Annotated in this window: 50 protein-coding genes (2 of these 50 cut by a window edge); 7 read left to right on the forward strand and 43 right to left on the reverse strand. The window is 59.0% G+C overall.

Features of this window, described 5'->3' with window-relative positions; all coding sequences use genetic code 11:
- From J8I82_RS24815 to J8I82_RS24895, 17 genes are all read right to left on the reverse strand, one after another.
- Positions 1-524 carry the 5' portion of an XdhC family protein gene (locus J8I82_RS24815; RefSeq protein WP_209761498.1) on the reverse strand. 517 nt of this gene lie to the left of the window's left edge, so only the first 524 of its 1,041 coding nucleotides appear in the window; it begins with the start codon at positions 522-524; the stop codon falls past the left edge of the window.
- 378 nt (positions 525-902) lie between these two features.
- Positions 903-1,640: an SRPBCC family protein gene (locus tag J8I82_RS24820; RefSeq protein ID WP_209761499.1), complete on the reverse strand. Its 738-nt coding sequence runs from the start codon at positions 1,638-1,640 to the stop codon at positions 903-905.
- Positions 1,641-1,678: 38 nt separating this feature from the next.
- A complete protein-coding gene (locus J8I82_RS24825) occupies positions 1,679-2,410 on the reverse strand; it encodes an enoyl-CoA hydratase/isomerase family protein (protein WP_209761500.1) in 732 nt (243 codons plus the stop codon).
- A 30-nt stretch (positions 2,411-2,440) separates the two neighbouring features.
- Entirely contained in the window at positions 2,441-3,166 is a 726-nt protein-coding gene (locus J8I82_RS24830) for an alpha/beta fold hydrolase (RefSeq protein WP_209761501.1), read from the reverse strand.
- Positions 3,167-3,255: 89 nt separating this feature from the next.
- Complete coding sequence (locus J8I82_RS24835) at positions 3,256-5,676, reverse strand: xanthine dehydrogenase family protein molybdopterin-binding subunit (protein ID WP_209761502.1); 2,421 nt, start codon at positions 5,674-5,676, stop codon at positions 3,256-3,258.
- Entirely contained in the window at positions 5,669-6,220 is a 552-nt protein-coding gene (locus tag J8I82_RS24840) for a (2Fe-2S)-binding protein (protein WP_209761503.1), read from the reverse strand. The genes J8I82_RS24835 and J8I82_RS24840 overlap by 8 nt, the downstream gene beginning before the upstream one ends.
- Positions 6,221-6,236: 16 nt before the next feature.
- Complete coding sequence (locus J8I82_RS24845) at positions 6,237-7,118, reverse strand: FAD binding domain-containing protein (protein WP_209761504.1); 882 nt, start codon at positions 7,116-7,118, stop codon at positions 6,237-6,239.
- Positions 7,119-7,523: 405 nt separating this feature from the next.
- The gene (locus tag J8I82_RS39390) at positions 7,524-8,870 is read right to left on the reverse strand and encodes a methyl-accepting chemotaxis protein (protein WP_209761505.1); all 1,347 of its coding nucleotides are present in this window, start codon (positions 8,868-8,870) and stop codon (positions 7,524-7,526) included.
- Entirely contained in the window at positions 8,867-9,478 is a 612-nt protein-coding gene (locus J8I82_RS24855; protein WP_209761506.1) for a hypothetical protein, read from the reverse strand. Before J8I82_RS24855 ends, J8I82_RS39390 begins: the two co-directional genes overlap by 4 nt.
- A 776-nt stretch (positions 9,479-10,254) precedes the next feature.
- Positions 10,255-11,241: a Bug family tripartite tricarboxylate transporter substrate binding protein gene (locus J8I82_RS24860; RefSeq protein WP_209761507.1), complete on the reverse strand. Its 987-nt coding sequence runs from the start codon at positions 11,239-11,241 to the stop codon at positions 10,255-10,257.
- 222 nt (positions 11,242-11,463) lie between these two features.
- Positions 11,464-12,369 (reverse strand): SDR family NAD(P)-dependent oxidoreductase, encoded by a 906-nt coding sequence (locus tag J8I82_RS24865; protein WP_209761569.1) that lies wholly within the window; start codon positions 12,367-12,369, stop codon positions 11,464-11,466.
- Between the two features lie 69 nt (positions 12,370-12,438).
- Positions 12,439-13,233: an enoyl-CoA hydratase/isomerase family protein gene (locus tag J8I82_RS24870; protein WP_209761508.1), complete on the reverse strand. Its 795-nt coding sequence runs from the start codon at positions 13,231-13,233 to the stop codon at positions 12,439-12,441.
- Positions 13,230-13,658: a MaoC/PaaZ C-terminal domain-containing protein gene (locus J8I82_RS24875; protein ID WP_209761509.1), complete on the reverse strand. Its 429-nt coding sequence runs from the start codon at positions 13,656-13,658 to the stop codon at positions 13,230-13,232. Before J8I82_RS24875 ends, J8I82_RS24870 begins: the two co-directional genes overlap by 4 nt.
- Entirely contained in the window at positions 13,655-14,113 is a 459-nt protein-coding gene (locus tag J8I82_RS24880; RefSeq protein ID WP_209761510.1) for a MaoC family dehydratase N-terminal domain-containing protein, read from the reverse strand. The genes J8I82_RS24875 and J8I82_RS24880 overlap by 4 nt, the downstream gene beginning before the upstream one ends.
- Positions 14,114-14,122: 9 nt before the next feature.
- Positions 14,123-15,316, reverse strand: a complete 1,194-nt coding sequence (locus J8I82_RS24885; protein WP_209761511.1) for a lipid-transfer protein — start codon at positions 15,314-15,316, stop codon at positions 14,123-14,125.
- Positions 15,317-15,338: 22 nt separating this feature from the next.
- The gene (locus J8I82_RS24890) at positions 15,339-16,886 is read right to left on the reverse strand and encodes a class I adenylate-forming enzyme family protein (RefSeq protein ID WP_209761512.1); all 1,548 of its coding nucleotides are present in this window, start codon (positions 16,884-16,886) and stop codon (positions 15,339-15,341) included.
- 5 nt (positions 16,887-16,891) lie between these two features.
- A complete protein-coding gene (locus J8I82_RS24895; RefSeq protein ID WP_245180074.1) occupies positions 16,892-17,890 on the reverse strand; it encodes a Bug family tripartite tricarboxylate transporter substrate binding protein in 999 nt (332 codons plus the stop codon).
- Between the two features lie 52 nt (positions 17,891-17,942).
- On the opposite strand from J8I82_RS24895, the gene J8I82_RS24900 reads away from it, so the two are divergent.
- A complete protein-coding gene (locus J8I82_RS24900; RefSeq protein ID WP_209761513.1) occupies positions 17,943-18,155 on the forward strand; it encodes a hypothetical protein in 213 nt (70 codons plus the stop codon).
- Between the two features lie 61 nt (positions 18,156-18,216).
- Here the strand turns inward: J8I82_RS24900 and J8I82_RS24905 are convergent, their stop codons facing one another.
- The 5 genes from J8I82_RS24905 to J8I82_RS24925 all read right to left on the reverse strand — a co-directional run bounded on the left by J8I82_RS24905 (position 18,217) and on the right by J8I82_RS24925 (position 24,007).
- Positions 18,217-19,053, reverse strand: coding sequence for an SDR family oxidoreductase (locus J8I82_RS24905; RefSeq protein ID WP_209761514.1), 837 nt, complete (start codon positions 19,051-19,053; stop codon positions 18,217-18,219).
- Positions 19,054-19,390: 337 nt separating this feature from the next.
- Positions 19,391-20,596, reverse strand: a complete 1,206-nt coding sequence (locus J8I82_RS24910; protein WP_209761515.1) for a cytochrome P450 — start codon at positions 20,594-20,596, stop codon at positions 19,391-19,393.
- A gap of 28 nt (positions 20,597-20,624) precedes the next feature.
- Positions 20,625-22,145, reverse strand: coding sequence for an aldehyde dehydrogenase (locus tag J8I82_RS24915; protein WP_245180075.1), 1,521 nt, complete (start codon positions 22,143-22,145; stop codon positions 20,625-20,627).
- Positions 22,146-22,295: 150 nt separating this feature from the next.
- Positions 22,296-22,619, reverse strand: coding sequence for a 2Fe-2S iron-sulfur cluster-binding protein (locus J8I82_RS24920; RefSeq protein WP_209761516.1), 324 nt, complete (start codon positions 22,617-22,619; stop codon positions 22,296-22,298).
- Positions 22,620-23,104: 485 nt separating this feature from the next.
- The gene (locus J8I82_RS24925; RefSeq protein ID WP_280908102.1) at positions 23,105-24,007 is read right to left on the reverse strand and encodes a Bug family tripartite tricarboxylate transporter substrate binding protein; all 903 of its coding nucleotides are present in this window, start codon (positions 24,005-24,007) and stop codon (positions 23,105-23,107) included.
- A gap of 196 nt (positions 24,008-24,203) precedes the next feature.
- On the opposite strand from J8I82_RS24925, the gene J8I82_RS24930 reads away from it, so the two are divergent.
- Positions 24,204-25,142 (forward strand): LysR family transcriptional regulator, encoded by a 939-nt coding sequence (locus J8I82_RS24930; protein ID WP_209761518.1) that lies wholly within the window; start codon positions 24,204-24,206, stop codon positions 25,140-25,142.
- A gap of 547 nt (positions 25,143-25,689) precedes the next feature.
- Here the strand turns inward: J8I82_RS24930 and J8I82_RS24935 are convergent.
- The 3 genes from J8I82_RS24935 to J8I82_RS24945 are packed head-to-tail and all read right to left on the reverse strand — an operon-like array spanning position 25,690 to position 29,352.
- A complete protein-coding gene (locus J8I82_RS24935; protein ID WP_209761519.1) occupies positions 25,690-26,835 on the reverse strand; it encodes a CaiB/BaiF CoA transferase family protein in 1,146 nt (381 codons plus the stop codon).
- A gap of 16 nt (positions 26,836-26,851) precedes the next feature.
- Positions 26,852-27,820: a Bug family tripartite tricarboxylate transporter substrate binding protein gene (locus J8I82_RS24940; protein ID WP_209761520.1), complete on the reverse strand. Its 969-nt coding sequence runs from the start codon at positions 27,818-27,820 to the stop codon at positions 26,852-26,854.
- 41 nt (positions 27,821-27,861) lie between these two features.
- Complete coding sequence (locus J8I82_RS24945; protein WP_209761572.1) at positions 27,862-29,352, reverse strand: NAD-dependent succinate-semialdehyde dehydrogenase; 1,491 nt, start codon at positions 29,350-29,352, stop codon at positions 27,862-27,864.
- 327 nt (positions 29,353-29,679) lie between these two features.
- Between J8I82_RS24945 and J8I82_RS24950 the strand changes: the two genes are divergently transcribed.
- On the forward strand, positions 29,680-30,246 hold the full coding sequence (locus J8I82_RS24950) for a TetR/AcrR family transcriptional regulator (protein ID WP_209761521.1): 567 nt from the start codon (positions 29,680-29,682) through the stop codon (positions 30,244-30,246).
- A gap of 204 nt (positions 30,247-30,450) precedes the next feature.
- Here J8I82_RS24950 and J8I82_RS24955 read toward each other — a convergent pair whose 3' ends face one another.
- From J8I82_RS24955 to J8I82_RS24980, 6 genes are all read right to left on the reverse strand, one after another.
- Positions 30,451-31,605 carry an acyl-CoA dehydrogenase family protein gene (locus J8I82_RS24955; protein ID WP_209761522.1) on the reverse strand — a complete coding sequence of 385 codons (1,155 nt, stop codon included), beginning with the start codon at positions 31,603-31,605 and terminating at the stop codon, positions 30,451-30,453.
- Positions 31,606-31,619: 14 nt separating this feature from the next.
- Entirely contained in the window at positions 31,620-33,158 is a 1,539-nt protein-coding gene (locus J8I82_RS24960) for a class I adenylate-forming enzyme family protein (RefSeq protein WP_209761523.1), read from the reverse strand.
- A gap of 127 nt (positions 33,159-33,285) precedes the next feature.
- Positions 33,286-33,705 carry a Zn-ribbon domain-containing OB-fold protein gene (locus tag J8I82_RS39115; RefSeq protein WP_280519712.1) on the reverse strand — a complete coding sequence of 140 codons (420 nt, stop codon included), beginning with the start codon at positions 33,703-33,705 and terminating at the stop codon, positions 33,286-33,288.
- 2 nt (positions 33,706-33,707) lie between these two features.
- Positions 33,708-34,880, reverse strand: coding sequence for a thiolase family protein (locus J8I82_RS24970; RefSeq protein WP_245180076.1), 1,173 nt, complete (start codon positions 34,878-34,880; stop codon positions 33,708-33,710).
- A gap of 9 nt (positions 34,881-34,889) precedes the next feature.
- The gene (locus tag J8I82_RS24975; protein ID WP_209761524.1) at positions 34,890-35,678 is read right to left on the reverse strand and encodes an enoyl-CoA hydratase/isomerase family protein; all 789 of its coding nucleotides are present in this window, start codon (positions 35,676-35,678) and stop codon (positions 34,890-34,892) included.
- Between the two features lie 124 nt (positions 35,679-35,802).
- Positions 35,803-36,072 (reverse strand): hypothetical protein, encoded by a 270-nt coding sequence (locus J8I82_RS24980; protein ID WP_209761525.1) that lies wholly within the window; start codon positions 36,070-36,072, stop codon positions 35,803-35,805.
- 142 nt (positions 36,073-36,214) lie between these two features.
- Here J8I82_RS24980 and J8I82_RS24985 point away from each other — a divergent pair, with 142 nt between their 5' ends.
- Together J8I82_RS24985 and J8I82_RS24990 are read left to right on the forward strand one after the other, a co-directional pair.
- Positions 36,215-37,168 carry a LysR substrate-binding domain-containing protein gene (locus tag J8I82_RS24985; RefSeq protein WP_209761526.1) on the forward strand — a complete coding sequence of 318 codons (954 nt, stop codon included), beginning with the start codon at positions 36,215-36,217 and terminating at the stop codon, positions 37,166-37,168.
- Positions 37,169-37,370: 202 nt separating this feature from the next.
- Positions 37,371-40,805 carry an adenylate/guanylate cyclase domain-containing protein gene (locus J8I82_RS24990; RefSeq protein WP_209761527.1) on the forward strand — a complete coding sequence of 1,145 codons (3,435 nt, stop codon included), beginning with the start codon at positions 37,371-37,373 and terminating at the stop codon, positions 40,803-40,805.
- A gap of 159 nt (positions 40,806-40,964) precedes the next feature.
- On the opposite strand, the gene J8I82_RS24995 is transcribed toward J8I82_RS24990, so the two are convergent.
- Entirely contained in the window at positions 40,965-42,140 is a 1,176-nt protein-coding gene (locus J8I82_RS24995) for a porin (protein ID WP_209761528.1), read from the reverse strand.
- Between the two features lie 437 nt (positions 42,141-42,577).
- Between J8I82_RS24995 and J8I82_RS25000 the strand changes: the two genes are divergently transcribed.
- Complete coding sequence (locus tag J8I82_RS25000) at positions 42,578-43,954, forward strand: MFS transporter (RefSeq protein WP_209761529.1); 1,377 nt, start codon at positions 42,578-42,580, stop codon at positions 43,952-43,954.
- Between the two features lie 231 nt (positions 43,955-44,185).
- The gene (locus J8I82_RS25005; protein ID WP_209761530.1) at positions 44,186-45,286 is read left to right on the forward strand and encodes an NAD(P)-dependent alcohol dehydrogenase; all 1,101 of its coding nucleotides are present in this window, start codon (positions 44,186-44,188) and stop codon (positions 45,284-45,286) included.
- A gap of 162 nt (positions 45,287-45,448) precedes the next feature.
- On the opposite strand, the gene J8I82_RS25010 is transcribed toward J8I82_RS25005, so the two are convergent.
- The 11 genes from J8I82_RS25010 to J8I82_RS25060 form a co-directional block, all read right to left on the reverse strand.
- Entirely contained in the window at positions 45,449-46,108 is a 660-nt protein-coding gene (locus J8I82_RS25010) for a GntR family transcriptional regulator (protein WP_209761531.1), read from the reverse strand.
- A 256-nt stretch (positions 46,109-46,364) separates the two neighbouring features.
- Positions 46,365-47,795, reverse strand: a complete 1,431-nt coding sequence (locus J8I82_RS25015; RefSeq protein ID WP_209761532.1) for an aldehyde dehydrogenase family protein — start codon at positions 47,793-47,795, stop codon at positions 46,365-46,367.
- Positions 47,796-47,949: 154 nt separating this feature from the next.
- Positions 47,950-48,822 (reverse strand): transporter, encoded by an 873-nt coding sequence (locus J8I82_RS25020; RefSeq protein ID WP_209761533.1) that lies wholly within the window; start codon positions 48,820-48,822, stop codon positions 47,950-47,952.
- Positions 48,823-49,326: 504 nt separating this feature from the next.
- Positions 49,327-50,862 carry an aldehyde dehydrogenase gene (locus tag J8I82_RS25025; RefSeq protein ID WP_245180078.1) on the reverse strand — a complete coding sequence of 512 codons (1,536 nt, stop codon included), beginning with the start codon at positions 50,860-50,862 and terminating at the stop codon, positions 49,327-49,329.
- 19 nt (positions 50,863-50,881) lie between these two features.
- The gene (locus tag J8I82_RS25030) at positions 50,882-52,117 is read right to left on the reverse strand and encodes an NAD(P)/FAD-dependent oxidoreductase (RefSeq protein ID WP_209761534.1); all 1,236 of its coding nucleotides are present in this window, start codon (positions 52,115-52,117) and stop codon (positions 50,882-50,884) included.
- On the reverse strand, positions 52,107-53,318 hold the full coding sequence (locus J8I82_RS25035) for a PrpF domain-containing protein (RefSeq protein WP_209761535.1): 1,212 nt from the start codon (positions 53,316-53,318) through the stop codon (positions 52,107-52,109). Before J8I82_RS25035 ends, J8I82_RS25030 begins: the two co-directional genes overlap by 11 nt.
- Before the next feature lie 87 nt (positions 53,319-53,405).
- Positions 53,406-53,732: a 2Fe-2S iron-sulfur cluster-binding protein gene (locus J8I82_RS25040; RefSeq protein WP_209761536.1), complete on the reverse strand. Its 327-nt coding sequence runs from the start codon at positions 53,730-53,732 to the stop codon at positions 53,406-53,408.
- A gap of 60 nt (positions 53,733-53,792) precedes the next feature.
- The gene (locus J8I82_RS25045; RefSeq protein WP_209761537.1) at positions 53,793-56,144 is read right to left on the reverse strand and encodes a CaiB/BaiF CoA-transferase family protein; all 2,352 of its coding nucleotides are present in this window, start codon (positions 56,142-56,144) and stop codon (positions 53,793-53,795) included.
- Positions 56,144-56,938: an enoyl-CoA hydratase/isomerase family protein gene (locus tag J8I82_RS25050; protein ID WP_209761538.1), complete on the reverse strand. Its 795-nt coding sequence runs from the start codon at positions 56,936-56,938 to the stop codon at positions 56,144-56,146. Before J8I82_RS25050 ends, J8I82_RS25045 begins: the two co-directional genes overlap by 1 nt.
- A complete protein-coding gene (locus J8I82_RS25055; protein ID WP_209761539.1) occupies positions 56,935-57,348 on the reverse strand; it encodes a Zn-ribbon domain-containing OB-fold protein in 414 nt (137 codons plus the stop codon). Before J8I82_RS25055 ends, J8I82_RS25050 begins: the two co-directional genes overlap by 4 nt.
- Positions 57,349-57,354: 6 nt before the next feature.
- On the reverse strand, positions 57,355-57,671 hold the 3' end of the coding sequence (locus J8I82_RS25060) for a thiolase family protein (protein ID WP_209761540.1). It continues 817 nt past the right edge of the window; the window shows 317 of its 1,134 coding nt (coding positions 818-1,134); its start codon lies off the right edge, out of view — the gene reads right to left on this strand; it ends in the stop codon at positions 57,355-57,357.

A 57,671-nucleotide genomic window follows, 5' to 3' on the forward strand; every position in this document is an offset into this window, starting at 1 on the left:
GCACCAATTAGGAGCATCCGGTACTCCGGACCAAAGGTGTTTGTCAGACTGTCAGCGGAAAGAGCCAGTTCCTCCGGTTCATCAGCTGTCTCCAGCGTGACCTTGCCGTCGCGTAGATCTACCCGCCGCCGTATCAATTGACCGGCTTCTAAGCCTGTGACCAAATCCGCGAGCGACAAGCCATCGGGATTCGGCTCCAGCAACAGTTCCATCGTACCCCCGCAGGGGAGGCCAAAGCGGTGGGCCTCATCAGCGCTTACTCCGTAGCGCACCATGGTAGGCGCGGTGACGGAGATCGGCTGCCCTTTGTGGTTACAACTTGTATAGCGGTCTATAAGATCATCCTCGATGCATCCACCCGAAACGGAGCCGATTACTACTCCGTCATCTCTGACTGCCAGGGTTGACCCAATTGGTCGCGGCGAGGAACCCCAGGTGCGTACCACGGTAACTAGTATCGCCCGCTGGCCTGTAAGCCGCCAGTCGCGAAGGGTACGGAGAACAGTTAAGTCGAGGTTTTCCATATTAAAGAGAGCGTTGATTTGGCTAGCCGCGGTTCATGCAAATGCAGCGGGCGTTCTTCGGGGCCCTATGCTCGGCAAACACGGGGCGAAGCCGGGCTGCGGTAGATTGGCGGCTCTCCGACTCTCTTTTTGTATCCGGATCCTCGGTCCACCTGAAAAAGGCACTACTGCGCCAAGGTATGTGCTCTTCCGGCCCAAGACGACCGGAATGCCACCGCTGCCGCTGTCGTGAAAGCAGCACGAACGAGCATTGCAATGGTACCCGGCACCCATTCCGCCCCCCCAAGGCCCGCTCCGGCACATCAATTCCGACGCCTATCAAGCCTGCCCGCGCTTCGGGTGCGTTTCCACACACCAGTGAATCGCGAGCAAGTCCTATCAGCGTAACCAGCAACCTCCCGCAAGCGACGCCAGCGAACCGAACGCAGCAGCTACCAGGAGCCACCAGCCGGGAACCAATACTGACCTGGCGCTGGAGTTCGTGTGTTCAGACTGGCTCGCCGGTGCTGTCGCCCCGGCCAACTTCAACATTGCCGCCGCGGATGCTTCCGCCTCAATGGCCGCCTCGGGCGGAACAGCAGTTCCCGCCAGACGATCAACGGAGAATCCAGCACCCTCTGTGTCCCGCGGCGCGGTGGACGGGACCGATTCGTGAGCGGGCACCGAAGCCAACGGTGCTGGCGACAGTTGTTGCCGGAATGCCTTGAAGAAGTCGTCCGACAGCTTACGAGCCACGGTCTCGACCAATCGCGATCCGACCTGCGCCAGCTTGCCGCCGATTTCAGCCTTTGCCGTGTATTCAAGCTCTGTTCCGCCTGCCACAGCGGCAAGGCTTACCGTCGACGATCCCTTGCCAAATCCGACCGCCCCCCCCTCACCTTGGAAAACCATGACGCAGGACTCCGGCGGCTTCGCCTCGGTCATGCGCAGGGTTCCTTTGAAACGAGCCCGCAGCGGACCGACTACCGCGGCCATCACAATAAGGAACTCGCCCGCCGCCGAGCTCTCGACTGACTCGCAACCAGGTAGGCACCGCTTGAGGATCTCGGGGTTATTAAGCGCATCCCAAACCAGTTGGGGTGTTGCGGCAATGGTTTGTTGGCCAGTAATGTTCATATCTCTTCAGTGCTTAGCCTATTCGGCTCACACGTCCTTCAATGTGCCTTCTTCATCGCCGTTGCGGTGTTGACCATGGAATGCAGGGTACGCGCGTAGTCGATAGCCCCTTGGTCGTCCATCCTCGGCGCGACGCGCAGGTACTCCTTCAGACCCAGAATTGCCGGCCGCGGGCGGCTGAGCAAGAGATCCATGAAGCGATCGACCTCCGCTTGCAGGCTTTGCTCTGGTACGACCGTGCTGACGAGCCCGTAGCTCATTGCACGTTGCGCATCGATGAAGTCAGTCGAATAGGTCATCCAGAGGATCGCATTTCGGTTCATACGATCATAGACAGCCGACATCACCATGGTGGGCATCACGTTGTGGCCCATCTCGGGAATATTGAAAGTGGCGGTGTCCGCGGCGAAGCTGACGTCACAGAGCGATACGATTGCGGTGCCATAACCCATCGACCGCCCCTCCACCACACCGACAATCGGCACCTGGGCTTGGCGGATGGCCTTGTAGCTATTAAAGATCGAGTCGTACTCGGGGCGTCGCTCGTAGGCCTCGGTAGCGGGCGGCGTTGTCCCTGCGTCGCGGATGCGGCCGGTACAGAAGTCAGGACCTGCACTACGCAGAAGCACTACGTCGGAAGTTTCATGGGCACTCAGCACGGCCTTGGACAGGGCTGCGGCCATGCTGTCCGAGACGCCATTGTCCGAGGTCCGGTTCAGCGTGATACGCAGGATCCTTCCGTCCTGTTCGATCTTCAGATGTTCATGCATGCTACGTTCTCTTTAAAGTTAGGGTGGAGCCTATTGCGCGACACGGGAAAAATGCCGCAGTAGAGCCACATCGAAAGCGGCTTGCTGGTCGATGTTTGGCAGATGCCCAGCGCCGTCAATCGTCTCGAGGACCGAGCCAGGAATTAGACCTTGCAATTCGAGCATTGCTTGTGGAAGCTGCGCATCGTTGCGACCGACAATCATGGTGAGCGGCAAGGCGATGCCGCCTACCTCCCCCAGATAGTTCAGTTGTTGAATCGCCCGTGCACACGCCACGAAACCGGCCACCTGCACCTTGGATGCCGTATCGAGAAAGCGATTCGCGATGGCGGGGTAGGATTCAACAAATGCCTTGCCGAACCAACGCTCAATGGTCGGCGAGGCCAAGGGTGCGCAACTACCCTCCTTCTGCGCAACGGCAATCCGTTCGTCCCAGGGGGCCGCGAACGCCGGAGGTGCATCGGCTCTCGCATCGCAGATGCACAGACTTAATAGTCGATCCGCATGGCGGATGCCAAGCCCGAAGCCGCTCATGCCGCCCAGCGACAGCCCGACATAGTGGGCCTGCGCAATCTCCAGCGCATCCATGGCGATAACGATGTCGTCCACCAGGTCATCCATCGTGCAAGTGCTGGTGTCGCTGCGGGAGCCGCCATGCCCACGGGTATCGAGCCGCACCACGCGAAAGCCCTTCTGGGCAAGCAACTTTGCCTGATGCTCCCACATCATGCTGCTCGACAGGATGGAGTGGCTCATCACCACAACTTGTCCTCGCATGGGTCCCTGCAAATGGGCTGCGATATCGCCGGCAGGGCCACGGAGGACCCGAGTTTCAATTTCCGATGTCAATTCATACCCCTGTTATTGCTCGCCGACTGGATGGCCCGCCACACCGCCTGTGGCGTCATCGGCAAAGCGTCGATCGATGCCCCAATGGTCGACAGTGCATCATTGAGCGCTCCAGCGATAGCCGCTGCGCTTCCCAAATAGCCCGCCTCGCCCGAACCCTTCTGACCAAACTCTGTGAGCGGTGATGGCGTGCAGTGATCGACGATCGTGATGTCTGGCACCTCCTGAGCGCTGGGCAGCAAGTAGTCCATGAAAGTGCCAGAGAGCAGTTGGCCGTTCTCGCTGAAGGCGAACTTCTCCATCAAAGCGGCGCCGATGCCGTGCGCGATGCCGCCGTACGTCATGCCATGCACCACATCAGGGCTGATCATCACGCCACAGTCATGGCCGCATACGTAGCGGCGTAGCGTCGTTGCCCCGGTCTGCGGATCAACCGACGCCAGCACTACATGCGACTCGAACGAGTGGCACGGATACATCTGCACCCGACCGTCCTCCGTTGGTAGCTTGCCTCCGGTTGGCACTTCCCAGACGAACTTCTCCTGCAATCCCGGCTCCATGCCGGGAGGAAGCTGGTGGTAGTACCGATGGGCAATCTCCGCCAGCGCCTCCCATCGCAGGCTGCGACTCTCGTCCCCACCCACCGACACATGCCCGTCCGCATAGACAAGGTCGCTCTCTGGGCAACCAAGGTTGTGCCCGGCAATGCGCATCAGCTTGGCCTTCAGGATCTTCGCTGCACCGGCTGCCGCACCACCAAGCATGATGGCCATGCGGCTACCCACCGGGCTGTTTGACGGCAGTGCATTGAGCGAGTCTGCATGCAGCACCCGAATCGAGTCCGGCTCGCGTTGCAGCACCTCCCCCACTACGGTAGACACGAGCGTTTCGTGCGCCTGTCCCGAAGTGGACGTACCCATCAACGCTGTCACTGCACCATTGAGATCGATACGGACCAAGCATGAGTCCATCCAGGTGGTCGTCTTGTTCTTCGGGTTGAACAGAGGCTCGAACGCCGAGTTGCCACCTGACGGTTCCAGACAGGTACTGACCCCAATACCGGCCAAGAGGCCGCGGGCACGAAGGGCATCCCGCTGGCCAACCAGATCGTCCCAGGATGCTGCCTCCAGCGCACGGTCCAGCACTGTCTCGTAGTCGCCCGAATCGTAGTAGGTGCCACTCGGAATCAGATACGGGAACTCGTCCTTGCCAATCAGGTTGCGGCGCCGCAGTTCAATGCGGTCGATGCCAAGATGACGCGCTACCTTGTCCATGCCAGTCTCTAGGGCGTAGTTAGTGGGGGCTTGCCCGAAGCCGCGGACAGCCTCCTGGGGCGTCTTGTTCGTCATCACCGAGATCGCGTGATACTCCGCACTGGCGATACGGTAGGGCCCGACGATGGCCCCAACGGGCTTGCCCAATTGCAACGGCGCTCGACCCGAGTAGGCACCAATATCGTCCACCGCCCGCATGCGCATCGACCGGATGGTGCCGTCGCCATCGAACGCTAACGTCACGTCGAACTGGCGATCGGGCCCTTGCATATCACCGCCGCGCATGTTCTCAAGCCGATCCTCAATGAACCGCACCGGCCGACCCAGCATGCGCGAAAGGTAGCCCACCAGAATGGTGTGTTTGAGGCCGCGCTTAACCCCGTAGCTACCGCCGACATCGACGTCGTAGTGCACTCGAACGCCATTGCCGGGCAAGCGCAGGCACTTGGCCAGCAGGTCGGGGTATTTGGGCATCTGGATAGAAGCCCAGACATCCAGGATCTGCGTCGCATCGTTCCACGAGCAAGTCGCGACAAAAGTCTCAATGGGCACCGTCGAATTACGTGCCCAGCGCACCCGATAGCTCAATTGGTGCTGTGCTGCGGCAAAGTGCTGATCGACATCGCCCCAGACGAACTTTCGTTGCCAGATTGTGTTCGACCCGTGAGACGGATGGACCAGCGGTGACTCAGGATCCAGCGCCCCTTCGAGGTCAATAACGTGGGGCGTTTCCTCGTACACAACGTTGACAAGTTCGCTCGCATCTTCGGCGAGTGCACGGCTCTCAGCGACGACCGCAACCACCCATTCACCGGCATAGCGGACGACTCCACTGGCCAGAGGAAACCGCGTTACGCTAGGCGCATCCACCCCGGGCAACATTGGATCGATGTTCGCATTGAGGTCTTCACCGGTCAGCACCGCATGGACGCCTGGAACTTCCAAGGCTTGCGACACGTCAATCGACAGGATTTTGGCACTGGCGTGAGGACTGGCGACGATGGCTACATGCAAAAGACGGGACAATTGGATGTCGGCCGCATAGCGACCTTGCCCGGTGACGAACCGGCGGTGCTCCACCGCGCGGCGGTGCTTTCCGATGTAGCGGAACCCCTGGTAGGCGGCATGCTTCGGCTCAGCCATGGTTCCCCCCCACAGTATCCGTCTTTTTTTGCGCCGGCACAGCGCTTCCCACCGGAAAACAATCGCCCTCCTGCGAAGTCGCAAGCTTGACTGCGTCAACAATCTGCTTATAACCGCTGCAACGGCAGAGATTGCCCCCGATCGCATCACGTATCTGTGCTTCGTCAGGCTTAGGATGCTGCTCGATCAACGCGTGGCAGGCAATCAGCATGCCTGGAGTGCAATAGCCACACTGCAATGCGTGGGTTTCGCAGAATGCATCTTGTAGTTTGCTGAGGCACCCGCGTTCGGGCGCCAGCCCTTCGACAGTGGTGACCGAAAGCCCGTCTGCCTGCACAGCAAACATGCAGCAAGACCTCACTGGCTCGCCTTCGAGCAAAACACTGCAAGCGCCACAGACGCCGTGCTCGCAACCCACATGGGTCCCGGTCAAGTTCAAGTGCTCGCGTATAAAGTCAACAAGCGTCGTGCGAGGTTCGATATCCCGGGACTGGATCACCCCGTTGACCTTGATCTCGACGTTGACGAGTTTGGGTAGTGTCATTGCTCTATCGTCTTCTTCAATGTTCGGCGTGCAGCAGCCCAGCGGACTGGAGAATCACCCGCGTGAGCAGAACACCAGCGAGATGTCGCCGATAGTCCGCATCGGCGTGCACGTCCGACGCCGGCTGAATTCGCGCCACGCAGGCCTGCGCAACCTCGCGGGCGATGTCCTGATTGACCTTGTGGCCTTCCAGGCCAGCGCTAATGTCCGGAAAGGACAGCGGTGTCCCATCGACGCCCCCCAGGCCAAAAGCAGCTCGGCGGCAGACCCCATCGCCATCAAGCTGCAACTGACATGCGGCTGACGCCATGGCGAAGTCACCATGTCGCATTGCGACTTCCTCGAAGGCTGTTCTCACACCAGGCCCGTTCCAAACCGGCCATTCGATGTCTATGAGGCATTCCTGCTCACCCAAGGTGTTGAACATTGGCCCCAGGAAGAACTCGGATGCTGGAATCCGGCGTTCGCCCTCTTCTAGGCTACGCACTCGGAAAGTCGCGCCCAGCACGACTGCCGCCAGCGGCAATTCGGCGGAAGGATCGGCATGTACCAGACTGCCTCCCACAGTACCGCGGGTTCTCGTCTGGATATGTCCCACCCAACGCAGCGCCTCGCGCACCAATGGCAGGGATTCGCGCAACGTCGCGTCAAGTTCCACGTGCCGTTGCCGAACACCAGCGCCAAGCGTCACGAAACGGCCATCGACAAGACTCTCCTTCAGCTCGTCCAGCCTTGCAATATCGACTAACACTGCAGGCCTAGCGAGCCGCATAGCCATCATGGGAACAAGACTCTGTCCACCGGCGATGAGCTTTGCGTCACCACCGTGAAGGGACAGAAGATTCAGTGCTTCGTCGACGCTTTCGACGCGGACGTATTCGAAGGGAGCGGCTTTCATGAGTGAAAGTGTCGTGCGTCCACCTCTTCCGCACAACCCAAGAAAGCTCACCGGTCGTGAGACAAACTCACGCTGGCGTAATCCACTTAGATGCTGCGTAAGAGGCACTCGCGAAACGGCGATCCCGCGCGTAACGAAGACATAGCTTCTTACCAGAGCCGGGCTACGGACCAGCCGGCTAGCCGGGGCGACCGACGTTACGCGCGCCTCCGAATCCCTGCGCCTGGCCTCAGGCTTGTGAGACGAGCTGATGCTGAAGGACACTTTCTACCTCGCTTCCCATCCTGAGTGCGGGAGTCGATGAGGCCTCTTCGGACGTTGCGACCGAGCGAGCGGAGACCCCTCCCTTACCGGCATGCCGGCGCCACAAGCAAGGGAGGGGGGAACGTCAAGTGCCCTGCTCGGTCAAGCGGGGGCCGACTCCCCGATGTGGAAAGAGGAGACACTACGCTCCATGCGGCTTGACTGACTCTGCAGCGCTTCCGCGGCCGCTGCGGCTTGTTCGACTAGGGCCGCATTCTGTTGAGTAACCATGTCCATCTGGGATACCGCCTGGGTGACTTGAGCAATACCAGCGCTTTGTTCGGACGACGCGGTGCTGATGCTTTCGGTAATAAGGCGTACCTGGCCTACAGCGCTCTCTAGGGCGGTCATGGCCTCTCCAGCGTCGATAGCCAAGGTATATCCGGCTTCGATACGGTCACCCGACCGCGAGATTAGCGCCTTAACGTCCTTTGCGCAGCTATCGGTTCGATGGGCCAAGCTGCGAACCTCAGCTGCTACTACAGCGAAGCCTTTCCCGTGCTCTCCCGCTCGAGCAGCCGCTACGGCAGCGTTAAGTGCGAGGATGTTTGTCTGGAAGGAGATGCCTTCGATGAGTCCAACGATGTCCACGATTTGCTTGGAGTCACCTCGAATCTCCGTCATCGTGTCGCAAACGCGCGATACCGTGTTGCGGCTTTTGCTTGCGAGCGCCACTGCTTCCTCGGCGAGCCTGCGGGCCTCATGAGAGCTGGCTGAGTTTTGCTGTACGGTCGCAAGTATTTCCTCCATACTTGCCGCGGTTTGCTCAAGTGCGCCAGCTTTCACCTCCGTGCGTCGGGACAAGTCCAAGTTCCCCTCAGCAATTTGAGTAGCAGCGGCCAGGACGTTCGCGGCCCCCGTCATAGTTATGCGAACCATTGCGCCCCACGTATCAAGCAATGTCATGACGAGACGTTTGATCTCTGCGAGCTCGTCCTTCCCTGCGACTGTGATACGCCCAGTGAGGTCTCCGCTATTAGCTCGCTTAACCAGATCAGCGATCGCATTTACATCCTGACGTCTTCCACGGCCAAATCCAGCAGTCAGGTACAACGCCGGAACAAGTGTCAGCACTGTGACAAGTGCCAAGCACCATACCCGAATCGTAGCTTGCGTCACGCGCTGCTCAATATTCTCGCGCATTAGCTTTTCGAATGCCTCGCTGGCCACTGACAAGCCATCAATGGCCTCGCTAGCAGCGGCGAAGTATGCCGTTGGATTAATTGAAATCGACTCCGACTCGATGAGCTCCGACTTCTCACGCGCGAGAAAGTTATCTAAAGGAGCGAGGTGGCGCAATGCTTCTTCGATCTCCCTTCGCCTTTCAGGAGCTACCAGAATTGCCCGACTCGCATCACGTCGCACAGCAGCGAGTCCGTCTCTTATCTGTTCGGCCAACCCAGCCATCTCATTGCGTTGAGCCGGATCCTTGAAGTTTCCCGCGCTCACGACCTTGACCCCAATGCCTCGACTAAGCGCTGCCGCTTCAATAACTTTGGTACCGAGGAGAATGATAGATCGGCCAGGCAATTCGAATGCTTTCCTGGATCAATGCCAAGTGAGAATCGCCTCGAAACGTCAGATGTGAAACTGCGTACGGTGTTCACAAGGCCCGTATGCGAGGTGAATAGTCGTTCTGCATCTCCGGAAAGTCCCGGCTTTCGAACGCGACCCCATGAGTCAGCCAACGCTGAAGCTTCACTCGCGGTTGCGGCGTCGCCAGCGCGCTGCGCGGCGTCCAGTAGTCGCGCAAAATGCTTCGCAGCTTGCACGTCGGCATTGTCAAAGCGCGCGCGAAATGCGTCATTGCCGGCCAAGATTGCTGCCATGGTTCCCCTGCGAAGCTGGACCTCTCGCATAGCATCCATAGCAGTTTCGGGATCGTAAAGCCGACGAAGATCCGAACGCGCGGAGCTAATTTGGTCGATGCTTGAATCAAAAGCGAAATAAAGTCCAGTGCCTAAAGGAGTGAGAAAGAGCAGAACGACAATGATGGCTTTTCCGCTGGTCGGCAGCTTCTCCATCAGCCGAATAGCTGGAGCGAAGAACTTTTCCACGGTGTCTCCCTTTTTATGGATAACAAAATGAGAATTCGAATGAAAACTGATAAACGGTTTCGGAAAAGACGACCGAGCGAGCCTGATAGTTCCTGCAGCTGAGTTTTAGGATCCATGAATGTCTGTCCGAGGTTCGAAGCGACGCGAAGACGACGGATGTTGGGATGCGCGCATGAATGCGTTCGACAACCCAGCGGACTTTGCCCAGACCACTATCGTTGTTCGGTCCGGCGCCTGGCAATGAGCCGTAGCGTCAAGGTTTTGGCTGTGTCAGCGGAGGTTCCCGTCAGTGCCCACAACTCTTCATCAACGATTGGCGCGATCATCTCGGTTCCAGTTGTACAGATGGCCAACGTGAATAGCTTGCCGAAAGGGTTAACGGCCCCGCCTGGCTCTTTCTGAAACGGTCTCTTAGTGTTGACTAAGACGGTAGCGCCACCTTTGAACACGCCGCGCGAATTTGATGCGGGTATCTTCACGCATGCAGCAGAACCGTGCTTAACGAACGGCTCCATCGGTCTGTTACGACATCGTGATCGGTGCGCACCAGAGCCCCCTGCCCAACTGCATCTCAGTGCTCTTCATGGCGGGGTTGTTGGTGTCGAACGACGTCTTAGTGGGCCGTTTGCACGCCCCTCCATGAACCCCAAACAGCTTCATTGGCAGCGAGCGCGTGCGAGGGGGCTGGTCCGCTAAGGCAGAAAGACGCTCGCGACCATGGAGCCATGGCCGATGAAGCAGGCCATAAGGACGTGAGACGCCTCTGATCGGCTCGCTCAGTCCAACTTGACCCCACTGCGCCGCACCACTTCGCCCCAATTCTTGTATTCGGCCGCAATATAAGCCTGAGCCTCTGCCGGACTGGTGCTTTGGCGCGGCAAAACCCCCATTGCTAGCAGCCTTTTCTGCATCTGGGGTGTTCCCATGGCTCTCTGGATGGCGCCATAGGTCGAGTTTACCAATCCCTTCGACGTGCCAGCTGGATACAGCATCATCAGCCACGTCGATGCATGAAATCCAGTGAAACCTTGTTCGTCTAGTGTCGGGACTGAAAGTGCTCCTCCTAAACGCGAAGGCGAAGCGGAGCCGAGAGCCCTCAATCGGCCGTCCTGCACGAGGCTCTGGACACTTGCCGCCGTTTCCAAAGCTATCGGCACCGCGCCCGCCACGACGTCCGTGAGGCCTGGGCCACTTCCCTTGTATGGCACATGAAGGATGTCGAGTCCTAACCGACGCTTGAACTCCTCCATCGCCAGATGGGAGACTGTGCCATTCCCGGAAGACGCGTTCATGAGCTTGCCGGGATGCCTTTTGGCATAATCGACCAAGCCTTTCACATCGGTGAAGGGCAACGAGGGGTGACTAACCAGCACGAAAGGTAAGTCACCCACCAGACCGACAGCCTCGAAGTCTCTCAACGAATCATAGGGAACGCTGTTGTAGAGATGGGGATTCGTGGCGACCGCTGACATGTGCGAGAGCATCATCACCGAGCCGTCGTTAGGGGCTTTGGCCAGGTTCCCCATGGCGATACTACCGCCTTGACCCGGCCTGTTCTCCACGATGTAGTTGGCGCTGACAGTATTCAGCTGTGCCGCCAACAGCCGGGCCACGATGTCCGTAGCCTGTCCAGGAGGGAATCCGACGATGATCTTGGTCACTGCAGCTCTGGAAGGAGCTATCTGCGACAAAGCGGACTCCATCGCGGACCAGGCACCAAGCGCGAGCAGCATGCGGCGGCTCAACTGTCTTTTCGCGTTCATGCGTTCTCCATGAACCGCCGGCCGCGCCGGACGTGGCTTAGCTTACGGGGTTCGGTGCGCCGTACAGAGCATCCCCTTCCAATGAAGCGCCCTCCACGAATTCACCCGCGCTGGACGCTGGGGGCGATTCCGTCGAGGAAGGCGATACCACCAAAGCGCGGTCACGCCACTGATATCAATTAATGGCTCGCGGGATGCTCTGCGAATCACGGCTCTTGGCGTTCAGATCGGATCCCAGCTGAACACGTCACCCGAGCGGTCCAGGCTGTGATACTGCGCCCGGAGGGCGGGCAGCGCGTGACTCGCCACAGCTTGCGGAGTCCACCCCTCTCCGCGATGAACCGAGCGCACGGGCCGCGGTTGGCTCATGAGGAAGATCTCGTTGTTGCGCACGGCGAAGATCTGTCCCGTCGTATCGGCTGCAGCATCACTCGCCAGACAAACTGCCAGTGGCGCGATCTTTGCGGGCGTCATCTCCTTCAGGCGGTCGACTCGGGCGCGCTGCTCCGGCGTGTCCGTGGGCATCGATGCAATCATCCGGCTGAACGCGAAGGGAGCAATGCAGTTGGAGCGCACGTTGAACTTGCGCATATCAAGTGCGATTGACTTGGACAGTGCCGCAATGCCCATCTTCGCAGCCGAATAGTTGGCCTGGCCGATCTCGCCAATCAGACCCGAGGTCGAAGTCATGTGAACGAAGCAGCCGGACTCTTGCTCCTTAAAATGGATGGCAGCCGCGCGGCTCACGTGGTAGCTGCCATAGAGGTGGACCTTGATCACAGCGTCCCACTGGTCATCACCCATCTTGTGAAAGAAGCCGTCCCGCAGGATTCCGGCGTTATTCACGACCACGTCTACGCGACCAAAGGAGTCGAGTGCGCACTCCACCATGCGCTGGCCCGCAGCTGCATCGGCCACACTATCGGTGTTAGCCACCGCTTCCCCACCCAGTGCCCGGATTTCATTCACGACTGCCTGCGCCGGCCCATCGTCCGTTCCTTCGCCACTGAGCGATGCGCCGACGTCATTCACGACCACCCGCGCTCCTTCACGCGCCATGGCTAATGCAATATCACGCCCGATTCCGCCGCCCGAACCGGTGACTATCGCGACCTTGCCTTCCAGCATGCGTTGTCCGGAGCGCTCAGCGCCCTGTGTCTTTTCCATTTCCATCATTCCTGTTCTTGCCGGCCGCAGTCATTGCGCGGCGGGCCAGTTAAAGGGGGGGGCCTGCTTCTCTAGTAGGCGGTTGACTGCGGTACGATGGCCTGCGCTGCCCATCGCCAGTGCTTGGGCTTGCGCTTCTACATCCAATAGCGCCCCAAGTTCGCCCCCTTGCGGGGAGAGATTGCGCTTGATCAAGCTGACCGCCAGGGGCGACGCGTTGATGAAGCTGCTCGCAATCACGCGAGCGCGTGAATTCAACTCGTCGGGACTCACAATCTCCATGACAATCCCGAGGTCAAGCGCCTCCTGCACACCGATCTCTCGTGCAGACAGCATAAGCTCCTTGGCACGTTGCACTCCGACCACCCTCGGCAACGTATAAAAGCATCCGCAGTCTGGCACGAGGCCTACGCGAAGAAACGATGCGCTGAAACGCGCGCGCGGAGTTGCCAATACCAGGTCCGCAGTCAGCGCCAGGCTCAGTCCGGCACCAGTCGCCATCCCATCCACAGCTGCGATCACTGGTCGGTCGAGCGAGATCAGATCGCGCACCCAGTCATTCATGTCCTGGAAACGACGCAGCCAGCCCTCGTTGTCAAGACCAGCCGTTGCGAGCGCACGAAGATCCCCGCCGGCGCAAAAATGGCCACCGGCTCCAGTAAGAATGACTGCCCTAACCTGCTGATCACGCCGGATCGCTTGAACGGCATCAACGAGCTGAGCGCGCATCGACGGGTCGAGTGCATTTCGGCGCTCTGGCTGGTTCAGGACTATCTCTGCGATGCCCTCACGGACATCGAACAGTACGCTTCGGCTCGTGCTCATAATGCCTCCCGGAAGCTGAGCGCGACCAGCGCCTCCCCTTCGAGCTTCACTTCACCTTCCGGGTTCGTTGTCGTTAAGGCGACACGGGCAAAACGCGTGCCTTCCTCTTCCACCACCTCAAGGACGCGGCCACTGCACCGAATACGCTCGCCTACTCGAGTCAGAGAGGCAAAGCGAACGCGGAAGCTGCGAATCGCCTCCTGCGGTGCCCAGCGAGTGAGCACTTGCCCCAGCCAGGCCATAGAGAGCATGCCGTGCGCGATGACATCACCCATTCCGGCTGCGCGGGCAAAGTCCTGATCGACGTGAATAGGATTGTGATCTCCCGAGGCCCCGCAATAGAGAGCTAGCGCGAGACGCGAAACGGGTTCCGGCTCGAAATCCGGAAGTTGCCAACTGCCTTGAGCTGAATCGCTCGCCGTCATGCCTGGCCTCCTGATGGGTGACGTACAACCGTGACGCATCGCAGGTCTGCGACATGCTGGCCCGTCTGCTTCGTGACGCGCGTCGCACGTGCGACAAATTCAAGTGCTCCCTGCTTCTTGTCCCAGATATCTTCGATGCGAGGCTCGAACGTGAGCACATCATCCGCATACGCCATGGCGTGGTACCTGAAGCCTTGCTCACCATGCAGCAAGTAGCGGTAATCTAGGCCGAGCAGGTCGCGGACAGCACTAGGGTTCGGTCCCTCCATTTCTAGGCAGAACAGGAAAGTTGCCGGTATCAGCAGGCCTGGGTAACCGGCCTCACGCGCGGCCGAGTCGTTGAAGTAGACGGGATCAGTCTGTGCCGTGGCCTTTGCAAAGAATCGGAGGCGACCTGCCTCCACGGGAACTGAGAATGGCGCAAAGGGGTGCCCGATGAAACGCTTGTCAATCATTCAGGCCCCTCACTGCCGCTGATAAAGCGTCACGACACAGGCACCACCCAACCCCAGGTTGTGCTGAAGTGCGATCCGCGCATTCTGCACCTGGCGGGCCTCGGCTCGACCACGAAGTTGCCACACGAGTTCAGCACATTGCGCGAGGCCGGTGGCCCCAAGTGGGTGTCCTTTGGACAGCAAGCCCCCCGACGGATTGACGACATACCGTCCGCCATAGGTGTTGTCGCCGTCCAGCACGAACTTTTCGGCGGTACCGGGCGGAGTCAACCCGAGCGCCTCATAGGAGATGAGTTCATTGGCCGTGAAGCAGTCGTGTAGTTCCACGACATCCACGTCCTCGGGGCCGACACCAGCAGTCTCGTAGACCTCCTTGACCGCCTTGGCGGTCATGTCGTAGCCCACTAGCTTCCGCATGTCGTCGCTCTCGAAGCTCGCGGGGGAGTCTGTGGTCATGGCCTGGCTCGCTATCACGACGCTCGCGTCCAGACCATGCTTGCGCGCAAAGTCCGAAGAACACACGATGGCTGCGGCTGCTCCGCACGTCGGGGGGCAGCACTGATATCGCGTGAGGGGATCGAACACCATGGGCGAGGCCATTACCTCTTCCAGCGTCAGGATTTGGCGGAAGACGGCCAGCGGGTTTCGTGCCGCATGCTGGCGAGCCTTGACGGCGATACGCCCGAATGTGTCGGGTCGCGTACCATACTGCGCCATGTAATCGCGACCCGCCCCACCAAAGAATTGGGCTGCGCGCGGGGTCTCTGGCTGGTAGCCCTGGTGTGCCGTCATCGTGTCCGCGAATCTCTGCATCGGCGAAGGGCGATCATCGAAGGCCCCCTTCAGGGCGCCGGGCACCATCTGGTCCATGCCGAGTGCTAGTGCGCACTCGACTGCACCGCTCTCCACCGCCTGGCGCGCCAGGAACAAGGCACTGGAGCCCGTCGCACAGTTATTGTTGAGATTGAAGATGGGGATCTCGCTCAGCCCAACCTGATATAAAGCGGCCTGGCCTGCCGTAGAGTCGCCATAGACGTACCCCACGTAAGCCTGCTGGATCAAGTCATAACTAAGCCGAGCATCGGCCAAGGCGAGCTGCGTTGCCCTGGCGCCCATGACGTTATACGGCTCACTTGTGCCAGGCTTGGTAAACGGAATCATGCCTACGCCCACGACGTGGACGGCTCGTTGCTGAAGGGTCATTCTCTCTTCCTTTGATAGAAACTCAGGCCGTCGCACGCGAGAGGTACTCGTCCCGAAGACGGTTCTTCAAGATCTTGCCGGCGGCAGAAAGCGGGAGGCTCGGCACGAAGTCCACGCTCTTGGGGCATTTATATCCGGCCAGACGTGTTCGGCAGTGCGCTCGCAACTCATCCGCATCCGCCACTGCGCCCGGGCGCAACACGATCACTGCATGGACCGACTCGCCCCACTGAATGCTTGGTACGCCTATGACTGCGCAAGCGGCGACAGCGTTGTGCGCCATCAGGGCCGCTTCCACCTCTGCCGAATAGACGTTTTCTCCGCCCGTGATGACCATGTCTTTCAGTCGGTCCACAACGTGGATGTGCCCTGCTTCGTCCAGCCAGGCGGCATCACCGGTATGCAGCCAGCCGTCCTTCAGCGCTGCGGCTGTTTCCGTCGGCTTATTCCAGTAGCCTTGCATCACCGCGGGTCCCCGCAGTACTACCTCGCCCACGGAGCCTGGCGGCAGGTCCTTATCGTAAATATCGACAATTCGCAGTTCGGCGCCCAACCCTGCTTGCCCTACTGAACGCAAAGCAGTGCCTAAGCGCTGCCGGTCGGCTGCTTTGACCGGGCCGAGAACACTGACAACCCCTGATGTCTCAGTCATGCCATAGGAGCTACAGAAGCCGACATCAGGCAATAGCTCCATTGCCCGATCGAGCAGCGCTGGCGGCATCGGAGCCCCACCATGGGATATGCGTTGAAGGCTGCGCAGTCGCCCGGCATCAAAGGACGGGTGATCCAACAGCATTTGCACCATGCTCGGGACCAGCACCACATCGGTCACCTCGTATCGCTCGAAGGCGTCGAGCACCGATTCCGGCCGAAATTGGGGTTCGATGACGTTAGTGGCGCCCAGAACGATCTGCATCACCAAGCGGAACAGCCCTGAGACGTGAAAAAATGGCGATACAAAGAGTGCCACACCATTGAGAGGACTGAATGTCTCGGCCAGCCGCGATACCGCCCCGCACCAGAAATTGCTATGGGAGAGCATTACCCCCTTGGGAAAGCCTGTCGTGCCACCGGTGTAGAGAATAGCGGCCAGCTCGTCGCCTCCCGTCCGCGTATCGGTGAGTGGCTCGGAAGCTTGCAGAAGCGACTCGTAGGCTGGCAGGCCCGCCGCGCCATCGCCATTACCAATTTGGACAATCCGTTGCAGCGCGTCCGATCCAGCTCGAATGGAATCAACTTGATCCACGAATGCATCATCTACGAAGAGCACTTCACACCCGCAGTCGGACAGCGAGTAGACAATCTCCGAGACGCTCCACCGAGTGTTCACAGGAACAGCGACAGCGCCTGCCCACCATATCCCAAGCAACAATTCGACGTAGACGTCGGAGTTATGGGCAAGGATGGCAACCCGGTCTCCCGGTTGCACCCCCAAGTTGTGCAGCACTGCCGCTGCGCGAGCAATCCGCCCGGTTAGCTCGCGGAAAGTGCGTTGACGCCCAGCGAATATCGTTGCTGGTTTCTCGGGCGCTCGTTGCGCGGCCCTATGCAGTCCTTGGGTGAGATACATTCTGCTCATTCCAGTGTGATTCCCAATTCGTGCACGACGGCCTTCTCCCGGGCGAATTCACGCGCAGCAGACTTCGTATAGGCATCGCTGCTGAGGTACTCCTGCACCTGATCGTTCTGCTCCATAGTGCGTACGTAGGCCGGGTCAACCATGGCCCTGCGGAAGGCGTCGTGCAGTCGCGCCACCACGGAAGGGTCCATACCGCGCGGGCCAATCAATCCAATGGGAGAGGTCACTACGATGTCGTAGCCCAGCTCTTTTAGGGTGGGAACCTGCGGCCACCGTTTCAGGCGCACCTCTCCCATCGTTGCAAGTACCCGGACCTTCCCTGACTCCAGCATCGAGCCCCAGCCGGGATCGGCGTAAGCCGCCAAATGTCCACCCAACAGGTCCTTGACCTCTTCAGCCGTGCCTTTGTAGGGAATAAAATTGAGACGCACACCGGCTGCCCGGGCCAGACGCTCCATGGCAACATGACCGCTGCTACCCCGACCGCTGGCGCCATAAGTAATGGCCCCTGGCCTGGCACGTGCGTCATCTATCAGCTCCTTGAGCGACTTCCACGGCGCGTCGTTTGCGACCACGACACCGAATGAGAAGCCACTGAGGCCAATGATGTATGTGAAGTCCTTCAGGGGGTCGAAATTTACCTTGCTAAGATGCGGCAGCCGCAGCAGCGTACGTACCGCCATCGCGATGGTGTACCCATCGGGGGCGGCAGAGTGTGCCATCGCAGCCGGGGCGATAGTACCTCCGTTGCCAGGACGGTTAACAACAACGATGGGCTGTCCCAACTCCTTTGCTGCGGCGGTGGCAAGCGCGCGCAACTGCGTATCAGAAGCACCGCCGGGGGGAAACGGCAGGACCAAAGTAATCGGTCGGACAGGGAACGCTTCGCCGGCAAATGCAGGCATTGCGGCATACAACGCAGCGCCCGAAGCAATCGCCAGAAACAACCTCCGAGCACGCTGTGTTCGCATCGCGCGTGTGGTCTTTTTGGACATTTCCGGCATCATCGCTCCTATGAATTTTGCGTTTTAGTGTCGGGCAATTTAGATGAACTTGCTCGATCGCGCGATTGATGAAAAATCAGTGACCATGAGATTTTCTGACGTATCCATGCCGCAGTTACCGCGCGCGCCTCGACCGCAGATGCCTCCATCATCGAGATTGGAAGCAACAGCCTCCGCGCCGTCCTTCGCAGGCTCCGGGAAAAAGGCCGATAAGAGCCTCCCTCGAACCGATCAATGGCTTGATTTCAGCATCTGACAGGACGCCCAGCCATTAGTCGTCACGGTCCTTGTCGGGATGTTTTCCTTTTCGCACCTTGCTATGCGTCCGCATCCGTCGACAGCGCCACCGATCGTTGGGCTTCTAGTGCGTGCAAACGGCTTTTAAGCGCGGAGTGCATGGCTTCATAGGCATCGCTTCCCAACGTGAGGCGGCGAGGCGCCTTACGCTCATTGGCGCAATCAATCATTGCCTGGGCGATCCTATGTGGATCTCCTGCAAAGGCCTGCGAGCCAGCGGTGGACATACGCCGCCGCATCGCGCCGACCAAGGATTTTTCATAGTGTGACAGTGGGTGGGCCCAATCGGCATTCTCACCCGCCCATGCCGTGCGTGCTGCGCCAGGTTCGATCAACGTCGCTTGGATGCCGAACGGTGCAACTTCTGGTATAAGCGCCTCTATGAAGCCTTCAATACCCCACTTGGTGGCGTGGTACACCCCCAGGCCGGGATAGGCGACCTGCCCGCCAACGCTTGATACCTGCAGAATCCGGCCGCCCCCTTGCACGCGCAAATGCGGCAGGACCGCCCGCACAAGACGCATCGATCCCAGCAGATTCACCTCCACCTGGCGCACTAGCTGTTCGTGGCTCACTTCCTCAACGGCACCAAAGAGGCCATACCCCGCGTTACTGACAACGACATCGACTCGGCCAAGTTCCCAAAAGGCCTCGGCCACGACCTGCTCAACATCGGCGTTAGCCGTCAGATCCATCTCCCGCCGCCAAAGTCGCTCCCCAAACCGCGCCGCCAAGTCGTCAAGGGAGCGAAACTTCCGTGTGGTCGCAGCGACGCGATCGCCTCGAGCAAGCAGCGTCTCTGCCATTGCGCGTCCAAAGCCCCCACTGGTCCCAGTGATCAGCCAAGTCTTGTTCATAACCCACTCCTCCCCAGTGTCGATGGCCTAGTGAAAAGAGGGGCAGCTCCGCATTGCCTGGTTCGGAGAGCGATCACTTCACGCGGCATTTGGATCGGTCTCCTGCAAAGCTCCAGGAACCCTTGCCCAGCGATGTCACAGCACGAGGACACCTCCGAAACGGGCGCACGCGTACTGTACGGGGCGCCCAACATTCTCGCTTTTTGTCGAGTCGCAATGCATCCATTCCGCCCACCCCCACGTGCAATTGCGTCAACTGTTAACTGCGCATCTTGCACGTCACCGATTAGCAGATGGGGCTTGCGCGGCTATCTCCTTGGGTCAAAGTCTTCATGGCTCAGACCAAGGCAAGGGGGAGCGAAAGGAGTTGATTGATTTGGGTCTGGCGACCACGCTGCGGCTCACCCGCGAGCCGCAATCGGATTCCTCGCTTGTGCATTTCCTCGAACAGGATGCGCAGTTCAAGCTTTGCGAGTGGCCCTCCGAGGCAGGTGTGGCAGCCACCCCCGAAGGCCATGTGGTTCCGCTCGGGGCGCGACGGATTGAAGCGATGCGGCTCTCCAAAGAGTTCCGGGTCGCGGTTGGCTGCGATGAAGTACAGCTGCATCAGGTCGCCCTTTCGAATCTTCGTGTTGCCAAACTCCAGATCTCGCGTGGCAACACGGCCCATGTTCATGGCCGGTGTGATGTAGCGCAGGAACTCGTCGACAAGAGCATCCGTCTTTCCGTCGGCGACAGCTTCGTCAGCCATTCGCGCAACGTCTGCATCTTCGACGATCATGCGCATCGCCTGTGCCATGACGGTGTGCGTGGTCTCGAAGCCAGCTAGCAGCAGCACGCTGGTAAATGACCGGTACTCGGCTTCAGTCAGCTCGCCCCGTTCATTCGCTTGGGCCAGGGCCGTGGCCATGTCATCGGCGGGCTCGCGCAGCTTCGCCGCGCGCAGTTCCCACATGTAGTCTCGGATCGGATTGTTCACAGCCCAGAATGTCTTCCCGTCATCTGGAACCTGCATGGCAGCGAAGACATCGAATGTCCACTTCACGACGCGGAGCTCATCTTGGCGAGGCACTCCAATGACCCGAGCCATCACGCGTGAGGGAATCATGGCCGCCACGTCCGGCACGAAGTCCCCACCACCCTTCTCGACGTACGCCTGCAGCGTCTCTACCACAATCGGCCGCACCCAATCGTCGAAGTTCGCTACCACGCGTGGACCGAACGCCTTTGCCACTGCGCGGCGCAACTCGCCGTGCTTCGGCGGGTCGTTCCAGAGAATATTCTCCGGATTTTTGCCGGTCAGCGGGTACCACGGTCCCAGCGTCGAAGTGAACGTCTCCGGGTCCTTTTCGATGGCGACGATATCCTTGGCTCGCGTGACAGCCCAAAACCCTCCGTTGAGCGTGCCACGTTCCGCAGGTTGCCAGTAAAGCCCTGGCATAGCTCGGACGGCATCGAATGCATCATGCGGTACCCCAGCAACGAAGGTCTCTTGACTTGCGAGGTTAGGAATTCGCGCGGCGGCATCAATGATGGCGCTCATAGTTATCTCCTTGATTTGTTGAACCGCCTCAGCGACGGCCAAAGGTCTGCCGATTGCCCAGATCGACCCAGATCGACTTGGTTTCGGTGTATTCGTCGAGAGCATGGGGGCCCAACTCACGCCCCAAGCCACTTTGTTTGAAGCCTCCGAAAGGCATCGTGTGATGGACCATGCGGTAGGTGTTGACCCATACGGTTCCGGCGCGTAGCTGGTGCGCCATCCGCTGCGCACGGGCCATGTCACGGGTCCAGACGGCGGCTGCGAGTCCGAAATCAACGTCGTTCGCGAGTGCCAATGCCTCGTCTTCGCTCTTGAATCTGATCGCCGCGACGACGGGACCAAAGACCTCTTCCTGTGCGAGTCGCGATCGATTCTCTACGTCGACAAACACCGTCGGCCGGACGAAAAACCCTTGGCTTGTCGCCAGTCCTTCGTCACGCACTCCGCCCGCCAGCAAGCGCGCTCCCTCGGACTTGCCGATGTCGACGTATTCAAGCACTTTATTCAGTTGCGTTCGGCAGGCAACGGGACCAACTTCGGTCTTTGGGTCAAGCGGGTCACCTAGGCGCAAGGAGTCAGCGGCTACCGCGAGCCTGCTCGTGAACTCGTCGTAAATGGAGTCCTCCACCAGGAGCCGTGACCCTCCCATGCACGTCTGGCCGGTGGCCGCGAAGATGCCCGCCATCGCACCGTGCACGGCGTTGTCAAGGTCAGCATCCGCGAAGACAATGTTTGGGGACTTTCCTCCAAGCTCGAGCGTCACGCGCCCGACCCGGTCCGCGGCCGCTCGCAGCATGGCTCGCCCGCCCTGCGTCGAGCCTGTGAACGCGATCTTGTCCACACCCGGATGTGCAACGAGTGCGGCACCAGCTGTTTGGCCGAAGCCCGTCACGACATTGACGACACCCTTGGGATAGCCCGCCTCCATACAGAGCTCAGCAAGGCGTAACGTAGAAGTGGGCGTCACCTCCGATGGCTTGATAACCAATGTGCAGCCGGCACCGAGCGCAGGAAAGAGCTTCCAGGCGAGCAGTCCCAACGGCGTGTTCCATGGCGTCACGGCCGCCACGACGCCAACAGGCTCTCGCACGGTGCTCGTGCTCATGTTCGGAAAGCCGGTGTCGATGGTCTGGCCATGCAGGTTCTCGACCAATCCTGCGACGTAACGCGCGTGAGCTCCGAGCATGAAAGTGCCGCGGCTCATCTCACCGATCAGCTTTCCGTTCTCGTGAATCTGGATGCGTGCTAGCTCATCGGCATTCTGCTCGATCAGATCTGCAAGTCGGCGAAGCAACGCGGCTCGTTGCGCCGGCGGCGTTTTCGGCCAACCGTCGGAATCGAACGCTCGCCGCGCGGCCCGTACAGCGCTGTCGACATCCGCCGCACCCGCAGCAGGTACGTGACCCCACTCACGATTTTCATAGGGGTCAACACAACGAAAAGTTTCACCACTTGCCGAAGGCACCCATTCGCCGTCGATTAGCATGCGGTACTCGCGGTCGGTAGCGGCGTCAAAGCGCGCCGGAACAAGAGAAAGGTTGTCGGTCATGGGGACACTTGTAGGGAAGTTTGACGATGGGACTCTGGCGCGGAGCCGCAAGCGGTATTACTGCAACTGCGGAGCTCTATCGGCTCCCAGCAATGGCGTAGCCACCACCGACGGTGGCGATGGCTCTATACGGGACAAGGCTAGCGACGTTCATTTCTGCGAGCGCAGGATGTGAAGAATGAGGCCCTCCAGTTCGGGGGTAATTCGAACTTGGCAAGCCAGCCGACTACAAGAGGTTGGAACCTCGGCTGTGCATTCGAGCATTTCATCTTCACTGGCGCTCCGCGGCGGGAGTGCTGAGAGCCACCGTTCATCCACAACGACATGACAGGTGGCGCATGACAGCTCGCCGCCACAATCTGCGATGATGCCGGGAACGAGGTTGCGGCGAGCAGCATGCATGGCCGATTCGCCAACAAGCGCTTCGACGATCTTGCGCTCCCCGGACGCTTGCACGAAGGTCAACGCTGGCATGCGAATCCTCCTGCCAGGCTGGCGGCTTTCCGGAAGTTCATGGACGTGTCTCCTGCCGATTTACTTTTGATGTACGAGGAATCGTGCCGCCGTCAAGCAGTCGCGTCCAATAGAAAGATGCGAGGTCTCCTATACAAATTCGGCATGGCGCTCGGGGCTTCAGCGCTCTGTGTCGCGGTTACCTTGGAGATGTGAAACCCTGAGCACCCAGAATGGCGCAAGGCGACCGGTGGTCCTTGCTGGTGGACCTGGCCGGATGGCCGGCGCTGACAGGGCTGACGCCTGACCGCGCAACGGCGTGACGTACTGCGAGCCTCGCGCGGTTTGCTTCTCCGCTGCGATGGTCGACGTGCGAACCGGACTGACTCGACATAGCTGTATCTCCCGGAATGGCAGCTCCAGGCGCCTGATGATCACGCCTTAGTCGTGCCACCGCGGTAATAGGCGTAAGGTGTTGAAGGCTGTTCCATTTCCGATGTCCCTCATCATTCCATTCGTATCTTGTTCTTGGTGATCAACCCTTGCCAGCGCTGCGCCTCCGCAGCCAATCTTTCGGCGTACTCCGTCGGCGTGTGGGGTGCTGGTGTCTCGATTCCGTAAGTCGCCATCCGGGTGCGATATGTCTCATCCGCCCAGCCTTTGGCTAACGCCGTGTGAAGTCGATGGATGATGTCGGGTGCGGCACCGCTCGGCGATGCAAGCCCCAAGTGCATGCTTGCGTCGAAAGCAGCGAAACCAGCCTCCGCAAACGTAGGCACATCCGGGAGTTGAGGAATCCGCCTTTCGTTGGCAATGGCAAGCACCCGCAGTTCCCCGGAGCGTATAAAGGGCAGATACGTATTGAGCGCGGCAAACGCCACCTCGGTGTCACGCCGGATTAACGATGTCGCCATCGGTGCGCCACCGGCATACGGTACGTGTACCATCTGCACGTCGTTCTGAGCCTTGAACATCTCGGCCGCTAAATGGTAGGCAGTGCCTGCGCCCGCGGAAGCATAATTCACCGCGCCTGGTCGCGCGCGCAGGTAGTTCACCAACCCTCGCACCGAACGCACCGGAAGTTTCGCATTGACAATAAGCCCCAGCGGAAACTTAGCGAGTACTCCAATTGGGAGCAAATCCTTCCGGGGGTCGTACGCGATGTCCTTGCGCAACAAGGCGGCCGTTGCCATGTTGAACTCAGTACCCATCAGCAGGGTATAGCCGTCAGGGTTGGCATGCGCGACGATATTGGCTGCCAGGGTCGAGGCACCACCCGGACGGTTATCCAGTACAAAAGGTTGCCCAAGGCTACGGGCCATGACCTCGCCCGCGCTCCGTGCAATGAAATCCGCAATCCCGCCAGCGGAAGTTGGAACAACAAGTTTAATCGGTCGGCTAGGATACAATTGTGTATTGGCGCGCGTAGCAAAAGCTGGGACGCATGCGGCAGCGATGAAAGTGCGGCGTTTAATTAAAGGGGTGCCTCCAATTTAGTATTCAAATGTTCTGCTTCAGGTCGCAAGTTGCGGCGGCGATACCGCACCGGAGCTGGTAAAATCGGCGCCATGCGCCCGGCAGAGCTTCGAGGCAAGGAGACCTGAGTTGGACATCAAACAGCTGCGTGCCTTCCTGGCAATCGCCGACACCGGTAGCATTACGCGTGCGTCTGAAACGCTGCACCTGGCACAGCCCGCACTCTCCCGTCAGCTGCGGATGCTGGAAGAGGATTTGGGAACTCCGCTGTTCGAACGCACGCCGCGCGGCATGGAACTGACGGACGCCGGGAGCCGACTCATCGAACGCGCCCGGCGTGCCTTGCGCGAAATTGACGGTGCCCGCACAGAAATCGTGGTCGCAAGCCCAGGCGCTGTCCGTGGCACGGTGGATCTCGGTCTTCTCACCAGCCAGAGCGAATTGATCGCAGCCCCTCTGGTGGCAGCGCTGCGAGCCAGCCATCCGGAACTGATGTTGCGCATCTACACTGGCTATTCTGACCGATTGCGGGAGTGGCTGGAAAATGGCGAGGTGGGACTTGCCATGCTCACGGATTACAAGACGTCCAGCCAGCTCGACATGCAACCGTTGTTTGTCGAACAGCTCTGTTTGGTCGGAGGCCCTCGCTCGGAAGACCTCGGCAAGGCTCCGATTGGTTTGCAGTGCCTCGTAACCCTGCCACTGATCCTGCCGGTCTTCTACCGTGGCTTGCGCTTGATACTTGACCACGCTAGCGAAGCCCGGGGCATCAAGCTTAATGTCGTCGCGGAGACGAATGACACCCGCGTTCAGAAAGCCATGGCGGAGCAGGGGCTCGGATTTGCGGTGTTGCCGATGAGTAGCGTCGCATCTGCAGTTGACAGCGGAAGCCTGAAAGCTACACCGATCGCGGGCGAAGAATTGCAGCGCCGCACTGGACTTGCCGTGTCGATGATGCGGCGCAACTCCTTGGCTGTACGCGCGGTAGCAAACGAACTGACCGCGCTCACCCAAGCCATGATTCAAGATGGCCGCTGGCCTGGCGCAACCTGGCTGGGCAGGAGTTGAGCGCCATCTCTGCGCCCCGCTTTCTTGAATACGCATTCGATCACAATAGGCCGCAGGCTCTACGACCTCACTCGATGCGCATCCAACAACACTTTGCAGCACTTCTGGCTGTACGAACTGGAACGAAAGGTCTTTAGTGAGCGATCCGTCGGGAGAGTTGCCAAGAGCATCCTGCCAAGCAGTGCCCTGCCATTGAGACGGGGTGAGCCCGTCGCGTACGGGCGCGCTCGTGACACCAGAAGCAGCTAACCTCTTAGTAAGTGCCTTGCTAGTCCGTCCTCCGGTCCAGCGCATCAGTTGCTCCCGAATTCGATGAGAACCCGCCAACAATCAAGGTTCGCGTTGCCAGTTGTGTATGACCTACGCTCGCGGCGGTTTAGCCGCCCTTACTAAAGCAATCCTGCGGCGGAAGCCGGTTCCGCGTTGCATTGAGCACCCAAGTCTACCAAATGAAGCGCTATCCATACCGGAGGCCCATCGATTAACGCAGTCAAAGGTTCCACGCATCAACGCTCGACGCTCACCGGCAGGCGGCGCCGAAATTGCGCTATGCAACAACCCCTTCCGCGCGGAGAGTCTGGATTCGCTCTGCGTCCAATCCGAGGCTAGCAAGAACCTCATCCGACTGCGCACCCTGCGGGGTGGGCTTCCCTGGAATAGCAGCGGGGGTGCGCAAGAAACGCGGGGCAGCGGCAGGCTGGATCAAGCCATCAGAGTTGATGAAACTCTGTCGCTCAATATGGTGCGGGTGGGCAGGGGCCTCGCGCATGTCCAGCACAGGGCTAACGCATGCGTCCTCGTGGGCGAAGGCTTGGACCCATTCGTCCCGCGTACGCTGAAGGAATACTTCGCCCAGTTTTCCTTTAAGGTGAGGCCAGCGCGCAGTGTCCCACTGCGCCTCGAACTCTTGATCGGTCGAGAGCCCACACACGGCGAGCAGCTTTGCGTAGAACTGCGGCTCAATTGAGCCAACAGCGATGAAACGCCCGTCCGCGCAACGATAGACGCCGTAAAAGGGAGCACTCCCATCAAGAAAGTTGACTCCGCGATGCTGGGGATCCCAGCGGTCCATGGCCACGTATCCGTAGAGCATGGCCATCAGCAGAGCGCTCCCGTCGCTCATGGCCGCATCGACTACCTGACCACGGCCGCTGCGAATTGCCTCCCAAACGGCGCAGATCAGCCCAAACGCCAGCATCATCCCACCTCCACCGAAGTCCGAGACCAGGTTCAGTGGCGGTGTGGGGGGACGGTCTGCATCGCCAAGCGCATGCAAAGCTCCCGAGAGCGCGAGGTAGTTGATGTCATGACCCGCTGCTTGAGCCAGGGGGCCGCTCTGACCCCAGCCGCTCATCCGCCCATACACAAGCTTTGGCTGTCGTGCAAGGCAGATGTCGGGACCGAGCCCCAAACGCTCCATCACCCCGGGACGGAATCCTTCGATCAGCACATCACTGCGCTCGACCAATTGCAGCACGATATCCACAGCGCCGGGACGCTTCAAGTCCAGCGCGATGGACTTCCTGCCTCGCTGCAGCACATCGGCATCGCCCGAACTGGCGCGGTGCTTTTCGCCTTTGCGATCGACGCGCACGACCTCAGCACCCATGTCAGCCAAGAGCATCCCGCAGAACGGCGCGGGCCCGATGGCGGCGATCTCGACAACTTTCAATCCGTGAAGCGGACCTGGCATTCGTCCCTCCCCTAACTCATTCAGGTTTGATGCCGGCCTGCCGGATTACTGCGGCCCACTTCTTGGTCTCGGCCGCCTGAAATGCGGCCAACTCCGTCGGCGAATTCAGCGCAACTTCCGCACCGATGGCGCTTAGACGAGTTCGGATTTCAGGACCATCAAATTCCTTGGTCAGTGCTTCATGCACCTTGGACACGATAGCCTGTGGCGTACCTGCGGGTGCATAGAGCGCGAACCAGGTGTAGGCTTCGAATCCAGGAACACCGCTCTCTGCCAGGGTCGGAACTTTCGGCAGCAGCTCGGTACGGGTCGCGCTCGTGGTCGCCAAAACCTTCAATTTTCCGGCGCGGATGTGCGGGATTACTTGCGGGCCCAGCTCGATCATCATGTCGACCTGATGCCCAAGCAAATCGCTGATTGCTGGCGCACTGCCACGGTACGTCACTGGCAAAATGGACAGGTTGGCTATGCTCTTCAGCAACTCCATGTTGGTATGCTGTGACAAGCCATTGCCGGTTGATGCGTACGTGAAGCGTCCGGGCTTCGAACGGACCAAGGCGAGAAACTCGGTGACTGTCGACACGGGCACATTGGCATTGACCACGAGGTAACTTGGCATCTGCGCCAGCCTTGCGATCGGAACGAAGTCCTTTACAGGGTCGAATGGAACCCTTTGCAGCAGGCTCGCGCTGACCGAGAATGGGCCGGTCGATCCGATCACCAGCGTGTAGCCGTCCGCTGGTGACTTGGCAGCTGCGCTCACACCTATAAGGCCGCCTGCACCGGATTTGTTCTCGACCACCACGGCTTGGCCGAAAGTCTTTTGAAGTGCCTCTGCCACGGTGCGAGCCATCATGTCGACGGCTCCGCCTGGCGGCTGCGGCGCAATGATTTTGATCGGCCGGACCGGATACGGGTCAGCAGCTAAAGCAAACGGGCCGCACGCCAAAAGGGCCGCGGCAACCATCAAGTGCCTGCGTTTCATGGTATGTCTCCTGTCTTTGTTTTATTTTTGTTGTTAGGTCATCATGAGACGCCACCGAAGCACATGTACTTTGTCTCAAGATAGTCATCGATGCCGTACTTCGATCCTTCGCGACCGATCCCCGATTCCTTGACACCACCGAAGGGGGCTAGTTCAGTCGAGATGGAGCTTTCGTTGACGCCGACGATCCCCACCTCTAGCGCCTCCGCCACACGCCAGCAGCGCGCGACATCCCGGCTGTAGAAGTAGCCGGCGAGGCCATAGGGGGAATCGTTCGCACGAGCCACGACGTCTGCCTCCGAACCGAAGCGCTCCAGTACAGCCACGGGGCCGAAGATCTCTTCCGAGCAGATCGTCGCGTCGCTCGGCACGTTGGCCAGTACCGTCGGCTGGTAGAACCATCCGCCACGGTCGTGCACCGAGGCGCCCTCGAGTGCATCGGCACCTCGTGCCAGGGCGTCGTTGACCAAGCGATTGACCTTGAGGAATGCGGCCTCGTTGATGAGAGGACCCTGTTGGCTCCCGTCCGCCAATGGATCGCCGACTGCGAGTGAGCGTACTGCCTCGACAAGCCGCTTACTGAACGCATCGAAGATGCCGTCCTGGATCAGGATTCGGTTCGCACTAATGCAGGTCTGGCCGGTGTTGCGGAACTTGCAGGCCATCAGGCCGGCAATTGCTGCGTCGAGATCGGCATCGTCAAACACAATGAACGCCGCGTTCCCACCCAATTCGAGCGATACGCGCTTCACGGTACCTGCGCATTGCGCCATCAGCATCTTGCCTACGCGGGTCGAGCCGGTGAACGAAAGCTTACGTACAAGCGGATCGGACGTGAAAACGCCGCCTACGGATGCCGGCTGAGCAGTAGTCACGATATTGAACACCCCTGGCGGCACCCCTGCACGCATCGCCAACTCGCCCAGTGCCAATGCCGACAGCGGCGTGTCTTCCGCAGGCTTGAGCACCACGGTGCAGCCTGCCGCCAGAGCCGGGCCCACCTTGCGCGTGATCATTGCGCTGGGGAAGTTCCAAGGCGTGATCAACGCCGCCACCCCCACGGGTTGCTTGACAACCACAATGCGCTTGTCCTTAGCGTGCGGCGGGATTACGTCTCCGTAGACACGCTTTCCTTCCTCGGCGAACCACTCGACGAATCCGGCACCGTAGACCACTTCGCCCACACTTTCCGCGAGCGGCTTTCCTTGCTCAGCGGCCAGGATAAGCCCCAGGTCATCGCGGTGCTGCAAGATCAGGTCGTGCCAACGGCGAAGCACGCTTGCGCGCGCCTTGGATGTCAGCTCAGCCCATTCCTTGCCCGCGTCGTGCGCTGCCTGCACGGCGCGACGCGCATCCTCCTCCGACGAGGCCGGCACTTTCGCCAGAACTTGCTGACTGGAAGGATTCAGGACCGCATGTTCGCCGCCGTCAGATGCCAGACACCACTCGCCCCCGATAAGATTGCGGGTACGCAGCAAGGTCGTGTCGCGCAAGCGATCCCACGGTGCTGAAATAATTTTGCTCGCTTCCATCTCCAAACGGGGCTCCTTACACCGGGTACCTTTGACTAATCGTGAACCGATTCTATATTGCACCATCGTGCGAACAAGTGATGATTCTTCACGCTGTATCACATCAGGTCACACCCACTACCGAAGTCGGTGGCCGTCTTATATCGGCCCCCGTCACAATGTAGGCATTGCCACTGCCCGACTCCTGACGGGACCATGCCGCCCAGACCTTTTCTTAGTCGAACCACTCCTGTTTCGGCAGGCGCCCCCGAAAGAGCTGCAAATCTCAAGCCGCCAAAAGCTTTTCCCCGGGGAACGGGAATCCAACCACAGCGCGACGGCGTACGCATGGGCCAGCAGCGCACCCGCAAGTACGTACTTGGCATCGTCTATGAACTCATCTCGGTCGACGGCATTGAGAACCTCAGCATGCGAAAGGTCGCACAGGCTGCGGGCATGAGCACCGGGACGATCAACTACCACTTTGGCAATAAGCAACGCCTACTGATCGCAGCTCTGGAGTCGGCATATGAGTTGCCCGAGGACTGGGAGGTCTATTCCGGTTCTCCCATCAAGCAGCTGCACAGGCTGCTCAGCGGCTACATTTGTCGCTCACCAAGGGATCGCTTCTGGCGCTTCTGGATCAACTATCTGGCCACTAGCACGCGAGACCTTGAGTTGCTGTCTCATCAATCCGACCGATACAGACGACAGCAGCGCTTCTGGGCTCGACTGATCGCAGATGGCATGGCGGTTGGTGAGTTTCGCAAAGACGTCGATCCGCAGCGCAAAGCGGAAGAGTTGCTCATACTGGCTCACGGCCTCCTGGTTCGCCAGTTGGCCGGACCGGAGGAGGGAAGCCGCGACATCGCGCAAGACCTATTGATGTCGCACCTTGCCTCAATGAGGGCTTGATGCGCTCCGGCCGAGAGGGACGCTTCCCCACTACACTGGGTCGCATATCGGCAGACATGTGCTTTCAATGAACTTCGCGCAGCCAGATGTGGGCCAGCGAGAGCGAGACGAAGGATCAGTTGGCGGTGATGTGCGACGTAAGTCGCAGATCGGACGCGTGAGCGCCGCCGAAGGTCGGCAGCAGCTCAGCGTGGTTTCGACGCGTCAGCGCAGCAGCCTGCGGGCGATGATCTCTTTCATGATTTCATTGGAGCCGCCGTAGATTGGACCCACGCGCGCGTTCGCATACAACCTGGCGATCGGGTACTCCATAATGAATCCGTTGCCTCCATGCAATTGCAGGCACTCATAGACGACCCGGTTGCATCGTTCCGTGGCCCACCACTTGGCCATGGCGGCATCCTCGTTGGATAGCTGCCCTTGCATGCAGCGCACTATGCAGTTGTCGACGTACACGCGTGCCAACTGCGCTTGGGTCTGACACTCTGCTAGCTTGAAGCGTGTGTTCTGCATCTCCGAAAGCTGCTGACCGAACACTTTGCGCTGCTTGACGTAATCGACGGTCATCGCAACGGCCCTCTCCATTTGGGCGACTGCGTTCATCGCAATGTACAGGCGTTCGGCTGGCAATTGAGCCATCAGTTGCGGAAAGCCCTGCCCTTCCTCTGATCCAAGTAAGTTCTCCACCGGCACCCGTACGTCATCAAAAAACAGCTCTGCCGTATCGGAGCCCTTGTTTCCCAGCTTTTCCAGCACCTTGCCGCGGCGGAACCCCGGCAAATCGCGTGTCTCTACCACAATGATGGAGGTTCCTCGCGAGCCCTTAGCCGACAGGTCAGTCTTCGCAACCACAAACACCAGGTCGGCGTGATAGCCGTTGGTGATGAAGGTCTTGGCGCCGTTGATCACGTACTCATCACCCTCACGCACTGCACGCGTCCTGATTGCCTGAAGATCAGACCCGGCATCCGGCTCCGACATCGCGATCGCCGCAACCATTTCCCCCGTCGCCATCTTCGGCAACCAGCGCTTCTTCTGCGCTTCGCTGCCGTAGTGAAGCAGGTAGTGCGCTACGATGCCACTGTGCACGGTATTGGAGAAGCTCCCGATGAGGGCCCGCGCTTGCTCGCTGAAGATCACGATGTCGTGCGCGAGCGTGCCGCCTCCACCTCCGTATTCCTCTGGAATACTCGCGCATAGAAGGCCAACAGCACCGGCCTCCTTCCAGGCTTCTCGCTCCATCAGCAGGTCCGCCGCCCACTGCGGTTCACGGGGCACAAAGCGTTCTTCGAAGAAGCGCCGTGCTGCTTCCTGCAGCATCTCCAACTCAGAATCCATCCACGGCGAAACGTATTGCATAGGGTTATCCTCTTTCAAGTGCCAAGGTGCTCTACCCGGTACTGTTCGCGCAGCGCGGTCTTCAATACCTTGCCCGTGCTGTTGCGCGGAAGTGTCTTCACGAAGAACACGTATTTGGGCTTCTTATAGCTCGCAATGAGCTCGCGGCAATGGTCAATGACCGCCTGCGCTGACATCTCAACTCCCTCTTCCGCTTCGACGTAAGCCGCGACCGCCTCACCGAACATGGAATCAGGCACACCGATGACGGCCACATCGCGAATACCCGGGTACTCCTGGATCGCTGACTCCACCTCTTTGGAGTAGATGTTGTATCCGCCGGACAAGATCATGTCTTTCTTTCGATCCATCAGGTACAGATAACCCTCTGCATCGAAGCGCCCCATGTCTCCAGTCGCCACCCAGCCGTCGCTCAGGGTTTTTGCTGTGTCCTCTGGCCGACGGAAGTACTCTCGCATGGTGGAGTAAAGTCCCGGTGGACCACTGCGTACCCAAATCTCGCCGCCTTCTCCTGTGGCGACTTCGAAGCCATTGTTGTCCACCAACTTGACTTCAACGCCGGGCCAGATTCGCCCGACGGACGATGGATAGGTGAGTTGCTCTGAACTGTCCAGTCCAGCGATGGCACCCGCCTCCGTCATTGCATAGAACGAGTAGAAGCGGACGTTCGGCAGCGCTGCGTACAAGCGCTTCTTGACGTCAAGCGGGAACGCTTCACCCGTGACCAAAGCAACGCGCACGCTAGAAAAGCTCTCAGGACTGGACTCGACTTCGTCGAGTAGCATGCGCCCCACAGTCGGGACCATGCCGAGAACGGTGATGCGCTCCTGGCGCACCAACCGTGTGGCTTCCGCTGCATCGAAGCGCGGCATAATCACCAGCGTGCTTCCATGAAAAATCAAATTCATCAGCCGAGCCATGCCGGTGCGGTGCGCCAGTGGCGTCGTGCACAGGTGCCTGTCGTCCCCGGTCAGCCCCCAGTTCCACCCGTTCAAGTAGCCATTGACATAGAGATAGTTCGACTGCGTCAGGACCACCCCTTTTGCTCGCCCGGTCGTACCGGAGGTGTAGCCTACCATGCAGTCCATTGCGTCATGAGGCACATCCAACGGCGAGTCATCGCCTTCCGCGGCGAGCTCGTCCATTCGCAGATCCGCGTCGCAATGCTGATCAGTTCCGATGCGGACCACGGCCGGGAGCCCGGACGCCGCACGCGCAAAGGTGGTCTGTGTGGTGCCGCAGATAAAGGCAGCCTTTGGCGTTGCATCCCCAAGGATGTGCGCAATCTCGGGCGCCGATAGCGGCAGATTCACCGGCACCGCTAGTGCGCCTGCCTTAATGGCCGCGATGAAGGCCTGAACGAACTCGACGCCGTTCGGCAGGTACACCACGACGCGGTCACCTACTTGAACCCCCGCAGACCGTAGTCCTCGGGCGATGCGGTTGGTGGATGCCTCCAATTCGCGGAAGCTCAACCGCCTCCCCTCGCAGATGATGGCCTCCTTGTGGCCATGCACCTTTGCATGCGCCGCCAAAAATGATGCGAACTTCATCGGTGTCTATCCCCCGTGGCCTGCCGTGCAAATCCCTACAAACCCAACGCTCCATAAGACGAAGCCGCCCCGGGCTGGTTCGACCGAGGCAGCTTCGTTAAGGAGCAAGCATCCCGTCGGGGCCGACCTACACCGGCTCGAATGCGGGATAGTTGAACTTCTCTGACAGACGCTCCCACATCAGCTTGACCGGCATGCCGATCTTGACTTCCTCGGACTTGACGTTGAAGAGGTTGGCCAGAATGCGAACACCCTCCTCGAGTTCAACGTAGGCACACAAGTAAGGGACGCGGTCTTCGTGGCCTGGCCACGGTGCCACGGACACCGTGTATGAGTACACCGTGCCGCGTCCGGCCGACTCCCGCCACTCGATGTTTCGCTTACCGGTATAGACCGAGCCCGAGCGCGGAAACCATTGGGCTTTGTTGGTGTCCTTGCAGTACTGCAGAATCAACTTGCCTTCATTAGCAGCTTCCCAAAACGGCGTCGTCTTGGTATAGATGTCTGGGCGCGGCAAGGGACGCACGGGTTTCTTGGTATCTGTCATTTTCATTGCTCCAGGACCATGACGTTGGATACGCTCCAGTTCTTGGCGTAGGGGATCGAACCGATACCGGTAACCAGCGCATTGCGCGGATCCTTCACCTGGCGCTCACCAGCCTCGCCGAACATTTGTCGCACCGCTTCCACAAGGTTCAGGCCGCCACCTGCAAGGCCCGGCTGTCCCGCCGAGATCTGCCCGCCGCCGGTATTGAGCGGCAGCTGACCATCGAAGCCGAAGTCCGTGCGAAGAATGAAGTCCGATCCGCCGCCGCGCTCGCAGAAACCCAGCTGCTCAAGCTGCAGAAGGATCGCGATAACGAAATCGTCGTAGGGGTGGAACATGCGGATGTCACTCGGGGTTACCCCCGCCTGAGCCATAGCGCGCGGCCCAGCCACTGTGAATCCGCTCTCAGTGATGTCGGCTGTAGGATCATCGACCTTGAAGTTGGTCACCTCGCCATACCCGACAGGGTAGACGGCCTTGGTCAATCCGAGCCGCTTCGCGTTCTCGGCCGACGTAACCAGTACCCCGTTGGCACCATCACATACCATCACGCTGTCCAGCACACGCAGCGGCGTCGAGACGAACTTGGAGCTCAGATACTCCTGCTCTGTCAGCGGCACCTTTAGCTTGGCAGTGGCATTCGGATTAAGGAGCGCGTGGCGGCGCTGCGTGACGGCAAGCTTGGCGAGCGCCTCGTATTTCAGACCATACTGGTGCTCGTAGCGCTGCATCAGCATGCCGAACACGCCAGTCGGCCCGCGCAGACCCACGGGGTATTGGAACTCCCAGCGCGGGCCACCCTGTTCTGTCGGCGGGTAGCTCGATTGCGCATCGGACGCGACCACGAACACCGTGCGCGCCTGTCCATCGCGGATGGCGGCGGCGGCTCGTGCAACACCGGCGATCGTCGAGGCACCACCCAAGCCGTTGATTTGAGTCCAGTTCGTCTGTAGCCCCAGATGCTCCGCCAGGAACGGCGCCCAGAAGGGATTACTGGTCTCGCTCATCGTTTCCGACACCGCGATACCGTCGATCTCGTTCTTTTCGATGCCAGTCTGGTTCAGTACCTGGTCGAGAACTTCGGAAGCCAAGTCGTACGAACTGCGACCGCCTCGCATGACTACCGGCGTCTCCCCGTAGCCTACGATGGCGATATCCTTTTTCTTCACAGTCATGCTAACTCCTCAGCGACCGATGAAATTTGCGGGACGCTTTTCCTTAAGCGCAGCCAGGCCTTCCTCCTTGTCGGTGGAGAAAGCCAACGCGAAGAAGGCGTCTGCCTCGATGTTCATGCCTTCCGAGAGCGTGGCGTCAAAGCCTCGCTCCACCGCCTGCTTGCTGAACATCACGGACAGCGGAGCCTGCGCCGCGATTTGAGTCGCAACTTCGCGCGCCTTGGCCATCGCCTCGCCCTTCGCGGCCACATGGTTCACGATGCGATGAGCCAAAGCTTCCTGCGCGTTGAGGCGCCGGCCGGTCCACATGAGTTCCTTAGCCAATGGCTTACCCACAAGGCGGGGCAATGTCTGGGTGCCGGCGCCGCCGGGCATGAGGCCGAGCTTGGCCTCGGGCAGGCCGAATTGCGCGCCATCACCGGCGACGACGAGGTCGCACAGGAGCGCCAGCTCGAAACCTCCGCCCAGCGCGTAACCTTCGACGGCGGCAATTACCGGCTTCGTCATCTCCGGCAAAGCACGGAACATTTGATTGACCTTGCGGCTGCGCTTGCGGCGCCGCCACAGTTCAAAGATCTCGTCCGGTTCAAGCTTTTGCTCGCTGGTGTCCACACCAGTGCAGAAGGCCTTCGGCAGGCCAGTGATCAGGACAGCGCGGCAGCTACGGTCCGCCTCTGCCTCGCTCAACTGCTCGAGAATCTCGACGGCAGTCTGTTCCCGAATTGCATTGAGCTTGTCGGGGCGATTGATGGTGATTTCCAGCCATTGCGGCTGGCGTTCAACAAGAATGTCTTCCACGATAATCCTTTTATTTACACCTGCGCCTTGCCACGGCACAGTACTACGCCGGAAGTCGACTAGGCCCATTCTGGTTCTTGTCGCACGATCGTGCAAATAGGATTCTCTTCAGCGTGAGCTGTGCTCACTCAGCACGATCTGGGCTCACGATGGAGGATATGATCATGGTGGTGAGCAGCCCGCCGCCGCTGCCTAAAACTTCAGGATGCTCAAGGCTAGGAAGTGCACCAAACACGTCACGCAAGCCTAAATGCCCATCGCGGTAAACAATGCTGAATAGCAGTGATGTCGCCTGCACGGCGACCCCGTGGCGGTGACCGACGAGCCATTCGCATTCGAGGCCGGGCGGTCCGATCCCTTTGCGCCCGCAGCCAATGTCTGCATGAGTCGGCATCTAGGCCCACGGGACGGATGTGCCGGGAAGCATGCCTTGAACCCAATCAGAGTGCCGGGCCTCAGTTCGCTAGCTATTGTTGTGCGAGAAAAACTGAGGCTAATATTCACGAGCGATCCACACTCCCGAAAATGGCCTTACGATGTCAAGAAAACTTCCCCCGCTTAACGCACTACGTGCTTTTGAGGCGGCCGGCCGCTATGTCAGCTTTACCAAGGCTGCGACCGAGCTTAACGTAACCCACGGCGCCGTAAGCCGACAAGTAGCACTCCTTGAGGAGTATCTAGGTACTGCGCTTTTCCACAGGAGCGCATCGCAAGTCTCTCTTACCGAGACAGGCAGAAGCTATCTTTCCGAGGTGACGGCGGCTCTGGACCGCTTGGCACTCGCATCCATGCAGGTATCCGATCACGCGGCGCCTGTTGTTCTGCATGTGAACGCGCCACCAACATTCACCATGCGCTGGTTGATCGCGCGCATGTCGAGCTTTCAGCGCAAACGGCCGGATGTCGAGATCAAGCTTAGAACATCAGTTGCTCCTATCAACTTTCAGGAGCACGGCTATGACGTTGTGATTCGCGGGGCCAATGCGGGGACACCGGGGTGTATTTCCGAGCCATTTATGACGGAGTTGATTGTGCCGGTCTGCCACGTCGACCTTCTCGAGGGAGGGAAGCTCCGTGAACCCGCTGATCTTCGTGCGCACACCTTGATCGGATATGCGACTGAGCCCTACTCCTGGTCGGCTTGGCTTACTGCAGTCGGACATCCGGATCTGAAACCATCTGGAACGTTACACTTCGAGCAGATGTACTTTTCTCTACAGGCAGCCACCGAGGGATTAGGGGTTGTCCTCGTACCCCTTTTTTTGGCAATCGACGACATCATAGCCGGCCGCCTGTGCACGCCATTCGGCCCACTTGGGGCAAAGACTCGCCGCTACTACGCTAGTGCTCTGCAACGCGTACCAGCCGTGGAAGAATTCTTCGAGTGGCTAGTGCGCGAAGGGCTTGATACCGAGCGAATGATGGAGGAGTGGGCTCACTCCGCGGGCTGGCCACCGGCGTCGTTGCATATACAGGGGCATGATAGTTGAGCTGCTGGTGGGAGCAAACTCGGAAACCGTTGCGCCAAAAAAGCGCCTTGTGTGAGCGCTGTCTTGTCCCCAAAGGCCTGCAACTTCCAGGCAGCGCTCCCCTAACGTCTATCAACGACCGTGCAAGCCTGAGAAAACTTGATAAGGCCTTGATGAAAGCGTGTAATGTGGTGCGGGATGGCCAGAGAAGTCAAGGCGTCATATGCGCTGCACATTTTGCGAATGCACTAACCCCGCAAGCGCCAAGTATTGCGCGGGCTGCGGAGCCAGGCTTGCGCAACGCTGCCCATGTTGTGGTCACGAGTCTAGCCCGGCTGCGCAATTTTGTGTCGAATGCGGCTCACGACTGACCCACCCGACCGGGATACCAGAGCCTCCGTCCGACTTCGCCACACTCTCCCCTATTTATTACACCCCGCGACACCTGGCTGAGCGCATTCTCGCCGAGCAGGAAGCAATGGAAACAAGGGGAAATAAAGCAGGCGAACGCAAGACAATCACTGCAGTCTTTGCGGACATGGCCGGCTCGACCGCTCTGATCCACAATTTGGACCCTGAAGACGCGCGCCGCCTCATCGACCCCGTCATCGAATTGATGATTGATGCGGTGTACTATTACGAAGGCTATGTCGCCAAGTCGTTAGGCGACGGCATACTGGCCCTGTTCGGAGCACCCCTTGCGCATGAGGATCACGCCCAACGAGCATTGTATGCGGCACTCCGAATGCAAGAGGCAATCCGCCGCCACAGTAACCAAATCCCGCTAAATGTAGACACACCACTTCAAATCCGGATCGGAATTCACACTGGCGAGGTGGTGGTGCGTTCCATCCGTAGAGACGACTTGCGCACGGATTATGACCCAGTAGGTCAGACAATCCATATAGCCTCTCGCATGGAGAATATCGCTGCGCCGTCATCGATTCTCGTGAGCGAATCGACCTATCGGCTAACTGAGGGTTACTTTGATTTCAAGGCTTTGGGCGCCACGCAGGTAAAGGGCATCCCGCAGCCACTCATGGTTTACGAAGTACTTGGCCTTGGGTCATCGCGCACACGCCTCCAAGTATCAGAGCGGCGGGGGCTGGCTCGGTTTGTCGGCCGCCAGGACGAACTCAACAAATTGCGCCAGGCCTTGGATCGAGCCAAGGCCGGGCAGGGGCAACTTGTCGGCGTTGTCGGCGACGCGGGGATAGGGAAGTCTCGCCTATTCCATGAATTCAAGGGACATGCGCAGGGAAGCTGCTTAATATTGGAGACCTTCTCAGTCTCCCATGGAAAGTCTTTCGCGTACTTGCCGCTGCTTGAGCTAGTGAAGAACTATTTCCAGATTAGTGATCGTGACGACGAACGAATGTGCCGAGAAAAGATCTCTGGCCGCCTTCACATACTTGGGCGAGGACTCGAGGATCAATTATTTTACCTGCTATATCTACTTGGGATCATTGAACCAGGCTCGGCACTTCCGAACATGGACCCAGAAATCAGGCGTCAACGCATTTTCGATGCCATCACGGAAGTACTCTCGTGCGAAAGTATTAATCAACCCGTTGGGATCTTGTTCGAGGACCTACAATGGCTGGACAGCGAGACTGAGGCCTTCCTTAATGCGATCGTCGAGCGGCTGCCGAGTACAAGAATCTTGCTCCTGCTGAACTATCGGCCAGAGTATCAGCATGGCTGGAGTCACAAGCCCTACTACACCTCTCTTCCCTTGGATCCGCTAGGCTCCGTTGAAGCGCAAGGTTTGCTTACCGCCCTGCTCGGAAATACCGTCCAAATCGTACCACTAAAGAAACTCATTCTGGAGAAGACAGAAGGCAATCCCTTCTTCATGGAAGAGGTCGTCCAGACCCTGATTGAAGAAAAGGTGCTGCTTGGCCAGCCCGGGAGCTTCACCACAGAGAAAACACCAAATGTATTGCATATCCCCGCCACGGTCCAAGGGGTGCTTACTGCCCGTATCGACCGTCTGCCATATGCTGAGAAGAAACTGCTGCAAACCCTTGCCGTAGTTGGAAAGGAGTTTCCCCTGAGTCTGATCAGACGAATCGTCGAAGAATCTGACGATCAGCTACGGTATCTCCTAGCTCGCTTGCAGACTCGAGAGTTTGTTTACGAGCGGCCATCTTTCCCCGACATTGAATTTGCATTCAAGCATGCCCTCACCCAAGAAGTGGCCAGCAGTTCTCTACTCATTGAGCAACGCAGCGTACTGCACGAGCGGACGGCGCACGCAATTGAGACCCTATTCCATAGCCGGCTCAATGAGTACTTCGCAGCGCTGGCACGCCACTATAGTCTTAGCGGCAACCATCCAAAGGCTGTGGAATATCTTCATTGCACGGCACAGCAGGCCCTCCAGCGCTCCGCCTACCTCGAAGCGATTCGTCACGTGAATGCCGCATTGGATTTCTTGAAGAACTTTCCGGAAACGACCGAGCGCGCGCGACAGGAACTCGCCCTGTTGCTAGTCATTGGACCGGCCTTGATTGCCGCGAAGGGTTTCGCCTCATCTGAGGTAGAGGCTACATATCGCCGTGCCCTAGACCTGTGCGAACAGTTTGGAGAAACACCTCAGCTTTCCTCTACGTTGGTGGGATTGCGGACCTATTTCTCATTGCACGCTGACCACGCTAAGGCACTCGAAGTTGGCAACCGACTGCTTAGTATTGCCGAGAATACGCGCGATCAGGAGTTGCTGGGAGAAGCTAATGTTTCGTTGGGGTCAACTTTATTTTTCCAAGGGGACTTCAGCGCGGCTCATTCCTATTTGAATCAGGCGTGTGTTCTCTATGCATCTGAGCCGCGCCACACTCACTCTATTTGCCCGGGTGCCGAACCAGAGGTCCGTGCATACTTGATGTTGGCTCAGGTCTTGTGGTGCCTGGGCTATCCCGACCAAGCCCGCAGGAGAGCACAGGAGGCCTTGGACCTGGCCCAAAAGTTGGAGCACCCTTTTACCCTAGCTCATGCGCTGGTATCCCTGGCTCAGTTGCATCAGTTTCACCGCGACGCCAAATCAACGCAGACGTTCGCTGATTCTGCCATCGCTCTCTCACGCGAGATAGGGTTTCCTCTTTGGTTAGCGTGGGCAACCATCCTTCACGGCTGGGCGCTTGCAACTAAAGGATGCCGAGAGCAAGGAGTCAGCCAAGTGCGAGCGGGCCTAACCGCCTATCACGCCACGGGTGCTAACCTTGGTCAAGCGCACTTTCTTGCGATACTGGCGGACACGTACGCAAACACGGGTCGGCCTGGAGCAGCGCTACGTGTTATTCAAAACGCGATCACATGGACAGAGAAGACTGGAGAACGCTACTACGAGGCCGAATTGCAGCGCCTGAAGGGAGAACTAGTACTCCGCGAGTCGGTGGCACACTCCGGAGATATGCTGGATCTTGACGTAGCACTTTCATGTTTCAACCACGCGATTGCCATAGCACGCCGGCAGAATGCCAAATGGCTGGAACTACGTGCAACGCTTGGGCTCGCACAAATCTGGCAGCAGCAAGGCAAAGTGGCAGCCGCCATGCAGAGACTGACAGAAGTCAAAGAGACTCTTACCGAAGGCTTCGATACCGTCGACTGGGCACGGGCCGCTACATTGACAGAAGGGTCCCACGGTCGCGATTGAAGTTCAACGGCGACAAGCCGTACGCCGCGGCTACTGTAGCGAGTCGGCGAAACGGACTGTGTCCGGAGTTGGTATCGTTGAAACCGTGGTAGTGAAATGTCTCGTGGATAAAAAAAGGCACCGAAGGTGCCTGAAGACCGTGCTAGAGACGTGCGCGGATCAGAAGATGTGGCGGATGCCCAGTGCGGCGCCGAACTGGCTGTCCTTGCCGGCACCCAACAGATAAGTGTTCGTCCCCCCGGTAGCTGCCAGGCCTCCAAACGCCAGTGCGGCGTGCTTAGACCAAGCCGTGCTCAGATACACGTTGGTGCGCTTTGACAGGTTGTAGGCCGCCATGAAGCTGATTTGGTACGGGTTGGCTGGGTTGGTCGACACGGCGGTGGCACCCGTCGCGGTCGGCTGAACTCCCTTTAGGTCGTCGTAGTAGTAGGCTAGCGTCAGGTCAACGTTAGCAATAGGCGTGTAGTTGACACCGATCCAGTAGAGATTGTCGCGCAGCGCCACGGCACCATTCGAAAACGCATTGCGGCCCCAGCGGTAGCCGCCCTGCAAGCGCAGAGTCGGCATGATGCTGTACCCGGCTGCGACGGTCGCCTTGCGGAAGCGCCCGATGCCGCTGTCGCCAAGGACCGAGGCAGTCGGGTCATACTCGTCGTAACCGATGCCCACGCCCAGCTTGCCGTCGTTGTATTCGATCGCGCCGCCGTAGCCCATGTTGGCGCGGAAGCTACCTGGAGTTTCGCCAGAGCCTGCGCAGGGGCTCACGCCCCCGGTGCAGAACACGCCGGTGCCGAACGAGAGGTGCGCACGGCCAGTCACCGCGCCGAGCTTGGCCGTGTACTGCACCATGTTGTCCTCGCGGAAGTTCAATCCGGTCATGAACGTGATCGGTTCGTACTGCGGCGCGTAGACGGTCGGCGAGTAATTACCGAGCATCAGGAACATCGAGGTGTACTGGCGACCGAAGGTAAGCTGACCCCAGGTGTTGCTGCGCAGGCCGACGTAGCTCTGGCGGTCGTAGGTGCGGGTGGCGTTGGCCGAGGCGCCATTGTCGGTGTTGAAGCCGGCTTCGATGACGAAGACGCCGGCAAGTCCGCCACCGAGGTCTTCCACTCCGCGCAGGCCCCAACGGTTACTAGCAAAGCCACCGCTGCTCAGGCGCAACACGCTTCCGCTTGCGGGTCTCGGATTGGCCGCCGTCGGCAGAGCGGAGCGCATGCTATTCACGTATTCGACGTTGGCGTCGAGAAGCCCATACAACGTGACGCTGGTCTGAGCGTTTGCAGCGCCCGCGATCATCCCTGACGCGGCCAGCGCCGTGAGCAGCTTGTTCATGCTAAGTTATCTCCAGAGTATATTTCTCATCTCACCGGCAGAACTTCTCGCACCATCAATCGGCCGGTTCGTACCGTCTTGACGCTGCCGAGCGATAGGTTCGAGGATTCTGCAATCGAAATACCCTTGTAACAATCGTCGATATATCACGCTTCGTGAGAAAAACTTTCGCCGGCGTTGATCAGAGTTGCGAGAAAATTCCCTTGTCCTGCTCCGGGGCAGTTCCGTCATGTCCTCCCTAGGACGGGGCAATTGGAAGCGAATTAATAACCACGCTGGCCAGCGAGCTGGGAGCGTGGTTTTTTTTGCCGATGATCTGGAAGCTCAAGTGGGTTATTTAGATCTGCAGCTCGTCCAACATTCTCCATCCAGATATTGGCGCACGGTCGCCATGCCGGCACGCCTTGTACGTCCGGCGTCCCAAACGAGGAGACACAATGCACAACATTCACCTAAAGAAGTTGACCGACGAAGCCCCTTTAAGCATATTCCACTGGACAGTGCTGACACTCTGCTTCGTGATACTGGTTTTCGACGGATACGACCTGGCGGTTGCGGGAACTGCGCTGCCAGCTATCATGAAGGAGATGGGAGTCGAAGCCACGACTGCCGGTTTCATGGCCAGTTCCGCGCTGTTCGGAATGATGTTCGGCGGGATCATCCTAGGCACGCTTGCCGACAAGATTGGCCGCAGGTTGGTTCTCGCGATCTGTGTTTCGTTCTTCAGTATTTTCACTGCTGCGGCCGGATTGACCAACGACCCCTACCTATTCAGCGTGATGCGTTTTCTGGCTGGAGTTGGCATTGGCGGCGCTATCCCGAATGTGACTGCGCATATGAGCGAATATGCGCCGACGAAGGTGCGAGGCCTGATGGTGACCGTGATGTGCTGTGGGTACGCGATCGGTAGCATTATTGCGGCGCTTCTAGCGAAGCAGTTCATCGAAACGCACGGATGGCAATCGGTGTTCTTCGCCGCCGGCTTGCCAGTTCTGCTGATTCCTTTAATTATGAAATACCTGCCTGAGTCCTTGCAGTTTCTGATCAGGCAGCGCGATGACGCGCGTCTACGCCAGATCGTCCGTAAGATGCGGCCCGACATCCGGCTAGAGTCGCTCGACGAGTTCGGGTTGCCAAGCCAGGACAAGACCGAAGCGTCCAGCGTTCGGGGGCTGTTTCAAGAGGATCGCGCTTTCAGCACGGTAATGATCTGGGCTGCCTGCATTACGTGCTTATTTATGATTTACGCGCTCAGTTCGTGGTTGGTCAAGTTGATGACCATGGCCGGCTACAATCTGGGCTCCTCGCTGAATTTCTTTCTCGCCTACAACGCCGGCGCCCTCGTCGGGACGGTCGGTGGCGGATGGCTTGCCGATAGGCTGAACATCAAGTGGGTGACCTGCGCTTTCTTCGCAGTCGCCGCGATCTCGCTCACACTACTGGGCTATGGTATGCAGCCTCTGCTTCTAGTCGCGGCTGTTGTCGGGGCTGCGACGTTGGGTACGCAGGGACTCCTTTACGCTTTTGGTGGACAGTTCTACCCGACGTCGATCCGTTCTACTGGTCTTGGCTTTGCTTCCGGGATCGGTCGGATCGGGGCAATCGCAGCACCCATTTTGATCGGCTTTCTAGTGTCCATGAAGCTGCCGCTAGTGCAGAATTTCTTGTCTATTGCGTTCGTCGCCGTAATCGGCGCCATAGCAGTGGCGTGCATTTCCTACAGGACTTCTGTGGGGACGCATGACTACGGTGCGATCAAGGACGTCGATTTCAGTGAGAGAGAGGCAGTGAACAGCGCGCGGATCCGTTCTTGATACCAAGAGCGACTGCGATCGCGAAGTAGCCCGTCGCCGCCGTTCCGATGCGGCGGGCCGCCGGACACCTTGATATCAAATGTGCCGGCATCCCGTATGGGGATGTCCTTTGCCAACGTCAAGGAACGCGCATCAGGCCTCCACACGAGAGCGCAGAACATTTAACCAACAGTCCGTCATCCTTGCTGGCTTTCCGTGACGGCCTAATCAAGAGTTCACAAGAGGATTCGCATGCAAATTTTGGCCGCAATTGCCACTTCGCCTGAAACGCCGTTCACCATTGAGGAATGTGAACTTTCCGAGCCCGGTCCAGGAGAAGTTCTGGTGGCGGTGCACGCTTGCGGTATCTGCCATACTGACATCGCGGCCAAGCTTCGGCATATACCTGTCCCACTCCCGAAGGTCCTTGGCCATGAGGGCGCCGGCGTGGTGGAGCGTGTTGGCCCTGGTGTAACGACTCTGGCTCCAGGCGACCACGTCGTCATGACTTTTGGATCCTGCGGAGTATGCGAGCATTGCCACGACGGTCACCCGAGCTACTGCGAGGAATTCACTTCGATCAATTTTGCGGGCAAACGCAATGCCGGCGAGGCGATCCAACGCGGGGGCGCGGCCATAGGAGGGGGCTTCTTCGCCCAATCGGCATTTGCGACCTATGCCCTCGCCAGGGAACGTAACGCCATCCGGATCGACAGAGATCTGCCGCTGCATCTGATGGCCCCTCTGGGCTGCGGCATTCTCACGGGCATTGGCACCGTCCTGCGCGTCCTAAAGCCATGCGCGGGCACGTCGTTGGTCGTCTTTGGCGCCGGCGCCGTGGGGCTGGGTGCCGTGATGGCAGCCAAGCTCGCTGGCTGCACCACCATCATCGCCGTGGATATTAAAGAGGGTCGGCTGCAGAAAGCTCTGGAACTGGGCGCTACCCATATGATCCAAGGCGATCAGCTCGACGCTGTGGCGCAGATTATATCGATCACAGGGACAGGCGCACATTTCTCAGTTGACACCACGGGCGTCCCTGACGTTGTTGCGCAATCGATCGCTTGCTTGCGCAAGCGTGGCACCACGGCGCACGTCGCCTTGTCCTCCAGCAAGGATGGTTACAAGCTCGCCCCCAACATCTTCGTCGGCCGAGGACTCCAGGTCCGTGGGGTGGTCGAAGGCGATGCCGTGCCGTCGTCTCTCATTCCTCAGATGGTGGCGTTTTACCGCGCTGGCGTGTTGCCTCTGGAAAAAATTGTCCAGACTTTCCGGTTCGACCAGATCAATGAGGCGATGCATGCTATCGCAAGCGGCGAGGTCGTTAAACCAGTGCTTGTGATGAAGAGCTAGACAACGGCAGCCACCATACGGGAGATTCGCTCGAAGGCAATGCGACTAAAGGCTTGCATGGCGCGCGGGGTTTCCTGAAGGCCGGGATGTACCTAACGACTTTCTCGGCCGAAGATTGCATGACGTACGCCGGGCATTGAGATCGAGGCGTTTAACTGCTGCCTAACTTGTTTCGCGTAACGATCTTAGCGCCTGCAGCGCGGCTTCCTGGGCAGCATTCACGTGGCGCCGCGCGGCCTCTGCCGCCTCCTCCGGGGATCGGCGCTCGATAGCAGATACGATCTCGTCGAATTCCTGCTTTGAAACCGCGCTGCGACCTGGAGTAGAAAACGAGAGCCGGCGTAGAACGTGGATTCGGGTGTACAAGCCACTCAGAATCTCCGTCAGGACGGGATTCAGCGTTCCAGCCAGTAGCAACTCATCAAATCGTTGCAGGCCGTCCCAAACGTCAGTCTTCTGCCGGCGTACTTCGATAAGCGCATCAATCTCTTTCTGTGACGCCCTCTGGGTGAAGAGCCTCACGACCAGAGGTTCAAGTTCGGCTCGGACCTCGTAAATATTTTTTACTTCTTCCTCCGTCGGTATCGCCACACGGAGTCCGCGACTGGGCGAAGCTTCGACCAGCCGTTCAGCCTGGAGGTGACGCAAGGCCTCGCGCACCGAGGTGCGACTTACGCCGGTCAATTCCGTCAACTCTCGTTCAGTGAGCCGGCGACCGGGCTCTAGCACTCCATCCAGGATGGCTTGACGCAGGATCCCCACCACTTTGTCGCGCAATAGCACACTAGGTGCAACGCGCATACTAAGAGCTGCATCAGTCACTTACAACCTCCTTTTTTCGCCGCGAGCAGGCGAGCTTAAGACGGTATGCAGAATGCAGTCTTACAAATTCGATGTCAATAGCCCCGCAGACCAAACGCTAAAGGAGCATTTGTTGCAGTGCCTTTGAACTTCTGTATCCGTAAAATCAATAGTGAGCACTTACAAATATGCGGACTCAAGACATCAGAACCATGATTCCACCGATGCAACCAAAACGCCGAAGAAATCATGGTGCACTGACCGTTCAACCTACTTATCAAGCAGCCTCATAGCCGAACATCGACTTCGTCTCGAGGAACTCCTCGAATCCGAATCGGCCCCATTCGCGCCCGTTGCCCGATTGCTTGTACCCGCCGAACGGCGCGTCGAAGCTTCCCGGCGCCCCGTTGATGTGAACCATCCCTGCCCTGATTTGACGAGCGATGCTACGGGCCTTCTCGACATCCGCTGCTGTCACATACGATGACAGTCCGTATACGGTGTCATTGGCGATGGCGACTGCCTGGTCCTCCGTGGCGTATGGAACGATCGAGAGAACCGGACCGAAGATTTCCTCCCTTCCGATCGTCATGTCATTGGTAACGCCGGCAAATACTGTCGGCCGAACATAATAGCCCTTGTCCAGACCGCTCGGCCTCCCAGCGCCGCCTGCCACGAGACGCGCCCCCTCCTCGATACCCTTTTCGATCATTGCCTGAACTCTCTCGAACTGGGCAGCGTTCGCAACGGGTCCGATTACCGTCGTCTCTGCTCGCGGATCACCCACAATCGTCTCTTCCGCGACCGAGCGCGCAAGCTCCGCCGCCTCATCAAGCCTATGGGCCGGAACGAGAAGCCTGGTCGGCGCGTTGCACGATTGCCCTGAATTGTTAAAGCATACGCGCGCACCGTGTATGACCGCACTCTTGAATGAGTCGTCATCAATCAGAATATTTGGCGATTTCCCGCCCAGTTCTTGGCTAACGCGCTTGACCGTGTCTGCAGCTGTCTTCGCCACAAGAACACCTGCACGGGTCGACCCCGTGAACGAAACCATGTCGATGCCCGGATGTGCCGAAATGGCATGACCAACAGACGGGCCATCGCCATTAATCAGGTTGAAGACCCCCGCGGGCACGCCAGCCTCATCCAGGATTTCCGCGAAAAGAAGCGCTGAAATCGGCGACATTTCGCTAGGCTTGAGAACCATAGTGCAGCCCGCGGCCAGGGCGAGTGCGACCTTGCACGCGACTTGATTCATTGGCCAATTCCAGGGTGTAATGAAGCCGCAAACACCGATGGGCTCCCTTACAACAAGTGTTTGGCCGATGCGCTCCTCAAACTCGTAATCTTGCAGTGTCTTGATCGCCTGTGCGAAGTGCCGGGATCCGATCGGCGACTGGAAGTGGCGTGCCAGGGTGAGTGGAGCACCCATCTCATTCGAAACGGCGTCTGCGATCTCGTCCTTCCGCCGCTCATAGACAGCCGCTACGGCTCCAAGCAGTTCGAGACGTTCGGTACGAGTCGTGGCTGCATAGGATGGGAATGCACGACGCGCCGCGGCCACCGCGAGATCCACATCGGCGGCCGAGCCGAGTGCAATCTGGGCGAACGCCGCCTCCGTTGCCGGATTGACCACATCAAATAGACGCGGCTGTTCCGGCACGACCCATTTGCCATCAATATAGAACTTCAGATTGTTTGTCATGATGTTACTCCTAAACTAAAAGCTCACTCCCATCAATATTCAGGTTGCAAACGACAGGGCATGAGCGGGCCACCACCGTCCTTGTGTCCGACGGTGGCGTGTAACAAGGTTCTATCGGCGGCATCGCTATCGAAACGGAAAATGGCAACCGAGACTAGAACAGAAAGCCAGCGCGCAGAGTCATGCCTACGTTCTGCCGATACCCGCCGCGCACCGCAAAGTCATGCGTCAATTCCACTGTCATTAGCGATTTCGGATTGAGGAATTGGCTTAGTGCAACGCGGAGTTGTTGTTTCTGAGTCCGCCCGCCTGTCTCCACTCCATCAATGCTGACCGCCCCGCCAGAGTAGGCGGAGTAGCCTATTGCCGCTGAAGTTCCTGTAGCAAAATCCCGGTTAAGATAGAACTGCGCCTGGTAAGAATCCCGTTGCTTCAGCCTTTGACTGCCATTAAAGCCTGCCTTGTTGTTGTCACCATAGGTATGCCAGTCAATATATGCTTCGGCGCGCCAAACCGACGCGAAACGCTGGCCACCCGCAAGCATTAGAACGCCGTTCCAACGATTCTCACCAAGATTTAAGGCGTTTCCGGGGCGGTAGGTACCAGTTGGAGCAGTAAGCACAGCCGCGATGCCCACGTATGAGCCACGCTCGGCGTCGCTCAGGGGCCATATTTGGGTGACGAGACTGAGATCACCATACCCCGACGTCGTCCCTAGCGGTGCCCCGCCAATTTCACCATTCCTGAGCGATCCGTATGGCAACACAATATTCTGTTGCACTGGTATTCCGGCAATCGTAAAGCTATGTATCGCCCGAACCACACCGACGTGCGTATCAAGCCCCGTGTTCTCCTTGAACGTCCTGCCGTTCAAATTGAATTCATCATTGTGTCCGTACAGATAATACAAGCCCAATGCGGTTACGCCGCTCGGCAACGGGACTATGTCACCGGGCAATACGTCATAGGCTCGACTTGCGCCGCAATGCGAAAGCATCGTTAGACAAACTGATGCGGTGGCAAGCATCTTATGCTTACGTTGTCTCAACCTTAGTTCCTTCTCTTTTAATAGTGTTGGCACTTGACGCAAAAGATGCCGCGCGAACCAACAGCGCGTTGTCGCTTCACCTTTGCGTGATATCTGATAAAACTGGATATTTATGTTTTGATATGAATCGGAAATTCATCTTTCCGGAAAGCTTCCCCAAATGACGCTTATTGCACAGTTGCGAGGACAGGTGCAAAGGTTCTGGGCTATAACGACCGAGTGAGCTGGAGAAAGCTCGTCACAAAGTATTGCAAAGCTGATCTGCTCTGCATTTACTGTCCCGGGCATATCCGCCGAAATGGTTCCCAGAAACGCTATCGGATGCAAAAAATTAGACCTTGACGATAGTCGTATCCCAAGACTGTCCCGGAGAACGCTTCGACAGTTCTCCGGGCAATGTCTCATCTGACTTGCCGCCGTTTGACGCTACCGTGCCGACGTCCGCTACCCCAGGGGTCGACTGCAACGCGGCGGCCGATCTTATTAGCGTCGACCAAACTGCTGTCGATTGCTTTCGTTGATCCAGACGGATTTGGTTTCCATGTAATCATCCAACGCTTCGGCCCCCAGTTCCCGGCCAATGCCACTCTGCTTGAAGCCTCCGAACGGGACGGCGTAGTGGACGACCCGGTAGGAGTTGACCCAGACTGTGCCAGCCCGCACGCGTTTGACCATCCGATGTGCCAGGCCCACGTCGCGCGTCCACACAGCCGCAGCCAGACCGAAATCTGCGTCGTTGGCGATCTGTACCGCGTGGTCTTCATTGCTGAACCTGATGAGGCTGGCCACCGGGCCAAAGATTTCCTCCTGGGCCAGCCGCGAGGAGTTGGACACCTCGGTGAAAATGGTGGGCTGGACGAACAGACCACCTGCCGTCAGCGGTGTCGAGGTGTCGCGCACCCCGCCTGCGAATAGGTGAGCCCCCTCCTCTTTGCCGATTTCGATGTAACTCAAGACCTTGTCGAACTGACTACGACAAGCAACCGGGCCTACATCGACACAGGGGTCCAGCGGGTCACCGAGGGCGAGCTTTGCTGCCGCCGCCGCGAGTCGCCTGGCAAACTCATCGTAGATGCTGTCCTCAACCAGGACGCGGGAGCCTGCCATGCAGGACTGTCCCGTCGCTGCAAAGATGCCACCCATTACGCCATGCACAGCGTCATCGAGATCCGCATCGGCGAACACGATATTGGGCGACTTGCCACCCAGTTCCAGCGTCGCGCGACCAACCCTCGGCGCGGCTGCGGCAAGCATTGCCTTCCCTCCGTTGGTGGACCCGGTGAAAGCGATCTTGTCCACGCCGACGTGGTTTGCCAGAGCCGCTCCGGTTGGCTGACCGAAGCCCGTGACAACGTTCACCACTCCCTTGGGGAATCCAGCTTGCTGGCAAAGTTCGGCCAGACGCAGCGTCGACGTGGGAGTCACCTCGGAGGGCTTGATTACGATCGTGCAGCCGGCCGCAAGGGCAGGGAACAGCTTCCATGACAGCAATGTCAGCGGTGAGTTCCACGGCGTGATCGCTGCGATCACGCCGACGGCCTCACGGACGGTATATGAGGTGAAACCAGGGTGGGAGTGGATGGTGGAGCCGTGAATGTTCTCCGCCAACCCCGCCACGTATCGAGCATGGCCCGCAAGTGCCCGAGCCCCTGCCAGCATCTCGGAGAGAAGCTTTCCATTCTCGTGAATCTGGATGAGCGCCAGCTCTTCCGCATTTTGCTCGATCAGATCCCCTAGCTTGCGCAGCATTGCCGCACGTACCGTGGGGGAAGTTTGCGGCCAGCCATCCTGGTCGAATGCCCGCCGGGCGGCCTGAACAGCGCGGTCCACATCCTCCGAGGTAGCAGCCGGCACCTTCCCCCATGCGCGATCATCGTAAGGGTCGTGACAGGAGAACGTCTCGTTACTGCTGGCCGCCACCCACTCCCCGTCGATCAGCATCTTGTACTCGCGGTCAGTTTCCGGGGCGAATCGATGCATCTCTTGATTGACGTGCGTATCCTGGCTCTGTTGTTTCATAAAATAAGTTCCTTTCTGCTCAGAGTGACTGCTTGAGCGGGATTGACAGGTCTTCCAACGTTGCGCGGGACACCTTGGCCCGTTGCGCAACCAACTTCTTAGCGAACATGAAATCCCGTGGGCTTGACACTACGTCGGCGGCCCGGATCTCGCCGTTCTTCAGATAGAAGGCAACAAAGGAGCGGCCCTTTTCGGTTTCACCCCGAATCACGACTTCGTCGTAGCCTGCGCATAGTCCGACGGTCTGAAGCTTGGTGTCGTATTGATCCGACCAGAACCAGGGGATGGCGTTATAAGGCTGAAGCGTTCCAGTCAGCGCACCCGCTGCCACACGCGCCTGCTCGGATGCATTCGGTGCGGATTCAAGGCGCCGGCGGCCACCGTTCTCGCTGCAAGGATGGCTGGTGCAGTCGCCGATTGCGAGGATGTCCGGATCTGCGGTACGGCAATACTCATCGACGACGATGCCATTGTCGACAACAAGCCCCGCTGCCTGCGCCAGCTCGACGTTTGGCACCTGTCCGATGCCAATCAGCACCACGTCGGCGCTGATCGACTCCCCGCTTCCCAGCTCCGCACTCGCCACAGCACCATCAGCGGTGAATCCGAATCCGGCCACGGTAGTGTCCACGCGTACATCCACGCCCTCTTCCGCGTGGATGCGCTGGTAGAAGGACGATACTTCGGGAGCCGTTACGCGGGCCAGCACTCGAGGCTGTGCCTCCAGCACCGTGACGGACAAGCCGAGCTGACGCGCGACCGACGCCACTTCCAGGCCGACATATCCGCCGCCAATAATCACCAGCCTTGCGCCAGGCAGGAACCGATGGCGCATGGCATTGATATCATCGATGGTCCTGAGGTAGTGGACGTTTGGCGCCACATCCAGCCCCGGATATTGCAGTTTGCGCACGCGGCCACCGGTAGCAAGTACCAGACGCCCGTAGCTCAGACTGCTTCCATCCTCCAGCAAGACTCGATGAGCGTCCCTGTCGATGGCGACGGCACGAGAGGATACGCGCATCGCAATCCCCTGCTCCTCATATGTGGCAACTGGCCGAATATAGAGACCTTCCAGGTCGACCTTCCCAGAAAGGTAGGCCTTGGACAGCGGCGGCCGATAGTAAGGGGGAAAAGCCTCGTCACCGATCATCGTGACAGGGCCACGATAGGCCGCCATGCGCAGTGCGGCGACCAGTTCCGCCCCTGCCTGGCCGGCGCCCACCACGACAACTCCATGCGTATCAGTACCCACGGTGCTCACCTGATGTTGTCACCAACGAAGGATCGAAGTCGCGCCACAGCCTTGTCGGCTCGGCAAATACCGTACCTTCGAAGAGCCGCCGGGCAGTTCTCACCAACGACGCATGCTCCACCTCGACGCCCGCGCCTGAATCATTCAGTTCGACATCGACAGCGAGCGTCCCGCTCGGGTGTCCAATCCGGTAGGCGCCCTCGGCGTGGGCCTCTGCGCGCGCAACGTCGTGGACCACCGTTCCCTCGATTGCCGCCGCGACGGCGGCAGGAATGGCGCCAGTACCGGGGAATGCTTTGTGCATCCCTCCGTCGAAGACGCAACGGGCAGCGACGTCGCAGTTGTGAGCCAAGCGCTTCTCTTGAGTGCCATAGAGCTGCCAGTCCTGGGGCGGGCCGACGATAATGCTGAATGGCGTCATAGGGCTTTCCGCTCTCGCCGTCTCTATCGATGACGCAAAGCCAAGATCCACCGCAACCTTGCGTCGCAAGAATTCGATCTGGCGACCTACCTCAGTCATCTTCTCGTATGCGAGCGGATCTTCTGTGCCGGTGAGACCAAAGGCGCTGGCTTTGACGAAGACCTGCATGCCCGCGATGTCGACCACCGAATACTCGACGGGTCCAACACCGGGCACCTCGGCAACGTCGCGACGGTTCCCAGTCGGAAGCAGCTTGCCTGATTTGGCGCCAGCCGCATACTTGAAGTCCAGCAGGATGGGCGAGCCGGTCCCGGGAACACCGTCGATGCTGGTGTCACCTGTCGTCTTAGGCTTGCCGTTGGATACTTCGACACGGGCTACAACGACCTTCCCCGTATTGGTGTTGTGGATGCGCACCGTCGTGATCGGCTCGACCGCCTGCACCAGACCCTCATCAATCGCGTAGGGACCAATTGCGGAAAGAATGTTCCCACACATGATCGACCAGTCGACCATGGAGTTGTGAATCCCAACCTGTGCGAAGGTGTAGTCCACATCAGCATCCGGGCGGGATGCCGGGCCCACGAATCCAAATTTGCTGGTCAGGGGATCAGCGCCACCAATCCCGTCGATCTGACGGGGGTCAGGACTTCCATAGACTACAAGCAGCCACTGGCCCAGCTCCTCGCGAACCTGAGTAGGGAGATCGCTCGTCCGCACCAGCAGAGCCTTACTTGTTCCGCCTCGGTAGATAACACCGCGTGTACCAAATTGAGCCATTGATTCTCACCATTTACAAATTTACTACCAACTCGGCACCAAATTTAAATATTCGAGTGAACCGAACAAGCTCTCAGGAATATCTATTTAGAACTTCTGAGTCTTTGGGATATGCAAAATGAGGCCCTCCATTGAGGAATCCACTTGAATCTGGCAACACAGGCGACTTGCGTCTGTGGGCTCTTCAGACGTGAGCTCCAGCATGTCGGTTTCATCTCCCGACCTTTCAGGAATTTTTCCGACCCACTGCTCATCCACGTACACGTGGCAGGTCGCACAACTGAGTTCGCCACCGCATTCGGCAAAAACTCCAGGAACGAGGTTGCTGATGGCCGCCTGCATCACCGTCTGTCCGTTGGTGGCATTGACCTCTTTTTTGGTGCCGTCAGGCTGTATGAAAGTAATGTGAGTCATGTCGATCTCCTGATTTTTGGCATTGGCGAACTGAGTTCATGAGCGGTGTTGCCAGTGCATTTAGATGGACAAAAGCGCCGATTCGGCATCTTCGCGCTGTGATTGCCCCGTCAATACGAGTCGATCAAGGAATTCCTCGATCGCATCATCGTCCCAGTTCTGAATATCCTCGCCCAACGCGGGAGCCGGAGGCGGCGTTGCGGGCTCGAATCCGTGCATGATCATCGGAAAGCCTTTGATCCAATCAGGGCTTCGCAATGCGAGCCGGCGCTCACGGTAGCGGGGCTGCTCAGCCCGGTCCGCGGCCGTTGACACCGGCACTGCTGGCACACCCGCGCGCTGCAGCACCGCTACCGCCTCATCCCGGAAACGAAGTCTGGTCCAGTTGGCAATGTGTGCATCGACCGTGTCCTGGTTGTCCCGCCACCACGCCTCCGGAGCATCCAATGGAAGTCCGTGTATCAGGCCCGCAAGACCCCGTCGGTGGGCTTCTGTCGTACAAGCGATCGCCAGCCATGCGTCGGCTCCGGCAGCGGGATAGGTATCGTGCGGCATACTCCCAGGCCGGCGGTTCCCGTCGGGCCGAGCCATACGGCCGGTCCAGGTATACTCCGCCAACTGGTCGGCCAGCGTCCATGCCACCACTTCGCGTTGCGACACGTCCAGGTGGACACCGCGTTGCCCCGTCACCACGGAATGCGTGATCAAGGCCGCGCCTAGCAGGGACACGACTTGATCGGGATAGTTGACGTCTCCGGAGGACCAAAGAGGCGGCCCGCCTGGATAACCGGTCGCAGCGGCAAGTCCCGAGAGCAAGTCGAGGGTCGAACCGTAGGAGCTGTACGACGACTCCGGGCCATAGAGACCCTGACTCGAAAGCGACAGGTAGACCAGTTCCGGGTTCAACTGATGCACGGTTTCATAGTCGATTCCCATCCGTGCGGTCACGCCTACCCGGAAATTTTCCACGAGGACATCGGCACGGCGAATGAGGCGGTGCACGATCTGCCGACCGCGCTCGGTTTTCAGGTCCAGACACAGACCGCGCTTGCCAACGTTGTTCGACGAAAACACCGGCGATTCCACTCCATCGCGAGAGCCCTTTCCGCTCGGACTGACCCATCGCCGAAATGGGTCTGGACGCTCATGCGATTCGATCTTGATGACAGTCGCGCCGTAATCCGCCAGAAGACGCCCCGTCGCAGCGCCAGCGGTGATAGCGCCGAAATCCAGGACGAGCAGTCCATTCAGCGGAGCGATCAAAGGCTTCTCTGAATGGCCGGTCAACGATCGTGTGGGTTCATCGCCGCTCTTAGAAGCGGTCGCCCAGGAGGGAGGTAGCTCCCCATGTTCTCCCAAGCTCGGGGCCGGAGCATATGGGTCGCGCATACCGGGCAACGCTACCGGCAGACGTACCACTGGCGCATCCCTGCGGCGTCGCTCGGTTGGCAGCACGAACCCTCGGCGAATAAGTTGCTCTGAGCTCAGCAGGTCCGCGGCATCGGCAGCGTACCCAAAGGGCAAACCGAATCGCTGTGCCGAGGTATAGACCTCCGATGCCTCCCGATCGCCAATCACCTCCGCGACGATCGACCACCACTCCTCGGTCCGTTCTTCCCGCTGACGGGCGTCGGCAAAACATGGCTCCATCAGACGCGGATCGCCGATAACCTCAACGAACGAGGACCACTGATGGGCCAAGAAGATCACTCCGACCCAACCGTCCTTGGCCCGGATGACGCGCCATCCACCGCGCGAGGAGCCCGTGCGTACGGGCACCCTGTCACCATGGTGGTACGTGACATCGCTCTTCCAGTCGATGTAGGCAGCGACATCGCTCTGGGCAACTTCGACGAAATCTCCGCAGCCCGTAGCCTCGCGGCGGCGTAAGCCGAGCATGGCGCCATAGAAGCCGACGAACGCTGCAGCGTGAGCGGATTGGTCCCCGCCAAGGCTGAGCGGTCGCTGATCAGGTTCTCCGATCATGGTCGCCAATCCGCCATAGGCCTCGGCAAGCAGGCTATCGCCAGCGCCCGCTTCGTACTCGCTATCCAGACCGAACGCCGTGAGCGACACCATCACCAAATGCGGAAAGCGCTCCCTTAGTCTATCGGGAGAGAGGTCGGCAGAGGCAGCGTGCCCCTGATCCAGGATCAGGATGTCCGCAGTCGAAAGCCATGCTGCAAGCTGCTCGCAGTCTGTTTGTGGCTGCAGCACCACGCTGCTCTTGCCCGCGTTTAACGCCGTGAATGTGAACTCCCTGGCCCGAAGCGGATCCCCAGATGAAGGCTCGCATTTCACCACGTCGTGGCCAAGCGCGGCGAACCACCGTCCGCACGCAGCTCCAGCGACGGAGGATGCGATCTCAACGACCCGAAACCGAACAGGTGGCTTTTCTTGCAGAGTAGACATCACCCTTGTCCCGGATTGCGTTGACCATCCCGGAACTTGCCTAGTCCTTCAGCGAGAGCCGTGCTGCGGGCCTGGATCTGGGCATAAACGTCGGTACCGTAGGCGATCGCCGACGTCCATTCAGAAATCTCGCCCGGAATTTTCCAAAGAGCTTTCTTCGACAGCTCCAGCGCGGTGGCATCAAAGTGGGCAATGCGCTCGGCGAGCGCCGTGACCGCTTGATCGAGGTTCTCCAGCGGCACGGACTTATTAACCAACCCCCACTCGGCCGCAGTTGCGCCGTCAACTCGGTCGGCCGTCAGTACCATCCAGGCCGCCCGCTTCGGGCTGAGACGTAGTTGGGCTGCAGGTCCGGCAAGCGTGGGGTAAAGCCCGAAACCAATCTCGGGCATTCCAATGCTGGCCTCGTTCGCCGCGATCGCCAGATCCGAAACGTTGATCAAAGTCGACCCGCCGCCCAGCGCAAAGCCATTGACCGCCGCGATAACGATTGCGGGGTGGTTGCGAATTTCCTCCTGGACCGCGGCCCAGTCGCTGCGCTTATCCAGCTCCAGATCTCCCGTGCTGACCTGTCCTTCCTTCAGGTCGACGCCCGCGCAGAAGGCCGGGCCATTGCCGGTGATGATGACAACCTTGGACTTGTCACGGCACTCATCAAGCGCCTTCACGATACCGACTCGCGCCGCGCGGTTCATCGCATTGCGCTGATTCGGTCGATTAAAAGTAATGCGTGAAATGCCTGTATCAGCGTGCTCAACGAGAATCGCCGGCTCCACTTGCTGCTGCATAGTCATTGGTTCACCACCTTGAATTTCGGGATAGCGCGGTCCTCGCTCAGCTTCTCGAAAACCACCTCCAGTGGAAGACCACACTCGAGCTGCTCCGGCGGATTCACGATAGTCGACATCATGAACGGGCCCTCTTCGAGTTGGACAAATGCCACCAGGTAGGGGCCTTCGTCGGCAAAGGCCGCAAAGTAGCGCTGGTGCATCACAACCCAAGACCACAGGGTTGCCCGACCACTTGCTGCGCGCCATTCGAGCTTGTCGCTGAGCGTCACCCGGTCGACCGGGTACTCGGGAAATTGAGCAATCCCTGAGTCTCCATACTGAAGACGAAGTTGACCAGCTAGCGTGCCCTCCCAGAAGCCCCGATTGGCATCGGTGATCGCTGGAAGCATTTGGATAAGTTTTGCGTTGTCCATATCAACTCATTCCCCAACCAATACGTGTGACGTGACGATGGGCGAAGCGCAGATGTACTGCGCGATGTTGCAGTCGGCCACTTGTCGAGGGCCGGCTTCTCCCCGAATTTGCCGCACCGCCTCCACATGATGCCCCCAACCCTGCATGTAGCTTTCGGCTGTGTGGCCACCTGCGGTATTGATCGGTGTCTCGCCCGTGAGACCGATCCGATCGAGAGTCGCCCACTGCCACGCTTCGCCGCGCGGCACGTAGTTGAAACCTTCGAGGCTGAAGAGGACCGTCGGTGTGAAATTGTCGTAAATCTGAACGCAGTCCATGTCGC

The organism is Cupriavidus consociatus, assembly GCF_017814975.1.
Lineage (GTDB): Bacteria > Pseudomonadota > Gammaproteobacteria > Burkholderiales > Burkholderiaceae > Cupriavidus > Cupriavidus consociatus.

Excerpts from the sequence above, each read along its gene's own strand:
- J8I82_RS24820 (WP_209761499.1), bottom strand. The coding sequence starts at position 1,640 with ATGAACATTACTGGCCAACAAACCATTGCCGCAACACCCCAACTGGTT.
- J8I82_RS24825 (WP_209761500.1), bottom strand. The coding sequence starts at position 2,410 with ATGCATGAACATCTGAAGATCGAACAGGACGGAAGGATCCTGCGTATC.
- J8I82_RS24830 (WP_209761501.1), bottom strand. The coding sequence starts at position 3,166 with ATGAGCCACTCCATCCTGTCGAGCAGCATGATGTGGGAGCATCAGGCA.
- J8I82_RS24835 (WP_209761502.1), bottom strand. The coding sequence starts at position 5,676 with ATGGCTGAGCCGAAGCATGCCGCCTACCAGGGGTTCCGCTACATCGGA.
- J8I82_RS24840 (WP_209761503.1), bottom strand. The coding sequence starts at position 6,220 with ATGACACTACCCAAACTCGTCAACGTCGAGATCAAGGTCAACGGGGTG.
- J8I82_RS24845 (WP_209761504.1), bottom strand. The coding sequence starts at position 7,118 with ATGAAAGCCGCTCCCTTCGAATACGTCCGCGTCGAAAGCGTCGACGAA.
- J8I82_RS24860 (WP_209761507.1), bottom strand. The coding sequence starts at position 11,241 with ATGAACGCGAAAAGACAGTTGAGCCGCCGCATGCTGCTCGCGCTTGGT.
- J8I82_RS24865 (WP_209761569.1), bottom strand. The coding sequence starts at position 12,369 with ATGCTGGAAGGCAAGGTCGCGATAGTCACCGGTTCGGGCGGCGGAATC.
- J8I82_RS24870 (WP_209761508.1), bottom strand. The coding sequence starts at position 13,233 with ATGAGCACGAGCCGAAGCGTACTGTTCGATGTCCGTGAGGGCATCGCA.
- J8I82_RS24875 (WP_209761509.1), bottom strand. The coding sequence starts at position 13,658 with ATGACGGCGAGCGATTCAGCTCAAGGCAGTTGGCAACTTCCGGATTTC.
- J8I82_RS24880 (WP_209761510.1), bottom strand. The coding sequence starts at position 14,113 with ATGATTGACAAGCGTTTCATCGGGCACCCCTTTGCGCCATTCTCAGTT.
- J8I82_RS24885 (WP_209761511.1), bottom strand. The coding sequence starts at position 15,316 with ATGACCCTTCAGCAACGAGCCGTCCACGTCGTGGGCGTAGGCATGATT.
- J8I82_RS24890 (WP_209761512.1), bottom strand. The coding sequence starts at position 16,886 with ATGTATCTCACCCAAGGACTGCATAGGGCCGCGCAACGAGCGCCCGAG.
- J8I82_RS24895 (WP_245180074.1), bottom strand. The coding sequence starts at position 17,890 with ATGTCCAAAAAGACCACACGCGCGATGCGAACACAGCGTGCTCGGAGG.
- J8I82_RS24900 (WP_209761513.1), top strand. The coding sequence starts at position 17,943 with ATGAACTTGCTCGATCGCGCGATTGATGAAAAATCAGTGACCATGAGA.
- J8I82_RS24905 (WP_209761514.1), bottom strand. The coding sequence starts at position 19,053 with ATGAACAAGACTTGGCTGATCACTGGGACCAGTGGGGGCTTTGGACGC.
- J8I82_RS24910 (WP_209761515.1), bottom strand. The coding sequence starts at position 20,596 with ATGAGCGCCATCATTGATGCCGCCGCGCGAATTCCTAACCTCGCAAGT.
- J8I82_RS24915 (WP_245180075.1), bottom strand. The coding sequence starts at position 22,145 with ATGACCGACAACCTTTCTCTTGTTCCGGCGCGCTTTGACGCCGCTACC.
- J8I82_RS24920 (WP_209761516.1), bottom strand. The coding sequence starts at position 22,619 with ATGCCAGCGTTGACCTTCGTGCAAGCGTCCGGGGAGCGCAAGATCGTC.
- J8I82_RS24935 (WP_209761519.1), bottom strand. The coding sequence starts at position 26,835 with ATGCCAGGTCCGCTTCACGGATTGAAAGTTGTCGAGATCGCCGCCATC.
- J8I82_RS24940 (WP_209761520.1), bottom strand. The coding sequence starts at position 27,820 with ATGAAACGCAGGCACTTGATGGTTGCCGCGGCCCTTTTGGCGTGCGGC.
- J8I82_RS24945 (WP_209761572.1), bottom strand. The coding sequence starts at position 29,352 with ATGGAAGCGAGCAAAATTATTTCAGCACCGTGGGATCGCTTGCGCGAC.
- J8I82_RS24950 (WP_209761521.1), top strand. The coding sequence starts at position 29,680 with ATGGGCCAGCAGCGCACCCGCAAGTACGTACTTGGCATCGTCTATGAA.
- J8I82_RS24955 (WP_209761522.1), bottom strand. The coding sequence starts at position 31,605 with ATGCAATACGTTTCGCCGTGGATGGATTCTGAGTTGGAGATGCTGCAG.
- J8I82_RS24960 (WP_209761523.1), bottom strand. The coding sequence starts at position 33,158 with ATGAAGTTCGCATCATTTTTGGCGGCGCATGCAAAGGTGCATGGCCAC.
- J8I82_RS39115 (WP_280519712.1), bottom strand. The coding sequence starts at position 33,705 with ATGACAGATACCAAGAAACCCGTGCGTCCCTTGCCGCGCCCAGACATC.
- J8I82_RS24970 (WP_245180076.1), bottom strand. The coding sequence starts at position 34,880 with ATGACTGTGAAGAAAAAGGATATCGCCATCGTAGGCTACGGGGAGACG.
- J8I82_RS24980 (WP_209761525.1), bottom strand. The coding sequence starts at position 36,072 with ATGCCGACTCATGCAGACATTGGCTGCGGGCGCAAAGGGATCGGACCG.
- J8I82_RS24985 (WP_209761526.1), top strand. The coding sequence starts at position 36,215 with ATGTCAAGAAAACTTCCCCCGCTTAACGCACTACGTGCTTTTGAGGCG.
- J8I82_RS24990 (WP_209761527.1), top strand. The coding sequence starts at position 37,371 with ATGCGCTGCACATTTTGCGAATGCACTAACCCCGCAAGCGCCAAGTAT.
- J8I82_RS24995 (WP_209761528.1), bottom strand. The coding sequence starts at position 42,140 with ATGAACAAGCTGCTCACGGCGCTGGCCGCGTCAGGGATGATCGCGGGC.
- J8I82_RS25000 (WP_209761529.1), top strand. The coding sequence starts at position 42,578 with ATGCACAACATTCACCTAAAGAAGTTGACCGACGAAGCCCCTTTAAGC.
- J8I82_RS25005 (WP_209761530.1), top strand. The coding sequence starts at position 44,186 with ATGCAAATTTTGGCCGCAATTGCCACTTCGCCTGAAACGCCGTTCACC.
- J8I82_RS25015 (WP_209761532.1), bottom strand. The coding sequence starts at position 47,795 with ATGACAAACAATCTGAAGTTCTATATTGATGGCAAATGGGTCGTGCCG.
- J8I82_RS25020 (WP_209761533.1), bottom strand. The coding sequence starts at position 48,822 with ATGCTTGCCACCGCATCAGTTTGTCTAACGATGCTTTCGCATTGCGGC.
- J8I82_RS25025 (WP_245180078.1), bottom strand. The coding sequence starts at position 50,862 with ATGAAACAACAGAGCCAGGATACGCACGTCAATCAAGAGATGCATCGA.
- J8I82_RS25035 (WP_209761535.1), bottom strand. The coding sequence starts at position 53,318 with ATGGCTCAATTTGGTACACGCGGTGTTATCTACCGAGGCGGAACAAGT.
- J8I82_RS25040 (WP_209761536.1), bottom strand. The coding sequence starts at position 53,732 with ATGACTCACATTACTTTCATACAGCCTGACGGCACCAAAAAAGAGGTC.
- J8I82_RS25045 (WP_209761537.1), bottom strand. The coding sequence starts at position 56,144 with ATGTCTACTCTGCAAGAAAAGCCACCTGTTCGGTTTCGGGTCGTTGAG.
- J8I82_RS25050 (WP_209761538.1), bottom strand. The coding sequence starts at position 56,938 with ATGACTATGCAGCAGCAAGTGGAGCCGGCGATTCTCGTTGAGCACGCT.
- J8I82_RS25055 (WP_209761539.1), bottom strand. The coding sequence starts at position 57,348 with ATGGACAACGCAAAACTTATCCAAATGCTTCCAGCGATCACCGATGCC.